The organism is Acinetobacter indicus CIP 110367, assembly GCF_000488255.1.
Classification (GTDB): domain Bacteria; phylum Pseudomonadota; class Gammaproteobacteria; order Pseudomonadales; family Moraxellaceae; genus Acinetobacter; species Acinetobacter indicus.
This window is the reverse complement of the sequence record NZ_KI530759.1, coordinates 1-57671: the sequence shown is the minus strand read 5'-3', so window position 1 is coordinate 57671 and position 57671 is coordinate 1. Positions and strand designations below refer to the sequence as shown.

Genomic DNA, 57671 nt, shown 5'->3' with positions numbered 1-57671 from the left:
CGGTGACGAACGTGGTGATGATGGGCATGGGCGAGCCGCTGCTGAACTATGATGCAGTTTTAAACTCGATGCGTATTATGCTGGATGACTTCGCCTATGGCATGTCAAAACGCCGTGTAACGCTGTCGACCTCGGGTGTAGTGCCAAAAATTGACCAGCTGGCTGAAGATATTGATGTCGCGCTGGCGATTTCTTTACACGCCACCAACGATGAACTGCGCAATGAGCTGGTGCCAATCAACAAGAAATATCCACTGGAACAGCTGATTGCAGCCTGCCAGCGTTATATCACTAAAGATGGCAATGAAAGCGCACGTAAACATGTGACCATTGAATATGTCATGCTCGATGGCGTGAATGACAGCATTGAACATGCCAAAGAGATGATCAAGCTGCTTAAAGACCTGCCAAGCAAAATCAATTTAATTCCGTTTAACCCGTTCCCGCATGCGCCATATGGCCGTTCAAGCCGGAACCGGATTATTTCTTTCCAAAAAACTTTGTCTGATGCCGGATTTGTGTGTACGATTCGTCAGACACGTGGTGATGATATTGATGCCGCGTGTGGCCAGCTGGTGGGACAGGTGGCAGACCGTACCCGTCGTGCGGAACAGTGGAAAAAGAAAGTTGCAGAGCGAAATGAAATTATGCGCTCTCAAGGATAATTAAATTTAGGGGGAGAGGTCCATTGACTAAGTTGATGTATAAATTCACAACCATCAGCACACTGTGTGTGGCTGCATGGATGAGCACCGGCTGTCAAACCACAACTCCTACTTTAAGTCCGAAAGATCCGGAAAAGGCAATTCAGGTGCGTACCCAGCTGGCGGCCGAGTATTTAAAATCGGGTGATTTAGACTCGGCCAAACGTGCCCTGGATCAGGCACTGGAAACAGATTCGCGTGATTCTATGGCCAATATGATGATGGGCGTGCTGCTACAGCAAGAAGGTAGCAAGCTGAATCTGGAGAAGGCCGATACGTATTTCAAGCGTGCCATCTCTGCCGATCCGAACAATGCGCAGGCGCGTAACAACTATGGTACGTATTTGTATCAGGTTGAACGCTATAATGATGCCATTGAACAGCTGAGTATTGCCGGGGCAACACTCGGTTATGATCAACGTTTTCGTGCATTGGAAAACGTGGGGCGGATTTACCTGAAACTGGGCGATATGGCGAATGCTGAAAAATCATTCAAGCAGGCTCTGCAGGCGAACCGTGACTCCTATGTTTCAATGTTAGAGTTGGCGGAAATTTTTTATTTCAACCAGCAGACTCCTGCAGCATCCAGAATGTATGAACAGTTTGTGCGTGCTGTGGGACAAAAAAATCAAGGTGCGCGTGCATTGTGGATTGGGATCCGTGTTGCACGAGCAAATGGCGATCAGTTGGGACAGCAGGTGCTGGTCAATCAGCTTCGGGCATTGTTCCCTGAAAGCCAGGAATATCAACGTTATTTGCAATTACAGCACAGTACTGAGGCCGTATGGAAGTAAATCCTAATTCACCGCAATCAAATACAAATGTAGCGCCCAATGCATTAGGAAATATCCAACGCCCAGGTGAGTATCTGCGTCAAATCCGTCAAAATCAGAAGCTTGAGCTTGAAGATGTGGCGCAAGAATTGAATATTCCGGTCAAAACCCTGACGGCGCTGGAGCAGGATGAATACAAGTCACTGCCTGAAGCGACCTTTATCAAGGGTTATTACCGCACCTACGCTAAATATTTAAAAGTCGATGCCACCAGTATCATCCAGCGTTTTGATGAAATCTATGCCAATGATACCGGCATGCTGCCGAATCATGCCCTGAATAATTCCCCAATTAAAATTATGGGCAAACTGCCTGGCTCGAATCGTGACCGTAACCGCAAATGGTTAAAGCGTATTGCGCTGGCGGTAGTGGCACTGGCCTTAATCTGGATTATCATCGCGGCCGTGCAAAACTGGTCATCTTCGCAGTCCAGCGACACCGAGCAGAATATTGTGCCAATGTCTGATGTCGAAATTATTAATTTAGACAACAGCAGTGCCGTGACCGGCGATCAGCTGTCTTTAAGCTTTAACCGTCCGACGTCGGTTCATATTGTGGATTCGACCGGGAAGGTGCTGGCCACTGGCCGTCAGGCGTCCAGCTTGAATTTAACTGGTGAGGCACCATTTCAGATTCGTTTAGATGATGCAACCGCAGTGTCATTAAGTCTAAACAATGAAAATATTTCATTGTCTCCATATACCGTCAATGGCAAAGCGGAATTCCGTTTGTCGCGTTAATGGCACAGAGTAGAGCGAAATCATGATTGAGAATCCAATTCGACGCCGTCCAACCCGTAAAATTCGTGTCGGTTCAGTCTATGTGGGCGGTGATGCGCCAATCAGCATTCAGAGTATGACCAATACCGAAACCTGTGATGTCGCTGCAACGGTTGCGCAAATTCAGCGCTGTGTTGATGCTGGTGCAGACATCATGCGGGTATCGGTACCAAGCATGGAAGCCGCACAGGCTTTTGGTGAAATCCGTAAGCAGGTCTCTGTTCCTTTGGTGGCTGATATTCACTTCGACTATAAAATTGCTTTGGCTGTGGCCGATTTCGGTGCTGACTGTCTGCGGATTAACCCGGGTAATATCGGTTCGGAAGCGAAAATCCGTGAAGTGGTGGCTGCGGCTAAACATCATGATATTTCCATGCGGATTGGGGTCAATGCCGGTTCACTGGAAAAAGATATTCAAAAAAAATACGGCGAGCCGACCGGTGCAGCCTTGCTTGAATCGGCCATGCGCCATATTGATATTTTAGACCGTCTGGATTTCCAGGAATTTAAGGTCTCGGTGAAAGCATCGAATGTATTTTTAACCATGGATGCCTATCGTTTGCTGTCGCAGCAAATTGATAATCCGCTACATTTAGGTGTGACTGAAGCGGGAATCTATCGGACCGGTTCGGTGAAATCAGCGATTGCCTTAGGTGGCCTGCTGATGGAAGGCATTGGCGACACCATGCGTATTTCCCTGGCAGCAGAGCCGGAAGAAGAAGTCAAAATTGGCTTTGATATTTTAAAATCGCTCGGCCTGCGTTCTAATGGCATTAACTTCATTGCCTGCCCAAGCTGTTCACGTCAGGAATTTAACGTGATTAAAGCCATGCAGATGTTGGAAGAGCGTCTGGAAGATGTCCGCACTCCAATGGATGTGTCGGTGATTGGCTGTAAAGTTAACGGTCCGGGCGAAGCCAAAGAAGCTGATATTGGCGTGGTAGGTGCAAGTCCGCGTTCACTGGTGTATCGTAATGGTGAAAAGAGCCATTTAATTGATACCAATCAATTGGTTGATGAAATCGAAACAATGGTTCGTCAACGTGTTAAAGAGCTTGAAGAAGCTAAGTCAAAAGAGATTATTCGCACAGGTTTTTCTGAGTAGATCATGAGTTCAATCGTCGCAATCAAAGGTTTTAATGACATTCTCCCAACCCAGACCCCGGCTTGGAGACGTCTGGAACAGCATCTGTCCAGTCTTATGGATGCTTATGGTTATCAGCAAATCCGTTTGCCGATGGTTGAGCAGACCCATCTGTTCAAGCGTTCCATTGGTGATGCAACCGATATCGTTGAAAAAGAAATGTACACCTTCCTGGACAAAGGCAATCCGCCAGAGTCATTGACTTTACGTCCGGAAGGTACGGCAGGCTGTGTACGTGCCATGCTTGAGCATAACCTGCTGCGCGGTGCAACGCCTCGCGTGTGGTATATCGGCCCAATGTTCCGTTATGAAAAACCGCAAAAAGGCCGTTATCGCCAGTTCCATCAGTTTGGTGTGGAAACTTTTGGTGTCGCTACCCCAGATATGGATGCCGAGCTGATTTTAATGACCGCGCGTTTATGGAAACGTATGGGCGTTGCAGATAAAGTTCAACTTGAACTGAATACTTTAGGTGAGTCAGATGAACGTGCCGCGTATCGCGCCGCCTTGGTTGAGTTCCTGGAAACGCACAAAGCCGATCTCGATGAAGATTCTCAGCGCCGTTTAAGCACCAACCCACTGCGTATTCTGGACTCTAAAGATGCCAAAACTCAAAGCATCCTGGAAAATGCACCAAAACTTCACGACTTTATGGGTGAAGACACCATGGCGCATTTTGCCCTGTTGCAGCAGTATCTGACTGATGCCGGTGTCAGCTTCGTGATTAATCAAAAATTGGTCCGTGGTCTGGATTATTACAACAAAACTGTATTTGAATGGACCACCACCCATTTGGGTTCACAGGGGACAGTGTGTGCCGGTGGCCGTTATGATGGTCTGGTGGGGCAGTTAAAAGGCAAGCCAGAACAGTCGGTTCCGGCAGTTGGTTTTGCCATGGGTATGGAGCGTTTATTGCTTCTACTGGAACAGGTCGAAGACAACAGCCCAAGCCGCGACTGTGAAATGTTCCTGGTGGCCGATCCGGCATCACAAGGTAAAGCACTGGTGCTGGCCGAGCAGATTCGTGACCAACTTGAAGCCAGTGGTAGCGCCATTCGTTTGAAAGTCGGCTCGCAAGGCTCGATGAAAAGCCAGATGAAAAAAGCCGACCAGTCGGGTGCACTGTATGCTTTAATTCTGGGTGAGCGTGAGTGGGAAAACCAGCGCTTCGCCGTTAAAGAACTGGCCACTGCCGAGCAGTTGGATGTAGCTGTGGCAGAGATTGTGCCATTTATGATTGAAAAATTTTCTTCAAAATAAGCCAAAGAATATAAGGAAAAGGGTAATTCAATGAGCGCATTAAGTGATGATGAACAACTTGATCATTTAAAATCATTCGCTAAGAAATATGGTTCTGCAATTATTAGCGGGATTTTGATTGCGCTGATTGCCTTTTTCGGATGGCAATACTGGCAGAAGAAAAACCTGGCTGAAGATCAGACCAACACCGCCAAAGTCCAGCAACTGATGGACGAGGCGCGTGCGGCTGAAGGCGATGACAAGGCTTTCCAGAATCTGTCGACCACGGCCGATAAGATTGTGAAAGAAGCACCAGATTCCGTCCAGGCCATTCAAACCCAGTTCTTAATGGCGAAACTGGCCTATGATCAGGGCGATTATGCCGGTGCAGAAAAAGCCTTAAAGAAAGTTGAAAATTCTAAAGTCGATGATGCCGGCTTAATGCAGGTATTAAAACTGCGTTTGGCCTATGCGCAATTGGCACAAAAGAAATATGATGAGGCACTGAAAACCTTGTCTGCCGTCAACGATCCCGCCTTTAAAGCAACAGCTGAAGAAGCGCGTGGTGATGTGTACGTGGCGAAAAACGATATTGAAAATGCCAAAAAAGCGTATCAGAACGCATGGAATGCGTTACTTGAACGTCAACAGGAACGTCAAATTTTACAAATTAAACTCGAAAGTGTCGGCGTTTTAGTTGATGATCCTGAAATTGAACGTCCTGTAATCGACACACAAGTGGATGAAACTGAATGAATAGAAAATATAAGATCCCGTTTGCACTAACTGTTTTAAGCCTTGCATTGGTTGGCTGTTCAAGCAACAGCATTAAAGTTGAAAAAGTAAAACCGAATCCTTTGCCAAAACTGCAACAGGCCAAAACCCTGGTGCCTGTATTTTCTCAAAACACCTCATCGACTGCTGAAGAAGATCCGCTGCGTTTACAGCTAGATGTCGATAATGGCGTGGTATTTAGTATTGATCCTAAAGGTGAAGTAGCGGCCTATCGTGGCAAGCAGCGTTTGTGGCAGACCGAAGTCAGCAAACAGGGGCTCAGCTCAGGTGTAGAAGCGGCAGAAGGTCTGGTGATTGTTGGGAATCAGAAAGGTCAACTGTTTGCACTGGATCAGGCTACAGGTGAGAAAAAATGGACCGCACAATTGACTGGGGCTATTCTGGCACCTTCGCTGGTGCATGCCAACCGTGTGGTGACCATCAGCAATGATGGTATTGTCTATGCGCATAACCTGGCGACTGGCCAGCAAATGTGGACTTACAATTTGCCGAATGTCCAGTTTAGCCTGCGTGGTAGCGCTGCACCGGTAGCGGTTGATCCGCGTACCGTGCTGGTAGCAACCGCCAATGCTTATATTTATGCAATTGATGTGGTGACCGGTACGCCGCGTATGCAGCGCCGTGTGGCCATCAGTGAAGGTCGCTCCGATATTCAGCGTTTAAATGATATTGATGGCGATCCGGTAGTAGCTGGCCAGTTCCTGGTCACTACCAGCTTCCAGGGTCAGGTGACCGTCACTGATCTGGCTTCACAGCAAGTGGTTTGGAGCGAAGACCTGAGCAGCACCAAGCGTCCGGAAGTGGTCGGCAATGGGGTTTTTGTCGCCAGTGCCGATGGCCGTTTAGTGGCTTATGAAATTACCAGTGGCCAGAAGCTGTGGGAAAATGACCAGTTGCTTAACCGTCGTTTAAGTAACCCGGTAATGCTGGGTCAGGACCTGGTGGTGGGAGATATGGATGGTGTCTTGCATCTGTTTAACCCGAGCAACGGTCAGCTGATTGGTCGCGCCAAAACCAGCGGTGAAGTGCGTTCTTTACGTGTCATCAACAACCAGTTATATGTCGGTACGCAAAAGGGTGCATTCAGCATTTGGCAGAACCGTTAACTTTTTGTTGCCTTATGTTAAACTAGGCGACAATTTCCGTATTTTTTAACGCGGGGTGATTGAATATTCAATGCCCCGTGTTTTTATTCAGGTCTTTGACTGAAATTTTTTCTTCCCATTTGTTTCTGATGTTCAGACCCGTGTAGTGGACTGATCTCAAATAAAGGTTAATCTATGAAACCCGTAATTGCGCTCATTGGTCGTCCGAACGTCGGAAAATCAACGTTGTTTAACCAGATCACCAAGAGTCGTGATGCTCTGGTCGCAGACTTTGCCGGCCTGACGCGTGACCGTAAATATGGTGATGCGACCTATCAGAATAAATCCTTCATCGTGGTCGATACCGGCGGTATTGGCGAATCTGAAGGTGGTATCGATTCTTACATGGCCGAGCAGTCGAAAACCGCCATCCATGAAGCCGATATGATCATCTTCGTGGTCGATGCGCGTGCCGGTCTGCTGGCTTCGGATGAGCAGATTGCCCGTGAACTGCGTACGCTGGGTAAAAAAGTCTTTCTGGTGGCCAACAAGGTCGATGGCGTACATGCAGAAGCCGCGCTGGTTGAATTCTTTAAACTGGGGATGGGCGAGCCAATGCAAGTGGCCGCCAGCCATGGTCGCGGTGTTCAGCAGATGCTGGAAGAAGTACTGCAAGATGTGCCGGAAGATGAAAACCCGGAAGAGCGTGATGAAGACACGGGTCTGCGTCTAGCGATTATTGGTCGTCCAAACGTGGGTAAATCGACGCTGGTGAACCGTTTGCTGGGTGAAGAGCGCGTGGTTGCTTTTGACCAGCCGGGCACAACACGTGACTCGATCTATATTCCGTTTGAGCGTGAAGGGCGTAAATACACCCTGATTGATACTGCCGGTGTACGCCGTAAAGGCAAGGTCGATGAAATGATCGAGAAATTCTCGATTGTAAAAACCTTGCAGGCGATGAAAGATGCCAACGTGGTGGTTGTGGTGGTCGATGCCCGTGAAGGGATTGTCGAGCAGGACCTGCACCTGATTGGTTATGCGCTGGAAGCTGGCCGTGCCATGGTGATTGCGATCAATAAATGGGACAACATGTCTGAATATGATCGCAAGCAGTGTAAGCTGGATGTCGAGCGCCGCTTTGACTTTATTCCTTGGGCGCGTATTCACCTGATTTCAGCGCTGCATGGCACTGGGGTGGGTGATCTTTATCCATCGATTCATCGTGCTTATGAGTCTTCGCGCTTAAAAGTATCACCAGCCAAACTGACTCAGATTTTGAATGATGCAACTGAAGCGCACCATCCGCCAAAAGTGCAGGGTCGTGCCATTAAAATGCGTTATGCACACATGGGAGGCCAGAACCCGCCAACGATTGTAATTCACGGTAACAAGGTGGATAAAACCCCGGCCGATTATCGTCGTTACCTGGAAAACGTGTTCCGTAAGGTCTATAAGCTGGAAGGAACTCCGGTGAAGATTGAATTTAAAACCTCTGAGAACCCGTTTGAAGGACGTAAATCACAGGTGGATGAACGTACTGCTGCGCGTCGTCGTCGTTATGTACAGAAGTTTAAGAAAGCCGAGAAGAAATTTAAACGCGGTTAAGCGGTTTGTTACTTGATACAAAAAAAGCCCGAATCAGATTCGGGCTTTTTTATGGCCATCAGTTTCTAGTCTGGACGCCGTGCCAGCCACATATTGCTATAACGATTCACCCACTGCGGGCTTAGGCGCGACAGGGTAAAAAGGAATTTGCTTTTTAGTCCGACCGGCTGATGGGTGGCGGTAAATAGCGAGCTTTTTCGCGTAACACAACTGAAAATTTCATCGGCCACATCTTCCGCGCTTAAATGTACCCCCATATTTTGGATGGTGCCGGCATCCATATCTTTGACCATGGCGGTTTGTACAAACAGAGGCATCACATCCAGCACCCGGATACCGTATTTTTGCCATTCAACATCCAGCCCTTCGCTTATACCGCGTACCGCAAATTTGCTGGCCGAATACGATACCAGATCGGCCTGTCCATAAATGGCCGAAGCTGATGACAGGTTCACCACCCGGGCAAAAGTCGCCTGTTTTAAATAAGGCAGTGCGGCATGACAGCCATTTAGCACCCCATTGACATTAACCTGCATGGTACGCTGATGCGCCTGAATCTCGGTGTCTTCAAAAGCACCCGAATATAAGATACCGGCATTATTGACTAAAATATTCAGCTCGCCAGCCCAGTCTACAAAACGCGCCAAAGCCGTTTGCCACTGTGCATAATCCGCGACATCCAGCCCGCCGGCTTGCGCATTGGGACCTAGCTGCTGCGCCAGTTGCTCGGCCTGTGCAACATTTAAATCATAAATTCCGACTTTATAACCCGCCTGATAAAATAAGCGGGCCACTGCTGCACCAATGCCTTGTGCTGCACCACTAATGAAGATACTGTGCATGTGGCTAACTCCTTGTGTTTTTGTTTTTCAAAGTGTTGTTCTGTTGAGAGCATAGCAAATATTTTTATGTAGATGATGGTTAAAGAAGGTAGAAATCGGCATGGATCAGTTATTGGCAGTGATGAAACAGCTTCGTGAGCAATGCCCATGGGACCAGAAGCAGACCCCGGAATCGCTGACCAGGTATGCAATTGAAGAAGCCTATGAAGTCGAAGCGGCCGTGCGCAGTGGTCATGCTCAGGACGTCAAAGAAGAACTGGGTGATCTATTGCTGCAAGTGGTATTCCAGTCGCAAATGTATAGCGAGCAGGGTGCTTTTGACTTTCAGGATGTGGTGCAGGCCATTACCGATAAAATGATTCGCCGTCATCCGCATGTATTTCAGTCCGAGCAGTTTGCGGCCTTAAGCCCGGAAGATGTCAGTGCATTGTGGCAGCAGATTAAACAGCAGGAAAAAGCCGGCAAACCTGCATCGCGCTTATCTGAGGTCAAACATGGCCCGGCCATTCAGCAGGCGCAGCAATTACAGCACAATGTCGCACAGATTGGCTTTGATTTTCCCGATGTCACTGGTGCGATGCAGAAAGTCGATGAAGAGTTGCAGGAGTTGAAACAGGCGGTGGATCGGCAAAATTCCGACGAAATTCTGGATGAGCTGGGTGACTGTTTATTTTCTTTAATTAATGTTGGCCGTAAACTGAGTCTGTCCAGCGAAATGGCTTTGCTGAGTACCGTACATAAATTTAGAACCCGCTTTGCTTTCATTGAACAGCAGTTACAACAGCAGCATAAAAATATAGAACAGGTGTCGTTGGCTGAAATGGATCAGTTGTGGGAGCAGGCAAAACAACAATTAAAATGACAGAGTGACCATGACAAGAAGAATAAGATTTCAACACGTTCAAGCTCTAATTCAACTGGCGTTAATGTTCTGCGTGTTTTGTAGTTTTTTCGCGCTGCAAAATGCGCAGGCAGAAAATTATGATGCGCGTTATCTGCAATGGAAGGCCGAACAAGAGGCGATTGATGCCCGCTTAAGCCCGTCGGCTTCTACGAAGACTTCCCAACCCCGTTCAGCTAGCGCAGGCAGCAGTGAAAAAATTAATCTGAATATGGCAACAGCCGCGCAATTACAGCAATTATCTGGCGTGGGACAAAAGAAGGCGGAAGCCATTATTGAGTACCGCAATCGGCATGGAAAATTCAAACGGATTGAAGATTTACAGCTGGTCAAAGGGATTGGACCGGCATTATTGGCCAAAAACCGGCACCGGCTGGGTATTTAATCGGGTCTGATCATCGGCCAACACCGCATCAGCCGGGCCCGAGTATTGAGATAATCAAATTGCCCTTTGATTGTGTTAGAGATATGATTAGCGTCATCTAATCTATTTTACGTTCAGACGTAGGAGACAGCGTCTTTTGCAAACTTTGCGCGCGTCAAAATGTGGTTTATCAACCACGCAATTACCTGCTTACATTCTAGATGTTATTGATGCTTTAACCAAAGCTGGCTATGAAGCTTATATCGTTGGTGGTGGTGTTCGTGACCTGATGTTGGGCCTGAATCCGAAGGATTTTGATGCCGTGACCAATGCCACGCCATCTCAGGTCAAAGAGGTGTTCGGACGCCGCTGTCGCATTATCGGACGCCGCTTTGAGCTGGCTCATGTCTATTCTGGACGTGAACTGGTGGAAGTTGCTACCTTCCGTGCACCGCCGAAAAGAGCGGTGACCTCTGCTGCGGGCATGATTTTAAGAGACAATAACTGGGGCACGATTGAGCAGGATTTTGCCCGTCGTGACTTCAGTATCAATGCTTTGTATTACCAGCCACGTAAAGGAATCGTGCTGGATTTCTGTCATGCAGTTGATGACATTAAATCCAAAACCTTGCGTCTGCTCGGTGATCCGACCGTCCGTTTTGAAGAAGATCCGGTGCGGATGCTGCGGACCTTACGTTTTGCGGCCAAGCTGAATTTCAATATTGATCCGGCCATTCTGGAGATTTTTACTCCGGAAATGACCCAGTTGCTGCGCGATGTTTCTCCGCACCGTCTGTATGATGAATCGCAAAAACTGTTCACCATGGGGCATTTAAATCGCGTCTTGCCGATGCTGATTGACTTCGGTATCTGGCGTCAGCTTTTTGCCGACATCAAGCCGGACATCACTCCCTTTATTGAACTGGCTGCAAAAAATACCGATCAGCGCATTGCGATTGGCAAAACCATCAACCCGGCCTTTTTCTATGCGGTGCTGCTGTGGAAGCCATTTTTAGAGCGCTGTGATTTTTATCTGTCCAAAGGGGTAATTCCGGCAGAAGCGCGTGCCCAGGCTGGACTGGATGTGCTGAAACGTCAGGCCACCCGCACGGTGATTCCGCGTTTTGCTGAAACCTTTATTCGTGAAGTCTGGGAAATGCAAACCCGTTTGCTGAATCCAAAACCTCAGCAAATTGCTGCCTTGTCCAACCATGCGCGTTTCCGTGCCGGTTTCGACTTTTTGCTGCTGCGTGAAAGATCTGGCGATGCCCAGACTCAAGAGATGGGTACGTGGTGGGATCAGTACCAGACCATGAGCACCGATGAAAAAGAACGTGCCATTGGCCAGTACAACCGTCAGCGGGCCAAGAGCCGTCGCAAAGCTGCACAGGAAGAACATCTGGAGCAGCAGCTGAATGCCGCGCAGACCGCCGAAATTGAACCGCTGGTGAATGAGCCGGAGCCACGCAGCCGCCGTGCCCGTAAAGCCAAACAGCAGGAAGATGCCCGTGCCCAGGTTGCATCAACATCATCAAGCAATGGCTCGGGGATTGGTGCAGACCATCCAATTCTGAAGCGCAAGCGGGTACAACGGGATTTAAGTCAGGTTATTTTCGGGCCAACACAATGAGTAGGGTGACTTATATTGGCCTGGGCAGTAACCTGGGCGATTCACGCCAGATTCTGACCGAAGCTGTGCACAAGCTGGCGACGTTGGGTCAGGTCAAAACCTCTAAACTGTATCAAAGTCCGCCGATGGGGCCACAAGACCAGCCGAATTATTTAAATGCGGTGGTACAGCTGCGTACAGATTTACCGGCGCTGGAATTGCTGGATCAGCTGCAGCGTTTTGAGCAGGAAGCCGGACGGGTGCGTTTACGCCATTGGGGTGAACGCACGCTCGATCTGGATTTACTCCTCTATGGACAGGAGCAGATTCAGCATGAACGTCTGACTGTGCCGCATGTCGGCGTTTTAGAACGCGATTTCGTGGTGATTCCATTACTGGATTTAGACCCCGAACTGCGTGTGCATACGCAATTATTAAAAGACTTGCCGTTCATTCAACAGCCCGCACTGGATGTGCTGGACCATGAACACTGGGCAAATATTTAAAGTGATTTTTAGCATGTTCTATGCTTTTCCTAGAGGAACATCTCCATGATTAGTCTCAGTGACTTAAGACAATTTAAAGCCGATGGTCGCAAATTCTCCTGCCTGACTTGTTATGATGCGAGTATGGCCAAGGCAATGGAAATTGCTGAAATTGATAGTATTTTAATTGGCGACTCGCTGGGGATGTCGATTCAGGGCCGTGACTCTACCTTGCCGGTGACCGTTGAAGATATGGCCTATCATACGGCAGCAGTGCGTCGTGGCAATCAGCATGCCTTTATCATGACCGATCTGCCATTTATGAGTTATGCCACCTTGAATGATGCACTGCAAAGCTCGAAAACCGTGATGCAGGCCGGTGCGCAAATGGTCAAAATGGAAGGTGGTGCCTGGCTGGCTGAAACCGTAGAAGTGCTGACCCGTAACGGAATTCCAGTGTGTGTGCATTTGGGCCTGACGCCGCAATCGGTACATGTCTTTGGCGGTTATAAACTCCAGGCGCGTACCCGTGAAGCGGCGGACAAGTTGATTGCCGACTGTCAGGCGGTAGTTGATGCCGGTGCTGCGCTGTTATTGCTGGAATGTGTACCGGCGCAGCTTGGTCAGGAAATTAGCGCCCTGTTCCCGCATATTCCGGTAATTGGGATTGGTGCCGGTGCAGACACCGATGGTCAGGTGCTGGTGGTGCAAGATATGCTGGGTCTGACGTTTGGCCGCGTTGCCAAATTTGTACGGAACTTTATGAAAGAGCAGTCTGGTGAAACAGCCATTTTAGATGCCTTCAAAGCCTATCATGCTGCGGTACAAGACGGTTCTTTCCCGGCACGTGAACAAACTTTCCAAGTTGAGTTGTAAAACATGAAAACAGAAACCACGATTCAGGGATTGGCAGCCTCATTAAATCCTGCACGTGCAGCGCGTAAAATTATTGGTTTTGTCCCGACCATGGGCAATTTGCATGAAGGCCATCTGAGCCTGGTGCGTGAAGCGCGTCAATTATGTGATGTGGTGGTGGTCAGCATCTTCGTGAACCCGATTCAGTTTGGTCCAAATGAAGACTTTGACAACTATCCACGGACCTTGGAACAAGACAGTCAATTGCTGGCAGAAGCCGGTTGTGACATCGTATTTGCACCTTCTGTCGAGCAAATGTATGGCAAAAGCCCGCGTTTAACCAACATCAGTGTGTCTGAAATTACCGAAGACCTGTGTGGTTTGCAGCGTCCGGGACATTTTGATGGTGTCGCGGTGGTGGTGACCAAGCTGTTTAATATTGTGCAGCCGAACTATGCCTTCTTTGGCCAAAAAGATTATCAACAGCTGGCGGTGATCCGTCAGTTTGTACGTGACCTGAATATTCCACTGGAAGTGATTGGCGTGCCAATTGTCCGGGCAGAGGATGGTCTGGCCCTTAGTTCCCGTAACGGTTATTTAAGTGAACAGGAACGTAAAACGGCACCAGTAATTTATCAAAGCCTGAAAAATGCTGAACAGGCACTGCAACAGGGTGAAAAGCTGTCAGAAGTGTTAGCGAATATTAAGGCAGCATTGACGCAGGCCGGCTTTGTTGTGGACTATGTAGAGGCACGTACACCTGAACTGCAAAAAATTGATGAATTTAATCAAGAGATTGTTTTGTTCGTGGCGGCAAAATTGGGAAGCACCCGCTTAATTGATAATATGCAGATCAAACCGACTGCATAGCTCAGCAATGGAAAGGACAGCCTTGTCATGAAGCGTATTTTGATTGTGACCGGACAATCAGGTTCAGGAAAATCCTCGGCTTTGCAGGTTCTCGAAGACCTCGGATATTACTGTATTGATAACCTTCCTCTGGCATTGCTGCCCGAAATTGTGGCCAAGCTTGATCTGGAAAATAATCTGGAACAGCTGGCGCTAGGGGTCGATGTACGCAGTACCCGCGCCAATTTGCAGGAATTTGACCAGGTGTTTGAACAGCTGCAAGGTCATGGCTCGGTCGATATTATTTATCTGACCGCCCAAGATCAGGAGCTGATCACCCGCTTTAGTGCTTCGCGCCGTCCGCATCCTCTGGCCAGCCGGTTTAAAAGTCTGCATCAATGCATTCAGGAAGAAAAAGTCCTGCTTATGCCGATTCAGCTGCGCTCCACGGTGCACATTGATACCACCGACAAGAGTGTGCATGACTTAAAGCATACCTTGCTGTCGAAGCTGGGTCAGACCGATAAACTGATTGTGATTTTGCAATCTTTTGGCTACAAGTATGGTATTCCGCTGGATGCCGACTATGTCTTTGATATCCGGCATTTGCCGAACCCACATTGGGATCTGTCTTTGCGCAAATATTCCGGGCTGGATGAGCCGGTGCAACAGTTTCTGGAACAGCATGAACAGACCAATGAAATGTTCCAGGATATTTATCAGTTTTTAAATAAATGGCTACCTGCATTTGCAGAAGGGCATCGTCATTATATGACCATCTCTATTGGCTGTACCGGTGGGCAGCACCGATCTGTTTATATGGTGGATAGACTAAAAAAGGCACTTGAGGCACAATGGTCTATTCAAGTCTTACACCGGGAAATGAAGCACTGGTCATGATTGACACAACTGTTGACGTAATTAATAAACTAGGTTTACATGCGCGTGCATCAGGCAAACTGATTGAAGTCACCACGAAATTCCGTTCGTCCATTCAAATTGGCAAAGGTGACAAGTTGGTCGATGCAAAAAATATCATGTCCCTGCTCATGCTCGGCGCAGGTAAGGGCACAACTTTACGTTTAGTGATTGAAGGTGCAGATGAAGAACAAGCTTTATCTGAAATTCAGGCACTTTTTGCAGCAAAATTTTACGAGGCAGATTAATCGTGGCACGTCGACCGCACCGTTTTACCGAAGATGATTTCGAATCTTTAGAAGGACGTGCAAGTAAAACTGAACAGAAAAAAGCCGTACAGCGTATGGCTGCTTTGGGCGAGCAGTTGGCTCAACTGAACCCGAAGCAAATTCAAAAGCTTCCTGTAGATGAGCGTTTAATTGATGCACTCATTGAAGTGCAGAATATCAGTTCGCATGAGGCGCGTCGCCGTCAGTTCCAGCGGATTGGGAAACTGCTGCGCAATGAAGATGAATCGGTGATTCTGTCTTATTTAACCCCGCAGCAGGGTGCCAAAAAAACCGCACAGCTGCAACGCTGGGTCGAGCGGATTATTAAAGATGGTGATCCGGTAATTAATGATTTCTGCAAAACTTATAATGCGGCAGAACGACATACCCTGCGTCAGCATGTGTTGCGCATTCACCGTGATTTGAGAGTGGAAATGCCGGAAGCAGAGCTGGAAGCATCCAAGTTAAAATTGTTTAACTATGTGCAGCAAGTGGCGCTGTTATCTGACAATTAAGCTAATCAGACTTCATCTGGTCCGAAGCCATTAAAAACGACTCAATGGAGTCGTTTTTTTATTGCGGTTCATTTTTGGGTGACTGATGTGAAAACGGGCACTATGACCCGCATCAACATCTCGGCTGGCTTTAACCGAACTCGCCGACAGCGCGTTCTTTGGCCCATTCACGTAATACAAACTTCTGTAATTTGCCGGTCGAGGTTTTAGGAATCTCGGTAATCACCACTTCTTTTGGCACTTTAAAGCGCGCCAGATGCTGCTGGCAGAAGGTAATGATTTCATCTTCGGTCACGGTTTTACCTTCTTTAATTTCAATAAAGGCGCACGGCACTTCCTGCCAGCGCGGATCCGGTTTGGCCACCACTGCCGCGGTGAGGACCGCAGGGTGCTGATACAACACTTCTTCAACTTCCAGCGAGGAAATATTTTCACCGCCGGAAATAATCACATCCTTGGAGCGGTCGGTAATTTTGGCATAGCCATCCGGCTGGCAAACGGCCAGGTCGCCGGTATGGAACCAGCCACCGGCAAAGGCTTCGGCCGTCGCTTCCGGATTTTTTAAATAGCCTTTCATCACGATATTGCCACGGAACATAATTTCGCCCATGGTTTCGCCATCGTTCGGTACCGGTTGCATGGTCTCCGGGTCGAGGACTTTCATGCCATCTTGCAGCGGATACGGCACGCCTTGGCGTGAATGCAATTGCGCCTGTTCCTGAATGGTCAGTTCGGACCAGCCAGCTTGTGATGCACATAGCGCCGATGGGCCATAGGTTTCAGTTAAGCCATAAACATGGGTCACGTTAATGCCCAGATTACGCATCCCTTCAATAATCGCCGCAGGTGGTGCAGCACCGGCCACCATCACTTCTACGCGATGCTCAATTTTGATCTGCTGCTGTTCCGGGGCATTAATCAGCATCGACAGTACAATCGGTGCGCCGCAGAAGTAATCAACTTTGTGTTCAGCAATCAGCTTAAAAATCAGTTCAGGATCGACTTTGCGCAGGCAGATATTGGTGCCGCCATTGGCCGCCATGGTCCAGGCAAAACACCAGCCATTGCAGTGGAACAGCGGCAAGGTCCATAAATAGGTCGCGCGCGGGGTCATGCCGCAGGCAATAATATTACTGGCGGCATTGATATAAGCCCCACGATGATGATAGACCACGCCTTTCGGGTTGCCAGTGGTGCCAGAGGTATAGTTCAGGCTAATCGCATCCCATTCATCTTGTGGGAGTGACCATTCAAAATTGGCATCGCCTTCAGCCAGCCAGTCTTCATATTCAATCTGGCCAATCGGGGCAGTAAAGCACTGCTCATACAGCTCATCTTCAACATCAATCACAAAAATCTCTTGTGGCACCAGCGCCAGCGCTTCTTTGGCCACGGCGGAAAATTCCGGATCAACCAGTAACACTTTGGATTCGGCATGTTCCAGCATAAAGGCCAGACTTTTGGCATCGAGCCGGGTGTTGAGGGTATTGAGGACGGCGCCTGCCATTGGTACGGCAAAATGTGCTTCCAGCATGGCTGGTACGTTCGGGAGTAAGGTGGACACGGTATCATTCTTGCCGACCCCCAGCTGTTGTAGCTGATGGGCAAACTGGCGGCAACGTTGATATTTTTCTCGCCAGGTAATGCGGCGTTTACCGTGAATAATGGCGTCCTGATGCGGGTAGATATAAGCAGCGCGTTCAAGGTATCTCAGTGGAGACAAGGCCACGAAATTGGCAGGGGTACGCGGCAATTGATCATATGCGCTAACCATTATTATTACTCCCTAATCATATTTATTGTTTCTCTGGTTTAAAGATATTCATTTCAGTGCAGGCTTGCAGTTATTCTTTAGTCGAGTGAGCGGTATTGCTGCTGAATAGGCACGCTATCATCTGAAATATAAACCTTTTTTGATCCGGTAAAATTGTATGGAGATATTTCTTTTTTATCTGGGTGTAGCTGATGATAGCAGTTGCAGATAGATTGGCCAGATCAGCATATAAAAAGCCACATCATCCGTTTGACCGGTAAATCCGGAAATAAAATTGGCCCATGCAGCACATTTTTTTAAATCGGAAAAAATTAAGCATAAACACGAGGCTTAATTTGAATTTTCTCGGAGAAAAGGTTTAATCACCGCGCCAAGACGTGTAAAATTCTAGTCGATTTTTTATTTACCACCGTTTTTTATCTTTTGAGGTTCTCCTCGATCATAATCTCGCGGTGACATGCTCCATGGTACGGGGCATCACTCCTTAAGGATTTTCTATGCCAATTATCACTTTGCCGAATGGTGATCAAAAACAATTTGATCAAGCCGTATCTGTGATGGAAGTTGCACAAAGCATCGGCCCAGGTCTTGCCAAAAATACTGTGGCAGGTCGTGTGAACGATCGTTTAGTCGATGCCTGCGATTTAATTACTGAAGATGCCACCTTACAAATCATCACACCGAAAGACGAAGAAGGGGTCGAAATTATTCGTCACTCTTGTGCGCACCTGGTGGGCCATGCGGTAAAACAATTGTTCCCTGAAGCAAAAATGGTGATTGGTCCAGTCATTGAAGAAGGTTTCTACTATGACATCTGGATGCCACGTCCATTTACTTTAGATGACATGGCGGCCATCGAAGAGCGTATGAAAAAGCTCATCGACCAGGACTACGATGTTGTGAAAAAAATGACCCCGCGTGATGAAGTCATTGCTGAATTCACTGCGCGTGGCGAAGAATACAAACTGCGCCTGATTGCAGACATGCCTGAAGAAACTCAAATGGGCTTGTACTACCATCAGGACTATCTGGATATGTGCCGTGGTCCGCACGTACCAAATACCAAATTCTTAAAATCATTCAAGCTGACCAAAATCTCGGGTGCTTACTGGCGCGGTGATGCCAAAAACGAGCAGCTGCAACGGATTTATGGTACCGCCTGGGCTGACAAGAAACAGCTGGCTGCCTACATCAAACGTATTGAAGAAGCAGAAAAGCGTGACCACCGTAAAATTGGTAAAGCCTTAGACCTGTTCCATATGCAGGAAGAAGCGCCGGGTATGGTGTTCTGGCATCCAAATGGCTGGACCATTTACCAGGTGCTGGAACAGTACATGCGTAAAGTGCAGCAGGACAACGGTTATCAGGAAATCCGTACCCCGCAGGTGGTCGATTTCACCTTATGGGAAAAATCGGGTCATGCCGCGAACTATGCGGAAAACATGTTTACCACGCATTCTGAAAACCGTAACTACGCAGTGAAGCCAATGAACTGCCCATGTCACGTGCAGGTGTTTAACCAGGGCCTAAAGTCGTATCGTGATTTACCAATCCGTCTGGCAGAATTTGGTTCATGTCACCGTAACGAGCCATCGGGTTCATTGCACGGTATTATGCGGGTACGTGGTTTCACTCAAGATGATGCGCATATTTTCTGTACCAAAGAGCAGATTGGCCAAGAGGTTGCTGACTTTATTCAGTTAACCTTAGATGTCTACAAAGACTTTGGCTTTGAAGATGTGCAAATGAAGTTATCGACTCGTCCTGAAAAACGTGTGGGTGATGATGCACTGTGGGATCTGGCAGAAAAATCACTGGCCGATGCTTTAGATGCAGCGGGTCTGGCCTGGGAACTACAGCCGGGTGAAGGCGCATTCTATGGTCCGAAAATTGAATTCTCATTGAAAGACTGCTTAGGCCGTGTATGGCAGTGCGGTACCATTCAGTGTGACTTTAACTTGCCAGAACGTTTAGATGCTTCTTATGTGACGGAAGATAACGACCGTGATCAGCCGGTAATGTTACACCGTGCGATTCTTGGAAGTTTTGAGCGTTTTATTGGTATACTTATTGAGCATTATGCAGGCTTTATGCCACCTTGGTTATCGCCAACACAAGCCTGTGTAATGAATATTACCGACGCGCAAGCTGAAGCCTGTGGGTCAGTCGTCGAGAAACTGAAAGAAAACGGTATTCGTGCGATTTCTGACTTGAGAAATGAGAAAATCGGCTTTAAGATTCGTGAACGTACTTTAGAGCGTATTCCTTACTTGCTGGTTCTTGGCGACCGTGAAGTAGAGGAAGGTACAGTGAACGTGCGTACCCGCTCAGGAAAAAATTTGGGTACTATGTCAATTGATGCTTTCGTTGACCTAGTAAAAGCAGCCGTTGCCGAACGCGGCCGGTACATTGTGGAGTAAGAAAGATTAAACAGCCTGACCGTAACCAACAACAAGGTGCTAAGAGTAACCGCCCTGCAATTAATGACGAGATCCGTGCAAAAGAAGTACGCCTCGTTGCAGCGGATGGTGAACAAAAAGGAATTGTTTCTTTAGCGGAAGCATTGCGTGCTGCAGAGGATGCAGATCTTGACCTCGTTGAGATTGTGGCAAATGCAGAGCCGCCTGTTTGTAAAATCATGGATTACAACAAGCACTTGTTTGACCTGAAGCAAAAGCAAAAAGATGCCAAGAAAAAGCAGCATCAAGTGCAGGTAAAAGAAATTAAATTGCGCCCAGCAACCGATGTAGGTGACTACAACGTAAAACTGCGTGCCATTTTAAAGTTCTTGGAAGAAGGCAACAAAGTCAAAATCACACTGCGTTTCCGTGGTCGTGAAATGGCGCACCAACAATTGGGTCTGGCACAATTACAGAAAATTGAAGCGGATGTAGCTGAAATTGGTGTAGTTGAACAGGCGCCAAAAATGGAAGGTCGTCAAATGGGTATGCTGCTTGGACCGAAAAAGAAAAAGTAAGCATCTCCGAATCAAAAAAGCACTGCCCAGCAGTGCTTTTTTTGTGACTACAGTTTATGAGGTCACTAATATTTTGACGTAATGATCGTTCGGTATGTTGAGCAGCTCAGCATACTTTGCATGATAAAAGCTCGGTGACTTTCGAACAGCTGCGGGTCATCTCTGGTGTTTAATTTTTATGTGACAACAGTTGCCCTGCTCAGGCTTATCTCGTATCTTTAACGGCAGAGCAATAACACATGACAACGACAAGAGCGCAAGGATATACACATGATTGATCTTTATTATTGGGGCACGCCCAATGGTCATAAAATTACGATTGCCTTAGAAGAAATGGCGCTGCCATACCAGATTTTCCCGATTAACATCCTTGAAAACGACCAGTTCCAGCCAGATTTTCTGCGCATTTCTCCCAACAATAAAATTCCAGCTATCGTCGATCAGGATGGACCGAATGGCCAGCCGATTTCGATTTTTGAATCGGGGGCGATCTTGCAATATTTGGGCCGTAAAACCGGCATGTTCTATCCGGTAGATGAGCTCGAGCGGGTAGAGGTGGAGCAGTGGCTGATGTGGCAAATGGGTGGCTTAGGCCCGATGCTCGGTCAGAACCATCACTTTAGCCGCTTTGCACCCGAGCGTATTGCCTATGCCACCGAGCGTTATGTCAATGAAAGCAAACGTCTGTATAGCGTGTTAAACAAGCAGCTGATCGGGCAGAAATATGTAGCCGGTGAATATTCAATTGCCGATATGGCGATTTTACCGTGGTTGTTACGCCATGAATGGCAGCAGATTCCGCTAGAAGATTATCCGCATGTGCAGGATTATATTGAGCGTTTAACCGCCCGTCCGGCAGTACAACGCGCCCTGGCGATTCAGGTTTAAATAATCATCATAAAATCACCTAAAGCATCTTCGGGTGCTTTTTTTGTGATTTCAGTTAAGATGGGCAGAACCTGTTAACTGCATCTGTTATGGCTTATCTGCTGTTATTTCTGTCGGCCTTTGGGGCGGCTACCTTATTGCCGTTGCAATCTGAAGCGGTATTACTGGGCCTGCTCATTCAAGAGCAACATTCGGTGATGGCTTTAATAGCCATCGCCAGTCTGGGCAATATTCTGGGCAGCTGTGTGAACTGGTGGTTAGGACTCAAGATCGAGCAGTATAAAGACAAGCGCTGGTTTCCGGTGTCTGAACCCAAGCTGCAGCAGGCACAGCAGATTTATCGGAAATATGGCTTCTGGTCCTTACTGCTGAGCTGGGTGCCGGTGATTGGTGATCCAATCACCCTAATTGCCGGTTTAATGAAAGAAAACTTCGCCCGATTTCTGCTGATGGTGAGTGTAGCCAAAATCGGGCGTTATCTGTTTATTTATCTGGCTTATGCCATGTTCTAGTTTAGCCCTCACATTCTGCAGGCTGAAAACGGACTTCATCTTTCAGGCTGGATTTTTTATAGATCCAGAATTTGCGTGGTACATCGACCTGTGCACCTTGCAGCGCCTGAATCAGTTTCTGGTCCAGCGCATAACGGCCGGAGCCTTGCTGAATTTTAACCTTGTGGATGTTGCCGTATTTATCGGCTTTCATTTTGAACTGAATCCGGCGGGCATGACCATTTAACTCATCTTCGGTGACGTTCAGTTGAGGCTGGCTGCGATATTGAAACGCGCTTTTTGCGCCGGCTTGCTGCGCTTGCCAGACAGTCGAGTCAAAGCTGTAGTGGCAGTCCTGAGCAGTATCTTTTAAATCCAGATGAAAGACCTGATAACCAATCACTGGAACCGGGGTATCATCGACCAGATGTGGTTTGATTCTGGCCTGTTTTACCGCCTGGCTAATCAGCTGATCTAAAGATTTTAGTCCGGTGCTTTCCTGTACCGTGACCTTGTTGATTTGCCCCGATTCATCGGCATGAATCCGTAAAATGGCCGCGCGGTTTTGCTGCTTTAAATCGGCATTGCTATAACGCAGCTGCGGAAACTCGGTCCATTGAATACGCGTGGTCAGATGGGCGGCCAACGCCGAGGTTTTTTGTACTTGCAGTTGTTCGGCAGGGGCAGCAATGGCAAGCGTGGCACTAAGCGGCAGCGCCAGACACAGACTCAGGCAAATGGTTTTTTTCATGAGGATTAGCTTGTTGTTGGGCAAAAGAAGGAACGCTGCGCAGTATTTCCTGAATTGACCGTCAGTACAAGTCTTCCGCTATAAAAATAAGAGGTTCCATCTGTATGTTTTGGCTGTTCAATAAAAAGGAGAGATCCTGCTAATCTCAAAGACCTCATCTGCCGATAGAAGACGAGCAACTTTTGCAATATCTGCTTTTGTTTTAGGCAAAGATGCTTTAGAATACGTGCTCCCTTACCTGCAGGTCGTTTGTAATGGTGCAAATGAGCCGAACAGGTACTTAAAAGAGGTTGTTATGGCTAAGTTAAAAACTCGCCGTGGTGCAGCTAAACGTTTCAAAGCGACTGCTAACGGTTTCAAGCGTAAACAAGCGTTCAAACGCCACATTTTGACCAAAAAATCTGCTAAACGTATCCGTCAATTGCGCGGCTGTGTAATGGTTCACGTGAGTGACGTTGCTTCAGTTCGTCGTATGTGCCCATACATCTAAGGAGATTTATAAATGGCTCGTGTAAAACGTGGTGTACAGGCTCATCGCCGTCATAAAAAAATTCTTGCTCGTGCTAAAGGTTACTATGGTGCTCGTTCACGCGTATATCGCGTAGCGTTCCAAGCGGTAATCAAAGCAGGTCAATACGCTTACCGTGACCGTCGTCAGAAGAAACGTCAATTCCGTGCTCTATGGATTGCGCGTATCAATGCTGGTGCTCGTCAAAACGGCTTGTCTTACAGCCGTATGATTGCTGGTTTGAAGAAAGCTCAAGTGATCATCGACCGTCGCGTACTTGCTGACATCGCTATGCATGACGCAGTTGCATTTGCTGCTTTAGCTGAAAAAGCGAAAGGTGCATTGGCTGCCTAAGTCCTCGTGACTTAAAAGAAGACCGCTTTATGCGGTCTTTTTTATTGCGCAGAATCAGGGTCTGAATGATAGAGTAGGGAAATTGTATGCAGCGAATTAATGTGGTTGGTACTTCGGCTTCAGGCAAATCGACTTTTGCCCGGGCGCTGGCAGAAAAGCTGGGACTGGCCTATATTGAGCTGGATAATCTGTTCTGGTTAGATGACTGGCAGCAAAGTGCTGATGCAGATTTTTTTGCTAAAATTCAGGCCGCCATTGAGCAGGCACCCAATGGCTATGTGATTGATGGTAACTATACCCGCACCATTCCCATTAAATGGGCACAGGTCGATACCATTATCTGGCTGGATTTACCGTTTCATACCAATTTGCTGCGTTCTGTGCAACGCGCCGTGCAGCGCGCGGTTTCACAGCAGACCCTCTGGTCCAATTCCAATAATCGGGAAACGATCAGGCAGCTGTTTAGCCGCGATTCGATTGTCTGGTGGATGATTAAAACCCATCAGAAAAATCGCCGGCATTATCTGCAGCTGATACAATCTCCCGAATATGCCCATCTGCACTGGATTCGGCTGACTTCAGCGACTGAAGTTGAACGGTTTCTGAATCGCGTTTAAAGTCCGAAATAATAGGCCAATAAACAAATTACCACAGTAATAAGAATCAGCTTGATGACTCCAGTCGCACCAACTTTATGATGAGACGGGGCTTTGGCTGAATGCGCTGCTTGCGCATGGGTAGCCTTGTTGTCAGATGCGAACGGTTCCAGCGGATTCGGCTGTGCGACAGGCGTCAGCTGGGCGCTTTGGTAATGGTTGGCCACCTTGACAATAAATTTGGCGCTTAAATCATCCAGCTTCTGGGCAAAATGGCGCAGGTCAAGCTGCTCTTCCGGACTCAGCACTTCATTATCTGCATTATAGGGATGCTGGATTTTCTGTTGAATATCATCTTTTAGCGCTTCTAAACGGTACAGCATGCGATGTGCATAATCGGCCTGATAGTGAGTCGGTAATAAAGACAGCTGATGCGGATCAGGTGTATCTGCCGTAAGCGGAACACCATAATAGGGTAAATTCTGCTGTTCAGGTGGCTGAAAGTCGGCCGCCAGTGTATGGGAAAACAGCTCCTGCTCGGTAAACAGATGAATTTCATCCCAGTGAGCGGGTTCTAGATCGGCCTCTACCTTTTTGGCCAGCTTACTATTGAGTTCATAACGCCAGAACGTTTCCTGGCGCAGTTCAATCCGCTGTGCCGATGGAAATTCATAATCATTGTCGGCGTTATACCATTCCGGCAATTCCTTGCCACAAATCCAGGCAAATTTTTTATGTGCTTCATGGCTGACAATAAAATGCGGGTAGGGTAGTAACTCGACATTGGCATTGGGATTTTTTTCATCGACCAGCAGACTGGCATTGTGCAGACTCAGTCGGGTTGTACCCTGGCGTTTTAAGCCTTCCAGCCAGATTTCAAAATGCTGGGCCAGCAGATGCTGGGAATTTAAATCGCGAAACCAGAACATGTGCTGATTAAAAATGGGATGCGCACGCCAGCGACTGAAACTCAAATCCTGGCTCAGATATTCATTGCCATAGGTGACCAGGGTCAGTTGCTGTTTCCAAATTTGATCGAGCGCCATAGTGTTTGATCTCATTGATATTTTGATTATCTTATACTTTTTCCAAATTGCGATGCCAATCTAATTTTCCTGCAATGCAACTTCATTCTACTGTCCAAAAACTGTTAGAATGTGGGGTTTTTAATTATATTCAAAATTTGTTGCTTTGAGAGTTACTATGTCACTGGAAGCCCTGACCACTGAAGCGCTCGCTGCCATTGCAGCAGCAGACGACCTTGCTACACTCGATCAAGTACGGGTGCAATTTACGGGGAAGAAAAGCCAGCTCGCGGAACAATCTAAGTCACTTGGTAAAATGGATCCTGAACAGCGTAAAGCGTTTGGTGCGCAAATCCATGCGGTGCGTGAAGCCATTAATACTGCATTAACCGAGCGTCAGGCAGCATTACAGCAAGCGGCATTAGAACAAAAACTTGCCAGCGAAACGGTGGATATTACTTTACCCGGCCGTGGTCAGACCATTGGCTCCATTCACCCGGTAACTCAGGTGCAAGAGCGTATTTGCCAGTTCTTTACCAAAGCTGGCTTTACTGTGGCTACTGGCCCAGAAGTTGAAGATGATTATCACAACTTTGAAGCGCTGAATATTCCAGGCCATCACCCGGCCCGTGCCATGCACGACACGTTCTATTTTGATGCGACTCATTTACTGCGTACCCATACCTCTGGTGTACAGATTCGGACCATGGAAACCCAGCAGCCGCCAATCCGTATTGTCTGCCCGGGCCGTGTTTATCGCTGTGACTCCGACCAGACGCATTCACCAATGTTCCACCAAATTGAAGGTTTGTACGTGGCGGAAAACACCAGCTTTGCTGAACTGAAAGGTTTACTGGTGAACTTGCTGAACGAATTCTTTGAAAAAGATTTGAAAGTCCGTTTCCGTCCGTCGTATTTCCCGTTCACAGAGCCAAGTGCTGAAGTGGATATTATGGATGAGCGCGGTAAATGGTTAGAAGTGCTGGGCTGCGGTATGGTGCATCCAAATGTATTACGCGCGGCAGGTATTGATCCGGACAAATATAAAGGCTTTGCCTTTGGTCTGGGCGTAGAGCGTTTTGCAATGTTACGTTATGGCATTAACGACTTGCGTATGTTCTACCAGAATGATGTGCGTTTCTTACGCCAGTTTGCTTAAAACAAATTTATACCTCTCCCTGACCTCTCCTAAAAGGAGAGGGGTTGTCCATCGGTGACATAGGGTTCTCCCCCTTTTTTAAAGGGGGAGTTAGAGGGGGATTTTAGAGATTTGAATTACAGGTTTTATATTAATGAAAATTAGCGAAAATTGGCTACGCACATGGGTCAACCCGGCCATCGACAGCGAAAAACTCTCCGATCAACTGACCATGCTGGGTCTGGAAGTTGATGATTTATCTCCAGCTGCAAAACCATTTACTGGTGTAGTGGTTGGTGAAGTGCTGACGGTTGAACAACATCCAGATGCAGACCGTTTACGTGTAACGACGGTGAACATTGGTTCCGGTGAGCCTTTACAAATCGTCTGCGGCGCGCCAAACGTACGAGCAGGTATGAAAGCACCTGTGGCAACTATTGGTGCAGTATTACCAGGCGATTTTAAAATCAAGAAAGGCAAACTGCGTGGTGTGGAATCACAAGGCATGCTCTGCGGTGCATCTGAAATCGATTTAGAAGACAAAATCGACGGTCTATTAGAACTTCCTGTGGATGCACCGGTCGGTGTCAACATCCGTGAATATCTGGACCTAGATGACAACGTGATTGACATCAGCATCACGCCAAACCGTGGTGATTGTTTCAGTATTCGTGGGATCGCACGTGAAATTGGGGTGATTAACCAACTGCCTGTGACTGCACCTGACATTCAAGAAGTGGCTGCAAGCATTGCTGATGAAAAGAAAGTGGTTGTATCGACTGAAGGCTGTCCACGTTATTTAGGTCGTGTGATCAAGAACGTGAACACCAAAGCCGCGACGCCTGAATGGATGGAGCGCGCATTGGCACGTTCGGGTATCCGTCAGCACAGCATTCTGGTTGATATTACCAACTATGTCTTGATGGAACTGGGTCAACCACTCCATGCCTTTGATGCTGCAAAAGTGCAAGGTGCTGTGCAGGTGCGTCAGGCGACTGCGGGCGAAAAACTTGTTCTATTGAATGAACAAGAAGTAGAACTGCAAGACGATGTCATGGTGATTGCTGATGATGAAAAAGCACTGGCGATTGCCGGTATCATGGGTGGTCTGTCTTCATCGGTTACCGATGAAACCACTGAAATCTTCCTGGAATCTGCTTTCTTTGCACCGCTGCATATTGCCGGTCGTGCGCGCCGTTTTGGCCTGCATACCGATGCCTCTCAGCGTTATGAGCGTGGTGTCGATTTTGAATTGCCATTGATCGCCATGCACCGTGCCTCTCAGTTAATTTCTGAGCTTGCAGGCGGTGAATTTGGCCCGATTACTGTGGCAGAAAATGCAGCAGTATTGCCAACACGTGACGCGATTGAACTGGAACAGGCACAGGTCGATCAGCTGCTGGGTTATAGCGTAGATTCAGACTTTATTACCGATGCTTTAACACGCTTGGGCTGTGAAGTAACAGTAAAAGCGCAAGGCCAATGGTCTGTGGTACCGCCATCGCATCGTTATGACATGGCCATTTACCAGGACCTGATTGAAGAAGTCGCGCGTATTCACGGTTATGACAATATTCAAATCAGCCTGCCGGTGATTGACACTAAACTGGCGAAGTATCAGGATCAGTTTGAAGTGGCACAGCTGCGTCAAACCCTGGTGACTTTGGGCTATCAGGAGGCAATCAGCTTTAGCTTTGCTGACCTGAAACTGGAAAAACAGCTAAATGCGGCGGTCAACCCGCTGGCATTGGCGAACCCGATTTCAAGCGATCTGGCGGTGATGCGTTCAACCTTGCTGTCGAGCCTGATTCCTTGCGTACAGTACAACATTAACCGTCAGCAAAGCCGTGTGCGTTTCTTTGAACTGGGTTTACGTTTTGATTATCAGAATGCAGCTTCAATTCATGACCTGAAACAGATTCCAACCCTGGCGATGATTGCGGTGGGTGCTAAAACAGCAGAATCATGGCATGGCAAACCACAAGCCATGGACTTCTTTGACCTGAAAGGTGAAGTTGAAGAGTTGCTGGCGGCAGGTCGTGTACAGGTCGAATATGTACGTTCAGAGCGTAGCTGGTTGCATCCAGGCCAATCTGCAGAGATTCTGGTCAATGGTCAGTCAATTGGTTATTTGGGCCGTTTGCATCCATCTCTGGAAAATGAACTGGATTTGGGCACCACTTGGGTGGCGGAACTGGATCAGCAGGCTATTTTGCAAACTTATGTATCTAATTTTACAGAATTATCACGTTTTCCGTCGGTAAGACGTGATATTGCGCTTTTAATTAGTGATAAGATTAATGTTAGCGAAATTCAGCAACTTATCGAGCAAACGGGCGGCGAGCTTCTGCATTCAACCTGGTTATTCGATGTGTACACTGGTCAGGGTGTTGAAGCGGGTAAACGCTCATTGGCATTTGCACTGTTATGGCAACATCCGACACGTACGCTTGAAGATGCTGAAATTAAATCAGGTATGGACAATATCCTAAAAGTGTTAGAAAACACTTATCAAGCGACATTGAGGGCTTCATGACAGCATTAACAAAAGCAGAAATGGCTGATCATTTAAGTGAGCTCACGAGTTTAAACCGTCGTGAAGCGAAACAAATGGTCGAGTTATTCTTCGATGAGATTAGCCAGGCGCTAATCTCTGGGGAGCAGGTGAAACTTTCAGGTTTTGGTAACTTCGAGTTGCGTGATAAACGTCAACGTCCAGGCCGAAATCCGAAGACGGGTGAAGAAATTCCGATTTCTGCACGCCGGGTGGTAACCTTCCGTGCCGGACAGAAGTTCCGCCAACGTGTTGGAAATGAGCAGATCGATTGATCTGCTTTTTTTATGCCGCTAAAAAAGTAAGGGCTGAGGTTCTAACGGCAGGTATTACCGTGTTCCTTGTATGTGATGATGAGATGTTGTAAGAAATATTCAGACAATAAAAAAGAGAGCCAAAAGGCTCTCTTTTTGTCAATAATCTAAGATTATTGAGCTTCAGAAGCAGCAGCGTCAACAGCAGCATCAGCAGCGTCAGTAGCAGCATCAGCAGCGTCAGTAGCAGCAGCAGCAGCAGTGTCAGCAGCATCAGCAGCAGCGTCTACAGCAGCATCAGCGCCAGAAGCAGCTTCAACAGCAGCAGCGTCAGCAGCAGCTTCAGCTTCAGCAGCAGCTACAACAGCTTCAGATGCAGCTTGGTTAGCGTCAGCAGCAGCTTCTTCAGTTTTTTTAGCACAACCAACGAAAGCTAAAGTAGTAGCAACTGCAGCAGCAATAGCGATTTTTTTGAATAACATGGCATCACTCTCTAAAAAATTGAGATTAAAAAAAACCGACGTTAGCCTGTTATATGCTTTTATTATTCCTAATTTTGTTAGGCACTAACAACGCAGGAGCAGTCTAACTGGTCTGCGAATATGCTATCACTGAGTTTTTTTAATTACTACTAGCTTGCTCTAAAAAAAGCCGAAAAAAGCCCTAAAATGCGTTGTTTTTTAACAGAAAATAACAATCAAGAGTTCAGTTTATATTGGCGAAAGGCGATTTAAATCATTAAAAACTATAGGGTTTTTTTGAAATACTTATTTATAATCATTTACTTAAAAATAAGTTTACACAGAAAACGTCCAATTGTGTCTTTATGTAAAGATGGTCAACCGAAATAAAAAAGCCATCGTTATACGATGGCATTTTTAAAAAGTTTTGATCTTAGTTGCTGGCTTTACGCTTCATATGATCAAAGAACTCGTCATTGGTTTTGGTTTCTTTCATACGATCCAGCAGGAATTCCATGGCTGCCAGTTCATCTTGGGTATGCAGCAGCTTACGCAGAATCCAGACCTTACGCAGGTTGTCTTCAGACATCAGGCGCTCTTCACGACGGGTACCTGATTTCTTGATGTTCATGGCAGGGAACACGCGTTTTTCGGCAATACGACGATCAAGCGTAATTTCCTGGTTACCGGTACCTTTGAATTCTTCGTAAATCACTTCATCCATCTTGCTGCCGGTTTCAATTAACGCGGTTGAGATGATGGTCAGTGAGCCGCCTTCTTCAATATTACGTGCGGCACCAAAGAAACGCTTTGGACGTTCCAGTGCGTGAGCATCGACACCACCAGTCAGGACTTTACCTGAAGATGGCACCACGGTGTTATAGGCACGCGCTAAACGGGTAATCGAGTCAAGCAGAATCACCACATCTTTTTTGTGTTCTACCAGACGCTTGGCTTTTTCAATTACCATTTCAGCCACTTGTACGTGACGGGCTGGAGATTCATCAAAGGTAGAGGCAACCACTTCACCACGCACGGTACGTTCCATTTCGGTCACTTCTTCCGGACGCTCGTCAATCAGCAGAACAATCAGGAATACTTCCGGGTTATTACGTACAATCGACTGGGCGATGTTTTGTAATAACATGGTTTTACCAGCTTTTGGCGGCGCTACAATAATTGAACGCTGGCCTTTACCAATTGGCGCAACCAAGTCAACCACACGCGCGGTTAAATCTTCAGTGGTGCCGTTACCAAGTTCCATCACCAGTTGTTCAGTTGGGAACAGCGGGGTCAGGTTTTCAAACAGGATTTTATTGCGCGAGTTTTCTGGCGTGTCGTAGTTAATCTGGTTAACTTTTAACAGGGCAAAATAACGTTCGCCTTCTTTTGGTGGGCGAATGGTGCCGGTAATGGTGTCACCGGTACGCAGGTTAAAACGACGAATTTGCGAAGGGCTGACATAGATATCGTCAGGACCGGCTAAATAAGAGCCTGCTGCAGAGCGTAAGAAGCCAAAACCATCTGACAGAATTTCGAGCACGCCATCACCAAAAATCTCTTCGCCATTCATTGCATGACGTTTTAAGATGGCAAAAATAATGTCTTGCTTACGGTTACGAGCCATTCCTTCAAGGCCCATAAACTCGGCAATCTTGATGAGTTCGCCAATCGGTTTTTTCTTGAGTTCGGTTAAATTCATAGGTGATCAGATAGAATCAAAAATTCTGGGGTACAGGTTGGAAGGGAAGCAACATTTGACCGCATGCAGGCAATAAAACGAACGCAATTGTATTTGCACAATAACAATTCAGAGGACTGATTAATTGTTTCAGAGAAAAATGTGAAAAAACAATTTCTGTTGCCGAGCGGCATTTTTGTGTTGTGTCTTTTAAGAAACGGGCGGGACGGGAAGTCCTTTATTTCTTGAGCAAGCAATATAAGAGAGAAACGCCGATTTGTCAATTTATAGACGAAAAAAATACGCTATGAAACATAGCGTATTTTAATTTTTCTAAACAGACAGGATTTAGATGTTTTCATCAATAAATGCAGTCAGTTTCGATTTTGGTGCAGCACCAATCTGCTGGGCAACCACTTCACCATTTTTGAACATCAACAGTGCAGGGATGTTACGGATGTTGTAGTTCACGGCAGTTTGTTCGCAAGCGGTCACGTCAACTTTCACAATTTTAACTTTGCCTTCATATTCAGTCGCCAAAACTTCAAGTACTGGCGCAATTGCCTTACAAGGCGCACACCAGCCCGCCCAGAAGTCAACCAATACAGGTGTTTCAGATTGAAGAACGTCTGCTTCGAAGTTTGCATCCGTTGTGTTTACGATGTTGCCAGACATGGAATGTGCTCCAAATGAATTTTTGTATAGATAGCTATATTTATTAGTATTACATAGCCATCTAGAACAATGTAGAGGAATATGTAAATTTTCGATCTTTCCTGTGAATTTGTCTAATTGATGCTCACGATGCTGATGATCGTGTCACACAATTGTCACATCTGCCGAAAATTTAAATACTCATCGAAATGTGCGCACAAATGGCTTTTAAATTGCATGTATGTGAATTACTCTAGGCACAATTCTGTATAGGTTTGTTTGAAGAATGTCTGATTTTTTAATTGATGAAGAGTTACTTGCAGCCATCGATATGGGGTCGAACAGCTTCCACCTGGCCATTGCCCGTGTGGATCATGGTGAAGTAAAAAAAGTGGCATCAATGTCAGAAAAAGTACAGCTTGCCGCTGGTTTAGATGAGAATAAAAATTTAACCGAAGCCGCACAGCAGCGCGGTTTAGCCTGTCTGGCACGCTTTGTCGGACGTTTAAGCGCTGTACAGCCGAACCGTTTACGTATTGTTGCCACCAACGCCTTGCGTCAGGCCAAAAACGGACATGAATTTATTCAAAAAGCCGCAGAAATCTTGCCAAAACCCATTGAAATTATTGCCGGTCGTGAAGAAGCCCGCTTAATTTATCTGGGTGTGTCGCACACCATGGAAAACAGTGGTCGCCGCCTGGTGATTGATATTGGCGGTGGTTCAACCGAGCTGATTATTGGTGAAGAATTCGAACCTATTCATACCGAATCTTTACAGATGGGCTGTGTGGCCTATACCAAAGCCTTTTTCGCCGAAGGTGAAATTAACCATAAAAGTTTTGACAAAGCCGTGTTTGCCGCACGCAAAGAATTATCCACCATTGCCAATACCTATAAAAATGCCGGCTGGGATACCGTAGTAGGCTCAAGTGGCACCATTAAAGCCTGCCGCCAGATTACCGTGAATATGGGCTGGAGTAATGCGCAGGAAAATCTGACCCGTGAGGGCCTGGAAAAACTCAAAGATAAACTGCTTAAATACAAGCATGTCTCTGAAATGGACTTTGACGGTTTAAAAGAAGATCGACGAGCAGTTTTGCCAGCCGGGATTGCGATTTTATATGCAGTTTTTGATATTTTAGATATTGATAAACTGGTTTATTCCGATGGTGCCTTACGTGAAGGCGTAATGTATGACCTGCTGGGCCGTTTCCAGCATGAAGATATCCGAGACCGCAGTGTGCAGGCGCTGATGGGCCGTTATAACGCCGATCCGAAACAGGCAGAACGTGTGGTCAAAACCGCGCAGCACCTGTTTGAAGGCGTAGCCGCGGAGCTGAAATTGACCAGCGATGACAGTGATTTACTGCGCCGCGCGGCCTATTTACATGAAATTGGTCTGGCGATCAGTCATGGTGGCTATCATCGTCATGGTGCTTATTTATTACAACATTCGGATATTCCAGGCTTTTCACAAATTGATCAAAACCATCTGTCGCATCTGGTTGCGCATCATCGCCGCAAGCTGCGTCAGGACGATAAAATTGATGTCAACAAGGTCGGTGGCCATAAATTAATGCATTTATGTCTGCTGCTGCGCCTAGCAGTTTTAGTCAATCACAGTCGCAGCGATCAGATGCTTCCTGCCATTGAATTGAGTGTTCAGAATGCGCAACAATGGCAGCTCAGCGTTTCGGGTGATGCTAAACAATGGCCATTGCTTGTCGCTGAATTGCACGATGAACAAGTGCAGTTCAAGAATTGGGACATTGAATTAAAAATTCATTCGGAACAATTTGTCGATTAACGTTTTGGTTAATTTAGGGATAACAGTCGACTTATGAAAAATAAAGCTGCTCAATCAAAAGCATGGACAACGGTCCAAATTGCACGTCATCCAGAGCGTCCGCAATTCCTGGACTATGTAGGCGAAATTTTCACTGAATTTGATGCGTTGCACGGCGACCGTTTATTTGGTGATGATGGTGCAATGGTGGGTGGCTTGGCACGCTTCGATGGTCTGCCGGTCATGGTCGTGGGCCAGCATCGTGGTCGCAGTACCCGCGAGAAATTGCAGCACAATTTCGGCATGAGTAACCCGGAAGGTTACCGTAAGGCACAGCGTTTGCTAGATATGGCAGAACGTTTCAAGCTGCCGGTCTTTACCTTTATTGACACCATGGGTGCTTATCCGGGTGTGGGTGCAGAAGAACGTGGTCAGGCGGAAGCGATTGCCACCAGTCTTGCTCAATTATCGAACCTGAAAGTGCCGGTCGTGGCAACAGTTCTGGGTGAGGGTGGTTCAGGCGGTGCCTTGGGTATTGGTGTGGCGGACCGTGTGGTGATGTTATCTCACAGTATTTATTCAGTAATTTCTCCAGAAGGCTGTGCATCTATTTTGTGGAAAACTGCTGAAAAAGCAGAACAAGCAAGTGAAGCATTGGCACTGACTGCTGAAAAATTACAGCAGATGGGCATTGTTGAATATGTGGTTGATGAAGGTGAGGGAGCTCACTTGCAACCAGAAAAAGTCATGCAAGATTTAAAAGCCGTGTTAAAACAGGCTCTAGAAGAATTGCAACCGATGGATGCACAAGAACGATGCGAAGCACGTTACCAGCGTTTGATGAAGTTTGGCAGCGACAATTTAGGACTGGCGTCTTAACCCAGATTCAGTCTTTTCCAGAAGATACGCATTTTCTCATCGGATGTAGTGGCGGCATGGATTCCATGCTGCTGCTGCATCTGATGGCGTTTTTATGCCCGGAAAAAGTCCGGGCCATTTATATTGATCATCAATTACAGTCTTCCAGCCAGGCCTGGGGCGAATTTGTCCAGCAGCATTGTCAGGCCTTCAATATTCCGTGCATGATTCAAGCCGTACAGGTCGCCGAAGGCAATCTGGAACAGCAGGCACGCGCCGCACGTTATCAGGCATTTCAGCAGCATATTCAAACCAACGAGATATTGGTACTGGCCCATCATCAGCAGGATCAGGCAGAAACGGTGTTATTGCGCCTGTTTTCTGGTGCCGGTATTCCTGGCTTGTCAGCCATGAAAACTTTCGATTCACGTCCTGAGCTGTCAATCTGGCGACCGTTGCTATCTTTATCGCGTGAGCAGATTCAGAGCTGGTGCCAGCAGCTTTCGATTCCACATATTCAAGATCCGACCAATCAGGATATTCACTACGACCGGGCCTGGTGTCGGGAACAGTTATGGCCGCTGTTAAACGCGCGCTTTCCCAAAATGCAGCAAAGCATTTGCCGCAGCAGCCAGCTGATGCAGGATGCTGAGCAGATTCTGACCGAAGTATTGCTGCAGGATTTGGCCAGCTGTGGCGATGCCAAGCATCTGGATTTACACCGTATTCAGCAATTGTCCGAGGCACGGCAACGCCAGTTACTGTCATTCTGGATGAAAGGGGGCAGTCAGTACCGGCCAAGTTTTGATATGGTGCAGCGTATTCAGCAGGAAGTGATTCAGGCCCGAGCCGATGCGCAGGCGGCTTTGCATTGCAACGGCTTTTATTATGTGCGCTATCAAAATGTCATTTACCGTTTGGCCCAGCTGGAATATTTGGCCAGTCAACAGGCCATCTCTGCGCGGGAACAGGTGTGCTGGCAATTGGGGCAAACCCTAGATTTACCTGCCGGACAGTTTCAGTTGAATGCACCGCATCAGGTTGGTTTGTCTTTTGCATTACTCCAACAAGAATTGACTTTAAGTACGCGAGTGGGCGGAGAAAAAATCCATCTTCATGGACGTGTCGGGGCCTGGCCATTAAAAAAGGCGATACAGCAGGCACAAATTTTTCCCTGGAAGCGTCATACAATTCAAATATTAAGCAGAGATAATGTTATGCTAGGGGTTTTCACGCCAAAAGGGTTTTGGCTGGCAGATTCTGCCTATTGCGAACCGGATGGCTGGCAACCGACTTTAATCTCTTAACTATAAAGAACTCAACCAAGAGTGTGAATCATGAGTGCAGTGTTAAATTGTAATATTAGTTTTATTGGTGGCGGAAATATGGCGCAGGCCTTAATTGGCGGTCTGATTGCACGTGGCATGCCTTCAACGCGTATTACAGTTGCTGATCCGGTCGAAAAAATCCGTTTGTTGCTGGAAGAAAAAGATGTACATGTGACCGAAGACAACCAGGCTGCCATTCGTGATGCCGATATTGTGGTGTTCGCGGTCAAACCGCAGGTACTGGCCAGCGTGCTGCAACCGCTAAAAGGGCAGTTTGAAGGCAAACTGGTGATTTCGATTGTTGCTGGTGCAGAAATTGCTACCATTTCGGCATTGCTCGATACCGACCGTGTGGTACGGGTGATGCCAAATACCCCGGCGCTGGTACAAACTGGTGCGCATGGTTTATATGCGCATGATGCGGTCGATAGCAAAGACCGTGAATTGGCAAGTCAGGTTTTGGCTGCCACGGGTTTAACAATTTGGGTAAACTCTGAAGCGCAAATTGATGCAGTCACGGCAGTATCCGGTTCTGGCCCGGCTTACTTTTTCTATATGATGGAAAGTATGATTCGTGCTGGCAAAAACTTGGGCCTAGATGAAAAAGTGGCAACGGCTTTAACCTTGCAAACTGCGTTGGGCGCGGCACAAATGGCAATTACCAGTTCCAATACCCCGGCAGAGCTGCGTAAAAACGTGACCTCTCCAAACGGGACCACGCAGGCAGCGTTGGAAGTGTTTGACCGTGCGCAAGTGTCGCAGAATATTCAGGCGGCGTTGGCGGCTGCCAAAACACGCAGTCAGGAACTGGCTGCCGAGCTGAGTGACAGCATTAAATAAAGTATTTAATTTTAGGAACGTTCAAGTATGGGTGCAAATTCTGCGCTAATTTTTGGCATCATCATTAACGTAGCGATTTTGCTCGTCTTCTTCCGTTTTCTCATGCAGCTGGCTGCGGTGAGTCCTTATAATCCGGTGGTGTTGTCTACGATCAAGGCCACGAAAATTGTAGATGTATTTAGCCGTATTTTCCCGACCGTGGCAAAAGGCCGGGTGAATCTGGCGGCATTGGCGCTGCTGGTGGTGCTTTATCTGCTGAAAAATTACGGCATGATGTATTTAAACGGGGCGATGCCTAATGGCCCGGTACATCTGCTGATTCTCACCTTTGTGACCATGATTCAGGACCTGCTACGTTTCTGTCGTTACCTGATTTTTGCCACCATTATTTTAAGTTGGGTAGTGATGTTTACCCAGTCACGCGGGCCTTATATTGAAGTGATTCAGGAGCTGGCAGAACCTTTACTGGCGCCGTTTCGCCGGATCATGCCGAATATGGGCATGATTGACCTGTCTCCAATTCTGGCATTTCTGGCGTTATATATTGCTGAAATTCTGATGAACCAGGTGGCGATTGTTTTGCTGACCGGCTTCTAATAAATTCAGCTCAAGAAAAAAAGGACTCAATTGAGCATTGCTGTCCCACAATTTTTCACAAGAGGAAGCTCATTTGAGCTTCCTCTTGTTTTATGGGTATTTTATCGGGTGAAAATAAAGCTTTTAAAGTTCTTCTTTCAAACAAATTCACTTGAATTATTCTGAGTAAACGTTGAACTGTCCAACCTGTTTTTCCTAAATGTCGAGCGAAACTCACCAATAAATAGGCGATCATCGCAATCCAGATTTGTGTCTGAATTGCGTTCCTGCTGCGGCCTAGAAACGCTTTTAATTTGAGATTCTGCTTAATCGCCTTAAAGAACAGCTCAACTTTCCAACGATCTTTATAAATCGCCGCAATGGTGGAGGCGGCTAAATGAAAGTTATTGCTGAGAAAGCTAAAGTGCTTGCCACTTTGCTGATCTCTATATTCAATTCTTCTTAACACTGGGGCTTTTCTTTTTAGGGCATGTGCGCTATTCAGCTGAATGGTTTCATCTTTTAGAATACCTTTGGATTCAAGCACTGGATGTTGCTGGATCACCTGATACACAGATTTAGGCCTAAAACGTGTGACAAATCCAATGTTTTGAGCAGTCAGATTTGCATACCATTGGTAATCGACATAGCCTTTATCAAAAACTACAATGCTGCCAGCAGGAAACTGGAATTTGCGGCCTTGTACCATGTCATTTTCTTTGCCATTTTCAACTGCAACAAACTCAGGAATATCATTGCTGTGATTCAATCCTATACTGAGTTTCATGCTGGCTTTTGAGTCGTGAACTTTGGCCCATTCACATAAGGAAAGCGACAGGTCAATATGACTGGCATCCAAGGAATACAAGGGATTCTTAAAGCGAAATTTATGAGCTACTTTTGAGTGTTCATAGTATTTAAGCAACTTGTAAAATAGCTGTTGATACAAGGCAGCAGGCTGCTGCTCATTGATTCGTGCCAGCGTGCTTCGGGGAATAGACTTTGCTCCGAGATGACTTAGCTTTTCCTGTTGGCACTCCAAATTGGATTGAATATCTCTCAGACTTTGCCTACAAGAGAATTGAGACATCAATATGGCAATAAACTGATCCCACCGGGAAGCCGCTCTAAATTTCTGTCCAACATGGTGTACTTTAGCAAGTTGTTCAAAATCCTGTCGCACAACAGGTTTAATTAGCTCATGAAATACGGTATTCTGATGTGACAAAACCTGAATCCTGGTCGTTAAAGTGTTTGTTTGCACTCATATTTTAACTGTTAGGACTCAGGTTTTTTTATTTAAAGCAAACTATGGGACAGCAGTGCTCAATTGAGTCCTTTTTTATGGCTCAAGTTTTGAGGTGAAGACCTTGATATTTCGCCCAAGAGGCAAATGACCTTCAGCCCAGCCTTCCTCCGAGGAGGAAGGTGGAAAGACTTTAGTGTGCTTCATCCCAGTTCTGGCCTTTACCCACTTCGACCACCAGCGGAACAGACAGTTCAATCACCGACTGCATCACTTCGGCCAGTTTGGGTGCCAGTTCATCGGCGACATTGGCATCGACTTCAAACACCAGTTCATCGTGTACCTGCAGTAGCATTTTGGCCTGATCGCGTGGCAACATTTTGTCTACCTCCACCATGGCCATTTTAATAATATCTGCCGCAGAGCCTTGTAAGGGCGCATTAATTGCTGCACGTTCTGCTGCTTTACGCACCATCATGTTACGGGCATCAATATCCGGGGTATATAAACGGCGGCCGGTCAGGGTTTCAACAAAGCCTTGTTCCAGAGCCACCTGACGGGTGCGCTGCATATATTCATAAATGCCCGGATAACGCTGGAAGTATTGCTTGATATAGTTCTGCGATTCTTCCCGGGTAAAGCCCAATTGACGGATCAGACCAAATTCGGACATACCATATAACAGGCCGAAGTTAACCGCTTTGGCCTGGCGACGCTGATCCGGCGTGACATCTTCCAGGGCAATATTCAACACTTCTGCAGCGGTACGGCGGTGTACATCCTGACCATGATTGAAGGCATCAACCAGCGCGTCATCTTGCGAGAAATGCGCCATTAAACGCAGTTCAATTTGCGAATAGTCGGCAGCCAGTAACACGCGGCCTTCTGGTGCAATAAAGGCTTTACGAATTTGACGGCCAATATCCATACGCACTGGAATATTTTGCAGGTTCGGATCGGTCGAAGACAGACGGCCTGTTGCGGTCAGTGCCTGATGATAACTGGTATGCACGCGATGGCTGCTGCTATTAGCCTGCTTTTGTAAGCCATCGGTATAGGTACTTTTCAGTTTAGACAGACCGCGATATTCCACAATCAGGCTGGCAATCGGGTGCTCAATCTTTTCTAGAATGCTTTCACTGGTGCTGTATTGGCCGGTGGCGGTTTTCTTGCCACCTTTGATGCCCAGCTTTTCAAACAGGATTTCGCCAACCTGTTTGGGTGAGCTGACATTAAACGGCTGGCCGGCCAGTTCAATAATCTGCTGTTCCAGTTGCAGCATGGTGTTGGAGAATTCTACGCCCAGCTGATCCAGGAAATTCAGATCCAGCTTGATGCCGTTTTCTTCCATCTGGGTTAGCACGCGTGCTACCGGCATTTCAATATGATGCAGCAGATTGTTTAGTTCCGGATGACGCTGCAGCTTTTCATTCAACACTTCATACAGGCGATACGTCACATGTGCATCTTCGGCGGCATAATGCGCGGCTGTTTCAATCTCGATCTGGTTAAAGGTTTTCTGTTTGGCGCCTTTACCGGCAATCTGTTCATAGGTGGTGGTCAGGTGACTTAAATACAGACGTGCCACATCATCCATCCCATGACGGGTGGCGACAGAATTTAAGACATACGAGGCCAGCATGGTGTCAAAGTACCAGCCCTGTAAGTGAATACCGTGGTTTTCCAGCACATGTGCATCATATTTTAAATGATGGCCAATTTTTTCAACCGCTGGATTTTCCAGAATCGGTTTGATCTGCGCCAGCACCGCTTCACGGTTTAACTGTTCCGGTGCGCCGGCATAGTCATGCGCCAAAGGCACATAGAAGGCTTCCGTAGCATCAAAAGCCACCGAGAAGCCGACAATCTGGGCAATCCGATAATCTAGGCTGGTGGTTTCGGTATCAAAGGCAAAACGTGTGGCAGTGCTTAAACGCTGGAATAGCGCATCCCAGTCTTCAGGGTTTAACACGGTATGATAGGTGGCTTCACCTAGCTGGTCTTCACTGCTGCTGAGCTGGGCCTGATCTTCAGTAGCGACTTCTGCGGCCGCTGGGGTTTGAGTAATGGCCTGGCTGACCTGTTTATAGCTGTTGCTGTTCGGGTTGTTCGGATGATCGAGCGACTGTAGCTGGTTCCGGAACTCCAGTTCGGTATACAGACGGCGCAATTCTTCGGTATTCGGATCGCATAGTTTCAGATCTGCAAAGGTCAGGCCCATGTCCAGATCGCAGACAATACTGGCCAGCTGATGGTCAATGGCAATACCATCGACATTGTCTTTAATATTTTGGCCAACGCGACCTTTAATTTTGTCGACATTTTCTAGAATTCCGCCTAAAGAGCCGTATTCAGTCAGCAGTTTGGCGGCAGTTTTAGCACCCACGCCCGGAACACCCATAATCCCGTCCGAGGCATCGCCCATCAGGGTCAGATAATCAACAATCTGATTCGGCCAGACGCCAAATTTCTCAAAGACGCCCTGCACATCCATAGGTTTTTCTTTGAAGCTGTCTTCCAGCGTGACTTTGTCGGTCACCAGCTGCGCCATGTCTTTGTCACCGGTGGAAATTAACACCTGATGACCTTCGGCTTCGGCGCGTTTGGCCAGCGTGCCAATAATATCGTCGGCTTCAGCACCCGGCAGCATATAAAGAGGAATCCCCAGTGCGCGAATTAAGGCATGTAAATAAGGAATCTGCTGTGACAGTTCATCTGGCATACTTGGACGGTCACCTTTATAAATGGGTGACAGTTCGTGACGGAAGGTTGGTTCCGGAGTATCAAAAATCACCGCCATATGGGTGGGCTGGGTACGGCGCATCAGTTTCTGGATTGCGGAAATTGCCCCACGGATGGCGTTGGTATGTATACCGGTTGACGTGGTTAAAGGGGGTAAGGCGTGAAACGCACGAAATAAAAAATAAGACCCATCGACCAAGACAAATGGTGGCATTGAAAGTTTCCTAATCCAAAAAACCTGTTTATTGTACGTGATTTTACACACGCACGCTGAGTGATGATTGTATATGCAGGTTACCGAATATCTGATGAATATAAAATAAGCACTGTGCAAGTTGTTGTATGATCAGCACAATTAATAAAGGAATAAAACAAGATGCTGAGAGGGCAGAGCGAAATCCGCATGATCTGGTTGATGAGCCTGATGATTGTCGCCATCAGCGCGTGGTTTTTATCATTTCCACTGCTGACCTATGTCTGTGGTTTTGCACTGCTGATGAGTGTCATGCACTATGTCGATGCTATTCAGCAACCGGCCCAGGCGCTAGGCGAACAAAGATTAATTGCATTTCGTGCCACCTCCAAAGTGCCGCTGTATCTCTCCTCGATTATTGCCGTGGTCGGTGGGCTGCTGGATTGGGGCTGGATGATTGCCGCTGGCGCTGCGGCCTGGATTTTCTTTTTTCTGCGCTGGCTTCGGCGTCTGGAACAGTATTTGGGTCAGATTCAACAGGCCCAGCATTTTTTGCCGCAGCCGGCTTCTTCGGTACAGCCGGACATACCGCCTTTACCGTTTAGTGCAACAGCTGAAGCTACGCCAGTGCCTGCTCCCAATTTAGTCCAGCAAATCAAACACTGGATTTTTGACGGTAATCCGGTGCTGAAAACCGCGATTTCTATTTTGGTGATCGGCATTATTCTGCTACTGCGTTTTGCCACGGAACATTGGCAGTTGAGTCTGGCCACCAAACTGATCATGGTCGCACTGAGCAGTGCTGCCGTGACCGGACTGGGTTATCGCTTGCAGCAGCGCAATCGCAGTTTTGCCTTGGGGCTGGAAGGGCTCGGGCTGGCGGCCTTGTGTCTGACCTTATTCTTTGCTTATTACAATGCGGTGATTCCAAACTTGCTGATAGCCAGCGGCTGTTTTCTGCTGCTAATGGGCCTGACGTTATGGCTGAGTTTAAGACAGCAGTCGGTTGAACTGGCGTTAATGGCCATGGGGATGGCCTATCTGGCGCCGTTTACCTTACCGGTGCGTGATGCAACTGCACCGGAATTTATTGGCTATTATCTGGTGATTAATATTGCGGTGGCCGTGCTCAGCAGCCTGCGACCGTGGAAGTTTCTGAATCAGATTGCTTTTTTAATGACCGTGCTGGTCGGTGGCAGCTATGCCTTTGTGCATGGCAGCGATGCTGACCGCGACCTGATGACCGTGCTGATTCTGGCACATGCCGCTATCTTTATCTGGCTGGGTTTCCGTTTTAGCCAGTTATTGGCACAGCAGGATTTAGACAAGTTTAAGCTTAAACCGGCGCTGGATATTGGGCTGATTTTTGCTGCACCGTTGCTGGCCTATAGCAGTTTATATGTGCTGCATTTCCAGGACACAGCCTGGCAGGCGGGCCTCAGTCTGCTGTTTGCACTGCTGTTCGCCGTGTTGTACCGATTCTCCAGACACCATCAAACCGTACAGCTAATTGCGCACAGCTATTTAAGCCTGACCTTAATTTTTCTGGCCCTAATTCCGCCGATTTTATTGCCGGCTGAAAAAAGTGTCATGGGCTGGGCCATTGAAGGCCTGCTGATTTTCCTGTTGGGGCTGGTGCGGCAGTCCAAAATCAGTCTGTATCTGGCCATGGGCCTGCTGGTCGTGGCGGGGCTGTCGAGCCTGTATTATCTGGTGGAGCTGATTGTATTTCCACGCGCCATGTTCTGGGTGCTGTGCCTGAGCTATGTGGGCGTGGTATTGCTGTCCAATAGCCGGCTGCAATTTCAGCAACAACTTAGTAGCAGTATGATTGGCTTTCAATGTCTGCTGATGTTGCTGGCGACCACCATGTTGCTGGTGCTGCTCCAGGATGAATGGTCCGGCGAGCTGAGTGCAGTGCTGAGCTTGTTGACTCTAGGTCTGGCCTATTGGGCGGTGAATGAAATCCTGTTACGCCGACAGGCCGGGGTGGCCTGGCTATTCAGCAAATGGTCGGGCCTGGTTCCCTTGCTGCTGTTTGCGGCAGGAATCATCATGCTGCGGATGCAACAGGGCAGTATTGTCTGGGCATCTTTCAATGAGCGGCTGTTGTTTGCCGGAGCTGGCATCATCCTCAGTCTGCTCTGGTTAAGGCCGCTTTTGGGTGTACGAACCGAAAAAGAATGGGTCAGTGCCGGTACTTTACTCAGTCTGCTACTGACCAGTCTGACTTTATTACCGCAGCAACCGTATATCAGTATGGTGATTTTACCGCTGCTGTTTTGCGGCTGGTGTTACTGGCAGGCACAGCCCGACTGGCAGATGTTCTGGCAGGCCCGAAGCAGTTTGCTGTTGATGCTGGCCTGGATGATCTGTTCGCAGCTGTTAAGCCAGCAGGCGTTTCATGGCTATCTGCTGCCCATCTTAAATCCTTTTGATCTGGTCAGCATCGCCATGCTGGTCGGCTTTTTATGGATGCTGTCGTTACAGGTTAAGGCCGGGCTGGACCGCAGTATGGCCGCAGTGTTGATGGTGCTGAGTTTATTGTGGCTGAGTAGCTATATTGTGCTGCGTGGCTTGCATGTCTATGTGGGTACACCGCTGAATGAACTGGCGCTGTGGCGTAATGGCACGGTACAACTGAGTTTGACTTTACTTTGGGTCAGCCTAGCATTTGTTACCATGAGCTGGGCCAGTCGCAAACAGCTGCGTTCGGTCTGGGTCCTGGGCGGCAGTATTCTGGTGGTTGTCAGCTTAAAGCTGGTGCTGTTTGATCTGTCGCATATTGGCACTTTAACCCGGGTGATTTCCTTTTTAGCCGCCGGTGCGGTGATGCTGATCATTGCCTATATTGCGCCAATGCCCGATCCAGAACAGCCAGTGGAACGGTCACCCTCTGAATAGAAAAAAGCCTTCTCTTGGTGGAGAAGGCTAATATTAAAAAGTTTATTTTAAATCCGGTTCACGTTTCAGGGCTTTTTCATTGGCATATTGATCAATCTCTGCATTTTCCAGCGGTCGGGACAGCGGATGATCGACAAAGCCCATTTTCGGTACCGGAATTTCAATCTGGTTATCGACAAAGCCATTACGAATCCGTTCCTGCATTTCATCACGCACTCGCAGGAAATTTTCCTGCTGGCACCAGATCGCAAACAGCAGTTCAATTGAGGATTCACGGAAGGCAGTTACTGTCACCGCAGGTTTCGGATCGGCCAGCACCAATGGATATTTATTGGCCACATCCAGCAGCACTTCACGCACCTTGATAATATCTTCATGGAAATTAATGGCCAGAGTAATTGGAATCCGCCGGATCGGGAATTTGGACAGGTTGTGTACTGGCGCCCGAATCAGCTGTTCGTTCGGTAAACGCACATACACGTTGTCCTGGGTGAGCAGTTTTACCGAGAGCAGGTCAATCGAAATCACTTCACCTTCTACGGTATGACCACGAATGAGGGTAATCTGGATGGTGTCGCCCACTTCAAAGGAACCTTCACCAATCAGGAACAGACCGCTGATCAGGTTGGAAGCCGAAGTTTGTGACGCGAAACCCAACGCCACGGTTAAGATACCGGCTGCACCCAGGAAGACACTAAGTTTAAAGCCGGCTTCTTTCAGGCTGGCCATCACAAAAATCAGGAAAATAAAATAGAAAATCCCGCGACGCCAGACCAGACTCTGATGCGCATTAAAGCGTTTACCAATGGTGCGGATAAAGGCATTAGAGACAAAACGCGCCACCAGAAAGCCTAAGAAGCACAGCACCAGCGCCACCAGAATTTCAGTCAGGCGCTCGGTGTTGATATTGGTGAAAATCCCTTTCAGGCTATTGGTAATTTCTTTAGGGATATTGGAATCGGCCATGTCTACTCCCTAGAAGAACGAATCAAACATATTAAATAAGGCCCCTGCGGTTTCACGTGGCGGATGCACATAAATCACTTCACCGGCATGCGGTGGGGTGCGGTTTTCAATCCGTACCCGTGGCGGCCGGTCGGAACCTTCGTGCAAGACTTTAATCTGCGAGGTCCATAAACGTCCGGTACTTTCACTAAAAAATAGCGGTAGTGCCGGCACCGGTACATTCATCCGGTCAAAGCGCAATTGCTGGTTGCTGATATTATGAAACTCGATAGGCGTAATGGCACGAAAAGCGCGCGGGCGTAGCTGGTGTAGCTCGGTCCGGCCATCCACCGCGGTGGCATAACAGATTTCGCCATAACGGTGATTCGGTCCAAACCAGGTATCTTTGGGCAAAATCACCGGCAAATCAAAAATTGGCTCGCGCTGACCATCAACAAAACCGGCAATCCATAATGGGGTACTAATGTACAGTGTGCCGCGCTGGCCAGCTGGAATATAAATCGGATCGACCGGTTTAATCACCACTGAACGGTCTGCCAGACGTGGCATCAGCTGGAGTTTGTTGGTGGTCGATTTGAACATGTAGCGTTCAATTTTCACCGGCTGCGGAAAGGAAAAATTCGGGTCATTGATGCGATGCCATTGCTGTTCATAGTCATACTGCACCTGCGGACGATGATATTCCAGACGCCACTCCTGCATGCCGCGTGTTAAACGAAACAGCAGGGAGCCAAATTGCCAGGCTTTGGGCTGATGCAGTTCAAACTCGTGTTCGCCCCACCATTTTAAATCGGGCAATTCATCATGATTCAGTAATTCATTCGGATGCGGCAAGGGCGTCTTCCTTTCAATTTAAAACCCTAAAAACAGACTTCACGCTGTCATAAGCTTAGAGTACACTCAAATGAGATTTTTTCATCATTATTATAATCGCTGATGCAAGTACTTAAACAATTACAAATTCCCTATAGTTTTGCAAAACGCCATGGCGTGCTAATTCGCTATGAGGGGGATCATGCTTTTATCGTGCGCCGTGAAAATACGCCGCTGCTGGCCATTCAGGAAGCACGCCGTTTTCTCGGACATCCGGCCCAGTTCCAGTTATGTACCGATCAGGAATTTCATCAGCTGTTAAGCAGCAGTTTTGCCGGCGATACCGGGGAATCACAACAGGTTGCGGCAGGTCTGGAAGATCATCCGGATTTACTCAGTCTGGCCGACTCGGTACCTGAAGCCGAAGATTTAATGGATCAGGAAGATGATGCGCCCATTGTCCGGCTGATTAATGCACTGCTGTCCGAAGCCATTCGGGTCGGTGCGTCGGATATTCATATTGAATCGTTTGAAAAACGCTTATCGGTGCGTTTGCGGGTAGACGGACAATTACGTGAAATTGTACAGCCGCGCCGTGAGCTGGCGCCGCTACTGGTATCGCGGATTAAAGTCATGGCCAAACTGGATATTGCTGAAAAACGCATTCCGCAAGATGGCCGTATTTCGCTACGCCTGGCGGGCCGTGAAGTCGATGTGCGGGTATCGACCTTGCCATCTTCGCATGGTGAACGGGTGGTAATGCGTCTGCTGGATAAACAGGCCGGACGGCTGAACATGACCCATTTGGGCCTAATGCAAAATGATTATGACCGGCTAAAACAGCTGGTGCATCGTCCGCATGGCATTATCTTGGTGACTGGTCCAACCGGTTCGGGGAAAACCACCACCTTGTATGCAGCACTGTCGGACCTGAATGATGGCTCGAAAAATATTCTGACCGCTGAAGACCCGATTGAATATCAGCTGGAAGGGATTGGGCAAACCCAGGTCAACACCAAGGTCGATATGACTTTCGCCCGTGCTTTAAAAGCCATGCTGCGTCAGGACCCGGATGTGGTAATGGTCGGGGAAATCCGTGATCTGGAAACCGCAGAAATTGCGGTACAGGCTTCGCTGACTGGTCACCTGGTATTATCGACCTTGCACACCAATACTGCGATTGGCGCCGTAACCCGTTTAAAAGATATGGGCATTGAACCTTTCCTGCTGTCCAGTTCCCTGATTGGTGTGATTGCGCAGCGTCTGGTCCGAACCTTGTGCTCGCACTGCGCCACCTGGCATGATGCTGATGACTTTGAAAAAGAACTGTTTAAACCTGTCAGCAGTGCAGAGGTATTGCGCCTGCCGAAACCGAAAGGCTGTGAGCAGTGTGCGCATACCGGATTTACCGGTCGGACCGCCATTTATGAAATTGTGCCGGTAGATGATCACATGCGTCGCCTGATTCATGGCAATGCTGCAGAGTATGAACTGGAAAACTATGCGCGCCAGCAATCCGGTTCGATTCGTGAAGATGGTTTGCGTAAAGTACTGGCCGGTAAAACCACAGTCGAAGAAGTGTTACGTGTCACCAATGAAGCGGCAGACTAGCAGAGCTGTAGAGCCTGTTTAAAAAAATCGTCAGTCCCTACCACAGGCTGACGATTTTTTGCATTAAGAGGGCGCGTAAGGGTGCCGTCGGATTGCCGAGATTGCGCTGGCTTTCATGAGTATAAAATGCCTGCCAGGCCTGCACCATCTCCAGGGTTAAACCTTGAATTTGCATCTGATGCACATCGGCAGCTGTGATGGAATCTAAACGCGCTTGCGCACCTTCCGGGCCGCTGCCCCAGCCAATCAGTCCCTGTCCAAAGGCCGGAAGATTCATCTGATTCGGTGTGGCTGGAACCGGCAGACGTGCCATCTCCGGATTGACCTGAGAATAAACCACAGGACGCATTTTTTCAGAAATACTCAGCTCGGCCAAGGCCAGTGTCGAGCACAGCAGCCCCAGACTGGTGATCACGGTTTTAAACATCAGGATAATTTATTGTTGAAAATAAGAATCATTATTATATGCAAGTTGAAAGATTACGTCGATAACAATATCAGCGAGATCAAGGGAAAGACTTAATAATTGACTAACACGCGATGCTGCATTAAAGGCATTGACTCGCGTACCTGTTGCTGTTCTTTCAGGTCAAATTCGACTGTAATCAGTTGCGCGCCTTCGTCCTGCACCATGGCCAGTAATTGTCCACGGGAATTGGTCGCACCAGAATGACCCCAGGTTTGACGTTTTTCGCCGTGCCAGCCTTGCTGGGCAGCACCTAAAACCTGACACTGACTGTCCATGGCACGTGCTTGTAGCAGCAGCTGCCAGTGCATCTGGCCAGTGGTGTAGGTAAAAGCAGAAGGTGCTGTCAGAAGATTGGCGCCTTGTGCACGCAATTTTAGCGCCAGTTCCGGGAAACGTAGGTCATAGCAGACCATCAGGCCAATATTGCCAAACGGAGTTTTGGCCACCACCACATCTTGGCCTGGTTCAAAGAATTTGGATTCCTGATAACCCCCGACGGCATCACCCACCTGTACATCAAACAGGTGAATCTTGTCATAACGGGCTTCGGTTTTTTCAGGACTGATACACAGGCTGACGGTACGTACCCGGCCATCTTCAATGACCGAACCATCCGGGCGGAATGGGCACGGCAGGGTACCCGCCACCAGCCAGATTTGATGCTGATGGGCCAGTTGCTCCAGACGTTGTTGAATAGATTCAAACTGGGCCGCAGTTTCGCGCTGCTTGCCGGCAGCAAAACAGATAAAATTTTCAGGAAGAACCAGCAGTTCACTGCCGGCGGCTTTGCTCTGCTGAATCAGCTGCTCGACCGTGTTGAAATTGGCTTCAATATCATTTTGCGAGTTCATCTGTGCAACAGAAATGAAAGTCATGCGGGCATTCTCCCAAACTGAAAATTATACGTTTTGCTGATTAGACACCTGTTCCAAGTTGTCCTGTTCTTTTTGTAGCTGTTTGACCAGGGGTTCAAACATATTCTGGTTGCTGTCGTTGAGTTTCATCAGGGTTTTGTGGGCATCCAGTACGGTCGACAGCATATTGCTATGCGTCACATGCTCTTCAATCAGGGCACGGGTGCAGACACTCGGATCGCCACAGTAATTCAGAATCACAAACACCTGCCCCAAGCCCATGCTATTGGCCAGTGTGGTGATGTCCGGATTGGTCGACAGCATAACCGCCTGAATCTGATGTACCTGTTTGAGTTTTAGCCCGAGTTTTGCCAAAACACCCAAAACAGTACTGTCAATAAATGTGGTTTGAGTTAAATCGACAATGGCGCCGACCACATTGGTTTGCTGTTCAATTTTACTGAGTAGTTTGTCTAAACTGATACAAGATTGGGCACGCACTTCGCCGATCAGCTTGAAAATATGCGTTCCATCCAAACTTGCGTATTCAACATGACCTGTTGACATATAAATGCCATTTGCAGAGAAGGATAGATAAAATTATCCCATAGGGACACCACAGACTCAAGTGTCTGCTATGGACATAAGTCTAAGGATGGTTTTAAGTGGTTGATTAAGTGATTAATTCAGTCGGCACAAACTGAGGATGGCAATATCGTCGGCCACGTGTTCTGGCGCTTTAAAGGACTGATTCTGCAAGTGATAGACCAGTTGTTCAAACTGTTCATTTAGTCCACCAACATAGGGTTCCAGCGCACCATCTGAACAGATAATAAAGCGCGCCTGACGTGACAGCACGCATTCATATTCTTCTACTTCCAGGTCTTCGGTCAGGCCCAACGGGAAGCTGCTGGTGTTTAAGATTTTCGGTGGCTGATTTGGCTCAAAGATAATCGCAGGCGGATAATGTCCGGCACTGGACCAGCGCAGCTGATGGGTTTCCAGGTTTAAAATCCCGCTAATCATGGTGATATGCTTTTCAATATTTTCCTGTACCAGCATCCCGTTCAGTTTTTTCAGTAACTCGCGCGGGGTTTTGGAACGACCATGAAAAGCCGCCATCCACGAGGTTAATAAACTGCTGGTTACCCCATGGCCGGACACATCGGCCAGATAAAAAATCAGCTCTTTGTCACTAATTTTCCAGTAATCAAACCAGTCGCCGGATAAATAGGCCGAAGGCTGAAACAGGGTTTCAATTTCATAATTGACCAGTTCAATTGGGTTTGGCAGTAAACGTTTTTGTAACTCTGCAGCCGAGGGTAAATCACGGCTGTCCTGATTGCGTTTATATTGCGCATCAATTTTAAGCAGGGCCTGCTGCGGCTCTGCTGGCAGTTTGCTCCAGATCCAGCCGGCCAGAGCGCCTTGTTCCCAGGCTTGCGACAGGGCCAGACCTTCATCTTCAAAGCCCAAAACAATGGTCGGTAAATTCCAGCGATGGGTTAAATAATCCTGTACATCGGCAATGGCAATGATGGTCTGATCATATAGGTCGATGTCATCTATGCGAATCATTTGCACACTGGGCAGTGTGTCAATCACCTGATCTAGATAGGGAATATCACGTGTGGGCTGAATGAAATACATAAATGTAGAATATAATCCTATGCGCTTTAGGGGATAGATGTACTATAACAATCAATGAATTACTAGGGGAAGTTGAACTTCCCGCCAGAAAGAAGTATTACAAATTATTCAGTGAGCGGTGCAGGTGAATCAAAGTTTTCTTCATCTTCGATGTAGTCGTCTTCGACATCTTCAATAAATGAAATGCTCTCGGCCTCTAGGCCTTTTTTCTCGGCAATTTCAAAGTTTTTACGCTGCAGGTAAATATCACGGATGGCGGCATAGCGATCTCCTTGTAACACCTGTTCTACATCCAGAATCTGGGAGCGGGCATCAATGCCGCGTAAAGCCTGCTCGGTCCAGTACAGTCCATCATGATCTTCTAGAATGTATTTTTGTGGACGGGCCTGACTGTCAACCAGACGGCTAAAACCATCACGGAAGGTACTTGGGCCAATAATCGGCAAAACCAGATACGGGCCAGACGGCACCCCGAAATAGCCTAAAGTGGTGCCAAAATCTTCATCTTCGGTTTCCATTCCCAAACGACGGGCCGGATCAGCCAGACCTAAAGTGGTGATGGTATTTACAGTAAAACGGCCCAGCGTTTTTGCTGCTCTGAGCGGACGGCCCTGAATCAGCTGGTTTACTGCATTCCATGGTTCACCCAGGTTTTTACGGAAGTTACGATAAGAACCACGCACATCGCCAGGAACTTTTTCTGTATATTGCACAGCCAGCGGACGGGCGATATTGCGGTCTAACACATCATTTAAGGCATAGACCTGACGGTTTAAAGGTTGTAGTGGATCTTTAACACTTTCCGGTTGTGCGGCATTGGCATTCACTTTCAAATCTTGTGCTTTAATATTTTTCAGCTCTTTTAAGGATTCAAAGCGTGAAGGGGCTTTGCTGGTTGCTGCAGATGAGTCTGCTTCTGCTGTGGTGCGGGTAGAACTGTCTACTGCAGATTCATTGGCAAAAGCAGGGGAGGCCATCCCTAAAGTCAGCAGGCTAATCCATACATATTGTTGTTGACGCATAAAAGATCCTAGTGCTTTGAATACTGAAAGCAAAAAAGAGAAAGCAGAGTCATTCGACCCAGCGCACATTTTAAGAGAGTATTTAAACACTTTTGGCCGAAATTTATAGCTAAAAAAGGTAAAATGAATAAAAAATAATCGGATGATTAAATTTTTTTATCAAAGGGCTTGCAAGCGTAAATATTTCGCCTATAATGCACATCCATCGGCGGTGATGTTGATAAAAACTTGTTGATAAACAAGGATTTAGCTAAAATGGTTGAGTTCTGGTTTAGGTGGTAAGTTTAGAAATAAAATCAACATTGCCTGTTGACTTTCTAAAAATAGAGAGTAATATAGCCGACCTAGCTTGATGCTGACGAAGCATTGAGAAGATCATTAAGAGATTATGAAGAACAACTTGTGTGGATTTTTACTGGTTGATTAATCGAATATATTTTCATTGATTGATTGGTTTAAATTACTCGAAGTTTATTTGAGCGAAATTTAAGTCAGAAAATTGATGAGCCAAGTTTAAGAACTTTACTTATAAAGTTCGAAATGATTTTAACTGAAGAGTTTGATCATGGCTCAGATTGAACGCTGGCGGCAGGCTTAACACATGCAAGTCGAGCGGAGCGAGGGTGCTTGCACCTTAGCTTAGCGGCGGACGGGTGAGTAATGCTTAGGAATCTGCCTATTAGTGGGGGACAACATTCCGAAAGGGATGCTAATACCGCATACGCCCTACGGGGGAAAGCAGGGGATCTTCGGACCTTGCGCTAATAGATGAGCCTAAGTCGGATTAGCTAGTTGGTGGGGTAAAGGCCTACCAAGGCGACGATCTGTAGCGGGTCTGAGAGGATGATCCGCCACACTGGGACTGAGACACGGCCCAGACTCCTACGGGAGGCAGCAGTGGGGAATATTGGACAATGGGGGGAACCCTGATCCAGCCATGCCGCGTGTGTGAAGAAGGCCTTTTGGTTGTAAAGCACTTTAAGCGAGGAGGAGGCGCTCTAGGATAATACCCTAGAAGCGTGGACGTTACTCGCAGAATAAGCACCGGCTAACTCTGTGCCAGCAGCCGCGGTAATACAGAGGGTGCGAGCGTTAATCGGATTTACTGGGCGTAAAGCGCGCGTAGGTGGCTAATTAAGTCAAATGTGAAATCCCCGAGCTTAACTTGGGAATTGCATTCGATACTGGTTAGCTAGAGTATGGGAGAGGATGGTAGAATTCCAGGTGTAGCGGTGAAATGCGTAGAGATCTGGAGGAATACCGATGGCGAAGGCAGCCATCTGGCCTAATACTGACACTGAGGTGCGAAAGCATGGGGAGCAAACAGGATTAGATACCCTGGTAGTCCATGCCGTAAACGATGTCTACTAGCCGTTGGGGCCTTTGAGGCTTTAGTGGCGCAGCTAACGCGATAAGTAGACCGCCTGGGGAGTACGGTCGCAAGACTAAAACTCAAATGAATTGACGGGGGCCCGCACAAGCGGTGGAGCATGTGGTTTAATTCGATGCAACGCGAAGAACCTTACCTGGCCTTGACATACAGAGAACTTTCCAGAGATGGATTGGTGCCTTCGGGAACTCTGATACAGGTGCTGCATGGCTGTCGTCAGCTCGTGTCGTGAGATGTTGGGTTAAGTCCCGCAACGAGCGCAACCCTTTTCCTTACTTGCCAGCATTTCGGATGGGAACTTTAAGGATACTGCCAGTGACAAACTGGAGGAAGGCGGGGACGACGTCAAGTCATCATGGCCCTTACGGCCAGGGCTACACACGTGCTACAATGGTCGGTACAAAGGGTTGCTACACAGCGATGTGATGCTAATCTCAAAAAGCCGATCGTAGTCCGGATTGGAGTCTGCAACTCGACTCCATGAAGTCGGAATCGCTAGTAATCGCGGATCAGAATGCCGCGGTGAATACGTTCCCGGGCCTTGTACACACCGCCCGTCACACCATGGGAGTTTGTTGCACCAGAAGTAGGTAGTCTAACCTTAGGGAGGACGCTTACCACGGTGTGGCCGATGACTGGGGTGAAGTCGTAACAAGGTAGCCGTAGGGGAACCTGCGGCTGGATCACCTCCTTAACGAAAGATTGACGATTAGTAAGAATCCACAACAAGTTGTTCTTCATGACGATGTATCTGAGGGTCTGTAGCTCAGTTGGTTAGAGCACACGCTTGATAAGCGTGGGGTCACAAGTTCAAGTCTTGTCAGACCCACCACTAACGACAAGCAAGCAATTGCAGAGCGAATAGAAATCAGAACATTGACTTAAATGATAAGCTGGGGACTTAGCTTAGTTGGTAGAGCGCCTGCTTTGCACGCAGGAGGTCAGGAGTTCGACTCTCCTAGTCTCCACCATAGATTATAGAGCTTAGTAAGTTTATGCTTATTAATCTCTGTGATTTATCACAGTTGACTGCAGTCCGACGAGGATGCAGTGAATCATTAACAGATTGGCAAAATTGAGTCTGAAATAAATTGTTCACTCAATCAATATACGTTAACGCGTTGTTATGACGGGTTGATGAACGTAGATTGAATTGAGAACTAGCAAATTAACTGAATCAAGCGTTTTGGTATATGAATTTAGATTGAAGCTGTACGGTGCTTAAGTGCACGAGACTTCGAACTGTAGATTAAATAGATCATTGATTTATTTAATTGTCTTAATCCTACTTGTAGGGATTAACGACTGTTTGGGGTTGTATAGTCAAGTAATTAAGTGCATGTGGTGGATGCCTTGGCAGTCAGAGGCGAAGAAAGACGTGATAGCCTGCGAAAAGCTCCGGGGAGGCGGCAAATATCCTTTGATCCGGAGATGTCTGAATGGGGAAACCCACTTACCATAAGGTAGGTATTGCAACATGAATACATAGTGTTGCAAGGCGAACGAGGGGAAGTGAAACATCTCAGTACCCTTAGGAAAAGAAATCAATTGAGATTCCCTCAGTAGCGGCGAGCGAAAGGGGAACAGCCCATTAAGTTATGTGTGTTTTAGTGGAATGCTCTGGGAAGTGCAACCATAGTGGGTGATAGTCCTGTACACGAAAGGGCACACATAATGATGACGAGTAGGGCGAGGCACGTGAAACCTTGTCTGAATATGGGGGGACCATCCTCCAAGGCTAAATACTCCTGACTGACCGATAGTGAACCAGTACCGTGAGGGAAAGGCGAAAAGAACCCCTGTGAGGGGAGTGAAATAGATCCTGAAACCGCATGCATACAAGCAGTGGGAGCCGACTTGTTCGGTGACTGCGTACCTTTTGTATAATGGGTCAGCGACTTACATTCAGTAGCAAGGTTAACCGCATAGGGGAGCCGTAGGGAAACCGAGTCTTAATAGGGCGTATAGTTGCTGGGTGTAGACCCGAAACCAGGCGATCTATCCATGAGCAGGTTGAAGGTTGGGTAACACTAACTGGAGGACCGAACCCACTGTCGTTGAAAAGCCAGGGGATGACTTGTGGATAGGGGTGAAAGGCTAATCAAGCCTGGTGATAGCTGGTTCTCCCCGAAAGCTATTTAGGTAGCGCCTCGGACGAATACCATTGGGGGTAGAGCACTGTTTCGGCTAGGGGGTCATCCCGACTTACCAAACCGATGCAAACTCCGAATACCGATGAGTACTATCCGGGAGACAGACTGCGGGTGCTAACGTCCGTAGTCAAGAGGAAAACAATCCAGACCGCCAGCTAAGGCCCCAAAATCATAGTTAAGTGGGAAACGATGTGGGAAGGCATAGACAGCTAGGAGGTTGGCTTAGAAGCAGCCACCCTTTAAAGAAAGCGTAATAGCTCACTAGTCGAGTCGGCCTGCGCGGAAGATGTAACGGGGCTAAAACTATGTGCCGAAGCTGCGGATGTATACATTGTATACGTGGTAGGGGAGCGTTCTGTAAGCCGATGAAGGTGGATTGAGAAGTCTGCTGGAGGTATCAGAAGTGCGAATGCTGACGTGAGTAACGACAAAACGGGTGAAAAACCCGTTCGCTGAAAGACCAAGGGTTCCAGTCCAACGTTAATCGGGGCTGGGTGAGTCGACCCCTAAGGCGAGGCCGAGAGGCGTAGTCGATGGGAAATTGGTTAATATTCCAATACTTCAGTGTAATGCGATGAGAGGACGGAGAAGGTTAAGTCAGCCTGGCGTTGGTTGTCCAGGTGGAAGGCTGTAGGCATGCATCTTAGGCAAATCCGGGGTGCTCTATGCTGAGAGCTGATAGCAAGCTAGTTTACTAGCGAAGTGGCTAATACCATGCTTCCAGGAAAAGTCTCTAAGCTTCAGTTACACTGGAATCGTACCCGAAACCGACACAGGTGGTCAGGTCGAGTAGACCAAAGCGCTTGAGAGAACTCTGCTGAAGGAACTAGGCAAAATGGTACCGTAACTTCGGGAGAAGGTACGCTGTTGACGGTGATGGGACTTGCTCCCTGAGCGGTTGACAGCCGCAGAAACCAGGCCGCTGCAACTGTTTATTAAAAACATAGCACTCTGCAAACACGAAAGTGGACGTATAGGGTGTGATGCCTGCCCGGTGCTGGAAGGTTAATTGATGGGGTTAGCGTAAGCGAAGCTCTTGATCGAAGCCCCAGTAAACGGCGGCCGTAACTATAACGGTCCTAAGGTAGCGAAATTCCTTGTCGGGTAAGTTCCGACCTGCACGAATGGCATAATGATGGCGGCGCTGTCTCCAGCAGAGGCTCAGTGAAATCGAAATCGCTGTGAAGATGCAGTGTACCCGCGGCTAGACGGAAAGACCCCGTGAACCTTTACTGCAGCTTGACATTGAACTTTGACCTTACTTGTGTAGGATAGGTGGGAGGCTTTGAAGTTGGAACGCCAGTTCCAATGGAGCCGTCCTTGAAATACCACCCTGGTAATGTTGAGGTTCTAACTCTGTCCCGTGATCCGGGACGAGGACCATGTCTGGTGGGTAGTTTGACTGGGGCGGTCTCCTCCTAAAGAGTAACGGAGGAGTACGAAGGTGCGCTCAGCGTGGTCGGAAATCACGCGTAGAGTATAAAGGCAAAAGCGCGCTTAACTGCGAGACCCACAAGTCGAGCAGGTACGAAAGTAGGTCTTAGTGATCCGGTGGTTCTGTATGGAAGGGCCATCGCTCAACGGATAAAAGGTACTCTGGGGATAACAGGCTGATACCGCCCAAGAGTTCATATCGACGGCGGTGTTTGGCACCTCGATGTCGGCTCATCTCATCCTGGGGCTGAAGCAGGTCCCAAGGGTATGGCTGTTCGCCATTTAAAGAGGTACGCGAGCTGGGTTTAGAACGTCGTGAGACAGTTCGGTCCCTATCTACCGTGGGCGCTGGAAATTTGAGAGGATCTGCTCCTAGTACGAGAGGACCAGAGTGGACGAACCTCTGGTGTACCGGTTGTGACGCCAGTCGCATCGCCGGGTAGCTATGTTCGGAAGGGATAACCGCTGAAAGCATCTAAGCGGGAAGCCTACCTCAAGATAAGATTTCCCTAGGACTTCATGTCCTCTAAAGAGCCGTTCGAGACTAGGACGTTGATAGGTTGGGTGTGGAAGCATAGCGATATGTGAAGCTGACCAATACTAATTGCTCGTGAGGCTTGACTATACAACACCCAAACAGTTGTTGTATCAAGCTGAATTCTAAACTAATCCTTGATTTAGTTAATGCGACACAATAAAATTCAGACCCAATAGCCAATCCGTTAATAACTCATTTGGAACAAAGTAAGGCATTACATGCAAAAGCATCAAGCTTAAGCAAAGTAACTAAGACCCGAACAAGTCCATAACAGTTGTGCTGGCGACAATAGCAAGAGTGAACCACCTGATCCCTTCCCGAACTCAGAAGTGAAACCTCTTAGCGCTGATGGTAGTGTGGGGTTACCCATGTGAGAGTAAGTCATCGCCAGCTCATTA

General features: G+C 47.7%; 50 protein-coding genes, 2 tRNA genes and 3 rRNA genes (1 of these 55 running past the window's edge). 39 read left to right on the top strand and 16 right to left on the bottom strand.

Translation table 11 applies throughout. The annotated features are described in order from the left end of the window. From rlmN to der, 8 genes are all read left to right on the top strand, one after another. Positions 1 to 665, top strand: partial view of a dual-specificity RNA methyltransferase RlmN gene (rlmN, locus tag P253_RS14675; RefSeq protein ID WP_016659533.1) — the 3' portion only. The gene continues 571 nt to the left of window position 1, outside the view; only the last 665 of its 1236 coding nucleotides appear in the window; its start codon lies off the left edge, out of view; it ends in the stop codon at positions 663 to 665. A gap of 35 nt (positions 666 to 700) precedes the next feature. Beyond that, positions 701 to 1498: a type IV pilus biogenesis/stability protein PilW gene (pilW, locus tag P253_RS14670; RefSeq protein WP_104470591.1), complete on the top strand. Its 798-nt coding sequence runs from the start codon at positions 701 to 703 to the stop codon at positions 1496 to 1498. Beyond that, positions 1489 to 2277: a helix-turn-helix domain-containing protein gene (locus P253_RS14665; protein WP_016659532.1), complete on the top strand. Its 789-nt coding sequence runs from the start codon at positions 1489 to 1491 to the stop codon at positions 2275 to 2277. The genes pilW and P253_RS14665 overlap by 10 nt, the downstream gene beginning before the upstream one ends. Before the next feature lie 22 nt (positions 2278 to 2299). Beyond that, positions 2300 to 3421, top strand: a complete 1122-nt coding sequence (gene ispG, locus P253_RS14660) for a flavodoxin-dependent (E)-4-hydroxy-3-methylbut-2-enyl-diphosphate synthase (protein WP_005182396.1) — start codon at positions 2300 to 2302, stop codon at positions 3419 to 3421. 3 nt (positions 3422 to 3424) lie between these two features. Continuing rightward, positions 3425 to 4720, top strand: coding sequence for a histidine--tRNA ligase (hisS, locus tag P253_RS14655; RefSeq protein WP_016659531.1), 1296 nt, complete (start codon positions 3425 to 3427; stop codon positions 4718 to 4720). Between the two features lie 30 nt (positions 4721 to 4750). Next, positions 4751 to 5455 carry a YfgM family protein gene (locus P253_RS14650; protein WP_005182401.1) on the top strand — a complete coding sequence of 235 codons (705 nt, stop codon included), beginning with the start codon at positions 4751 to 4753 and terminating at the stop codon, positions 5453 to 5455. Next, complete coding sequence (gene bamB / locus P253_RS14645; RefSeq protein WP_016659530.1) at positions 5452 to 6600, top strand: outer membrane protein assembly factor BamB; 1149 nt, start codon at positions 5452 to 5454, stop codon at positions 6598 to 6600. The genes P253_RS14650 and bamB overlap by 4 nt, the downstream gene beginning before the upstream one ends. A gap of 174 nt (positions 6601 to 6774) precedes the next feature. Further along, positions 6775 to 8187, top strand: coding sequence for a ribosome biogenesis GTPase Der (der, locus tag P253_RS14640; protein ID WP_005182406.1), 1413 nt, complete (start codon positions 6775 to 6777; stop codon positions 8185 to 8187). 65 nt (positions 8188 to 8252) lie between these two features. On the opposite strand, the gene P253_RS14635 is transcribed toward der, so the two are convergent. Then, on the bottom strand, positions 8253 to 9029 hold the full coding sequence (locus P253_RS14635) for an SDR family oxidoreductase (RefSeq protein WP_016659529.1): 777 nt from the start codon (positions 9027 to 9029) through the stop codon (positions 8253 to 8255). A gap of 100 nt (positions 9030 to 9129) precedes the next feature. On the opposite strand from P253_RS14635, the gene mazG reads away from it, so the two are divergent. The 9 genes from mazG (at position 9130) to yjgA (ending at position 15794) form a co-directional block, all read left to right on the top strand. After that, positions 9130 to 9891: a nucleoside triphosphate pyrophosphohydrolase gene (mazG, locus tag P253_RS14630; RefSeq protein ID WP_016659528.1), complete on the top strand. Its 762-nt coding sequence runs from the start codon at positions 9130 to 9132 to the stop codon at positions 9889 to 9891. Between the two features lie 10 nt (positions 9892 to 9901). Then, positions 9902 to 10315 (top strand): ComEA family DNA-binding protein, encoded by a 414-nt coding sequence (locus P253_RS14625; RefSeq protein ID WP_016659527.1) that lies wholly within the window; start codon positions 9902 to 9904, stop codon positions 10313 to 10315. A 136-nt stretch (positions 10316 to 10451) separates the two neighbouring features. Further along, a complete protein-coding gene (gene pcnB, locus P253_RS14620; protein ID WP_005182410.1) occupies positions 10452 to 11924 on the top strand; it encodes a polynucleotide adenylyltransferase PcnB in 1473 nt (490 codons plus the stop codon). Continuing rightward, positions 11921 to 12409, top strand: a complete 489-nt coding sequence (gene folK, locus P253_RS14615; protein ID WP_005182411.1) for a 2-amino-4-hydroxy-6-hydroxymethyldihydropteridine diphosphokinase — start codon at positions 11921 to 11923, stop codon at positions 12407 to 12409. The genes pcnB and folK overlap by 4 nt, the downstream gene beginning before the upstream one ends. Positions 12410 to 12454: 45 nt before the next feature. After that, the gene (gene panB / locus P253_RS14610) at positions 12455 to 13264 is read left to right on the top strand and encodes a 3-methyl-2-oxobutanoate hydroxymethyltransferase (protein WP_005182412.1); all 810 of its coding nucleotides are present in this window, start codon (positions 12455 to 12457) and stop codon (positions 13262 to 13264) included. A 3-nt stretch (positions 13265 to 13267) separates the two neighbouring features. Continuing rightward, the gene (panC, locus tag P253_RS14605) at positions 13268 to 14113 is read left to right on the top strand and encodes a pantoate--beta-alanine ligase (protein ID WP_016659526.1); all 846 of its coding nucleotides are present in this window, start codon (positions 13268 to 13270) and stop codon (positions 14111 to 14113) included. A gap of 27 nt (positions 14114 to 14140) precedes the next feature. Further along, on the top strand, positions 14141 to 14992 hold the full coding sequence (gene rapZ, locus P253_RS14600; protein ID WP_016659525.1) for an RNase adapter RapZ: 852 nt from the start codon (positions 14141 to 14143) through the stop codon (positions 14990 to 14992). Continuing rightward, positions 14989 to 15258 (top strand): HPr family phosphocarrier protein, encoded by a 270-nt coding sequence (locus tag P253_RS14595; RefSeq protein WP_034598158.1) that lies wholly within the window; start codon positions 14989 to 14991, stop codon positions 15256 to 15258. The genes rapZ and P253_RS14595 overlap by 4 nt, the downstream gene beginning before the upstream one ends. A 2-nt stretch (positions 15259 to 15260) precedes the next feature. After that, positions 15261 to 15794, top strand: coding sequence for a ribosome biogenesis factor YjgA (yjgA, locus tag P253_RS14590; RefSeq protein ID WP_016659524.1), 534 nt, complete (start codon positions 15261 to 15263; stop codon positions 15792 to 15794). Between the two features lie 130 nt (positions 15795 to 15924). On the opposite strand, the gene P253_RS14585 is transcribed toward yjgA, so the two are convergent. Beyond that, entirely contained in the window at positions 15925 to 17568 is a 1644-nt protein-coding gene (locus P253_RS14585; RefSeq protein WP_016659523.1) for an acyl-CoA synthetase, read from the bottom strand. 497 nt (positions 17569 to 18065) lie between these two features. Between P253_RS14585 and thrS the strand changes: the two genes are divergently transcribed. The 4 genes from thrS (at position 18066) to P253_RS14565 (ending at position 21945) form a co-directional block, all read left to right on the top strand. Then, positions 18066 to 19988 carry a threonine--tRNA ligase gene (gene thrS, locus P253_RS14580; RefSeq protein ID WP_016659522.1) on the top strand — a complete coding sequence of 641 codons (1923 nt, stop codon included), beginning with the start codon at positions 18066 to 18068 and terminating at the stop codon, positions 19986 to 19988. A 5-nt stretch (positions 19989 to 19993) separates the two neighbouring features. Continuing rightward, positions 19994 to 20545, top strand: coding sequence for a translation initiation factor IF-3 (gene infC, locus P253_RS14575; RefSeq protein WP_075167371.1), 552 nt, complete (start codon positions 19994 to 19996; stop codon positions 20543 to 20545). 270 nt (positions 20546 to 20815) lie between these two features. Beyond that, the gene (locus P253_RS14570) at positions 20816 to 21433 is read left to right on the top strand and encodes a glutathione S-transferase N-terminal domain-containing protein (RefSeq protein WP_016659521.1); all 618 of its coding nucleotides are present in this window, start codon (positions 20816 to 20818) and stop codon (positions 21431 to 21433) included. 89 nt (positions 21434 to 21522) lie between these two features. Next, on the top strand, positions 21523 to 21945 hold the full coding sequence (locus P253_RS14565; RefSeq protein ID WP_005182435.1) for a YqaA family protein: 423 nt from the start codon (positions 21523 to 21525) through the stop codon (positions 21943 to 21945). A 1-nt stretch (position 21946) separates the two neighbouring features. Here P253_RS14565 and P253_RS14560 read toward each other — a convergent pair whose 3' ends face one another. Then, positions 21947 to 22675 carry an energy transducer TonB gene (locus P253_RS14560; RefSeq protein ID WP_005182437.1) on the bottom strand — a complete coding sequence of 243 codons (729 nt, stop codon included), beginning with the start codon at positions 22673 to 22675 and terminating at the stop codon, positions 21947 to 21949. A 295-nt stretch (positions 22676 to 22970) separates the two neighbouring features. Here P253_RS14560 and rpmI point away from each other — a divergent pair, with 295 nt between their 5' ends. From rpmI to P253_RS14550, 3 genes are all read left to right on the top strand, one after another. Further along, positions 22971 to 23165: a 50S ribosomal protein L35 gene (rpmI, locus tag P253_RS15705; RefSeq protein WP_001096359.1), complete on the top strand. Its 195-nt coding sequence runs from the start codon at positions 22971 to 22973 to the stop codon at positions 23163 to 23165. A 12-nt stretch (positions 23166 to 23177) separates the two neighbouring features. Beyond that, the gene (gene rplT, locus P253_RS14555; RefSeq protein ID WP_005182440.1) at positions 23178 to 23537 is read left to right on the top strand and encodes a 50S ribosomal protein L20; all 360 of its coding nucleotides are present in this window, start codon (positions 23178 to 23180) and stop codon (positions 23535 to 23537) included. A gap of 86 nt (positions 23538 to 23623) precedes the next feature. Beyond that, on the top strand, positions 23624 to 24154 hold the full coding sequence (locus tag P253_RS14550) for an AAA family ATPase (RefSeq protein WP_016659520.1): 531 nt from the start codon (positions 23624 to 23626) through the stop codon (positions 24152 to 24154). Here P253_RS14550 and P253_RS14545 read toward each other — a convergent pair. Further along, positions 24151 to 25179 carry a hypothetical protein gene (locus P253_RS14545; RefSeq protein WP_016659519.1) on the bottom strand — a complete coding sequence of 343 codons (1029 nt, stop codon included), beginning with the start codon at positions 25177 to 25179 and terminating at the stop codon, positions 24151 to 24153. The genes P253_RS14550 and P253_RS14545 overlap by 4 nt on opposite strands. A 157-nt stretch (positions 25180 to 25336) precedes the next feature. Between P253_RS14545 and pheS the strand changes: the two genes are divergently transcribed. From pheS to P253_RS14530, 3 genes are all read left to right on the top strand, one after another. Next, positions 25337 to 26317 (top strand): phenylalanine--tRNA ligase subunit alpha, encoded by a 981-nt coding sequence (gene pheS / locus P253_RS14540; RefSeq protein ID WP_016659518.1) that lies wholly within the window; start codon positions 25337 to 25339, stop codon positions 26315 to 26317. A gap of 133 nt (positions 26318 to 26450) precedes the next feature. Beyond that, complete coding sequence (gene pheT, locus P253_RS14535; RefSeq protein WP_016659517.1) at positions 26451 to 28832, top strand: phenylalanine--tRNA ligase subunit beta; 2382 nt, start codon at positions 26451 to 26453, stop codon at positions 28830 to 28832. Next, positions 28829 to 29125: an integration host factor subunit alpha gene (locus tag P253_RS14530; RefSeq protein ID WP_004649746.1), complete on the top strand. Its 297-nt coding sequence runs from the start codon at positions 28829 to 28831 to the stop codon at positions 29123 to 29125. Before pheT ends, P253_RS14530 begins: the two co-directional genes overlap by 4 nt. A 152-nt stretch (positions 29126 to 29277) precedes the next feature. On the opposite strand, the gene P253_RS14525 is transcribed toward P253_RS14530, so the two are convergent. The 3 genes from P253_RS14525 to trxA form a co-directional block, all read right to left on the bottom strand. Beyond that, positions 29278 to 29586 (bottom strand): hypothetical protein, encoded by a 309-nt coding sequence (locus P253_RS14525; protein ID WP_016659516.1) that lies wholly within the window; start codon positions 29584 to 29586, stop codon positions 29278 to 29280. A 412-nt stretch (positions 29587 to 29998) separates the two neighbouring features. Next, positions 29999 to 31267, bottom strand: a complete 1269-nt coding sequence (gene rho / locus P253_RS14520; protein WP_005182456.1) for a transcription termination factor Rho — start codon at positions 31265 to 31267, stop codon at positions 29999 to 30001. Positions 31268 to 31594: 327 nt separating this feature from the next. After that, the gene (trxA, locus tag P253_RS14515; protein WP_016659515.1) at positions 31595 to 31921 is read right to left on the bottom strand and encodes a thioredoxin; all 327 of its coding nucleotides are present in this window, start codon (positions 31919 to 31921) and stop codon (positions 31595 to 31597) included. Between the two features lie 265 nt (positions 31922 to 32186). On the opposite strand from trxA, the gene ppx reads away from it, so the two are divergent. From ppx to P253_RS14490, 5 genes are read left to right on the top strand one after another with little or no spacing between them, the layout of a single operon-like run. Continuing rightward, on the top strand, positions 32187 to 33707 hold the full coding sequence (gene ppx, locus P253_RS14510) for an exopolyphosphatase (RefSeq protein ID WP_005182484.1): 1521 nt from the start codon (positions 32187 to 32189) through the stop codon (positions 33705 to 33707). Positions 33708 to 33740: 33 nt separating this feature from the next. After that, the gene (locus P253_RS14505; RefSeq protein ID WP_016659514.1) at positions 33741 to 34565 is read left to right on the top strand and encodes an acetyl-CoA carboxylase carboxyltransferase subunit alpha; all 825 of its coding nucleotides are present in this window, start codon (positions 33741 to 33743) and stop codon (positions 34563 to 34565) included. After that, on the top strand, positions 34502 to 35851 hold the full coding sequence (gene tilS, locus P253_RS14500) for a tRNA lysidine(34) synthetase TilS (protein ID WP_081402526.1): 1350 nt from the start codon (positions 34502 to 34504) through the stop codon (positions 35849 to 35851). Before P253_RS14505 ends, tilS begins: the two co-directional genes overlap by 64 nt. Positions 35852 to 35881: 30 nt before the next feature. Continuing rightward, positions 35882 to 36712, top strand: coding sequence for a pyrroline-5-carboxylate reductase (gene proC / locus P253_RS14495; protein ID WP_005182498.1), 831 nt, complete (start codon positions 35882 to 35884; stop codon positions 36710 to 36712). 27 nt (positions 36713 to 36739) lie between these two features. Further along, entirely contained in the window at positions 36740 to 37309 is a 570-nt protein-coding gene (locus P253_RS14490; RefSeq protein WP_005182501.1) for a YggT family protein, read from the top strand. 55 nt (positions 37310 to 37364) lie between these two features. Here P253_RS14490 and P253_RS14485 read toward each other — a convergent pair whose 3' ends face one another. Both P253_RS14485 and polA read right to left on the bottom strand, forming a co-directional pair. Then, on the bottom strand, positions 37365 to 38516 hold the full coding sequence (locus tag P253_RS14485) for an IS4-like element ISAbe18 family transposase (protein WP_005176703.1): 1152 nt from the start codon (positions 38514 to 38516) through the stop codon (positions 37365 to 37367). A gap of 211 nt (positions 38517 to 38727) precedes the next feature. After that, positions 38728 to 41490, bottom strand: coding sequence for a DNA polymerase I (gene polA, locus P253_RS14480; RefSeq protein WP_016659512.1), 2763 nt, complete (start codon positions 41488 to 41490; stop codon positions 38728 to 38730). Between the two features lie 162 nt (positions 41491 to 41652). Here polA and P253_RS14475 point away from each other — a divergent pair, with 162 nt between their 5' ends. Next, positions 41653 to 44373, top strand: a complete 2721-nt coding sequence (locus P253_RS14475; RefSeq protein WP_016659511.1) for a DUF2339 domain-containing protein — start codon at positions 41653 to 41655, stop codon at positions 44371 to 44373. Between the two features lie 42 nt (positions 44374 to 44415). Here P253_RS14475 and P253_RS14470 read toward each other — a convergent pair whose 3' ends face one another. Then, entirely contained in the window at positions 44416 to 45339 is a 924-nt protein-coding gene (locus tag P253_RS14470) for a mechanosensitive ion channel family protein (protein WP_016659510.1), read from the bottom strand. Between the two features lie 9 nt (positions 45340 to 45348). After that, entirely contained in the window at positions 45349 to 46152 is an 804-nt protein-coding gene (locus P253_RS14465) for a hypothetical protein (RefSeq protein ID WP_034598323.1), read from the bottom strand. A gap of 123 nt (positions 46153 to 46275) precedes the next feature. On the opposite strand from P253_RS14465, the gene gspE reads away from it, so the two are divergent. Beyond that, positions 46276 to 47763, top strand: a complete 1488-nt coding sequence (gspE, locus tag P253_RS14460) for a type II secretion system ATPase GspE (RefSeq protein ID WP_016659509.1) — start codon at positions 46276 to 46278, stop codon at positions 47761 to 47763. 37 nt (positions 47764 to 47800) lie between these two features. Here gspE and P253_RS14455 read toward each other — a convergent pair whose 3' ends face one another. The 5 genes from P253_RS14455 to P253_RS14435 form a co-directional block, all read right to left on the bottom strand. Next, positions 47801 to 48190 (bottom strand): DUF4951 domain-containing protein, encoded by a 390-nt coding sequence (locus P253_RS14455; RefSeq protein WP_016659508.1) that lies wholly within the window; start codon positions 48188 to 48190, stop codon positions 47801 to 47803. Between the two features lie 92 nt (positions 48191 to 48282). After that, positions 48283 to 49107: a carbon-nitrogen hydrolase family protein gene (locus P253_RS14450; protein WP_016659507.1), complete on the bottom strand. Its 825-nt coding sequence runs from the start codon at positions 49105 to 49107 to the stop codon at positions 48283 to 48285. A 24-nt stretch (positions 49108 to 49131) separates the two neighbouring features. Continuing rightward, entirely contained in the window at positions 49132 to 49653 is a 522-nt protein-coding gene (gigB, locus tag P253_RS14445; RefSeq protein ID WP_005182525.1) for an anti-anti-sigma factor GigB, read from the bottom strand. Positions 49654 to 49767: 114 nt separating this feature from the next. Then, on the bottom strand, positions 49768 to 50736 hold the full coding sequence (gene gigA, locus P253_RS14440) for an RsbU family protein phosphatase GigA (RefSeq protein ID WP_016659506.1): 969 nt from the start codon (positions 50734 to 50736) through the stop codon (positions 49768 to 49770). 104 nt (positions 50737 to 50840) lie between these two features. After that, complete coding sequence (locus P253_RS14435; protein ID WP_016659505.1) at positions 50841 to 51758, bottom strand: MlaA family lipoprotein; 918 nt, start codon at positions 51756 to 51758, stop codon at positions 50841 to 50843. A 547-nt stretch (positions 51759 to 52305) separates the two neighbouring features. Between P253_RS14435 and P253_RS14430 the strand changes: the two genes are divergently transcribed. From P253_RS14430 to rrf, 5 genes are all read left to right on the top strand, one after another. After that, positions 52306 to 53842 (top strand): 16S ribosomal RNA (locus P253_RS14430). A gap of 61 nt (positions 53843 to 53903) precedes the next feature. Next, positions 53904 to 53980: transfer RNA gene (locus P253_RS14425), tRNA-Ile, on the top strand. A gap of 63 nt (positions 53981 to 54043) precedes the next feature. Next, positions 54044 to 54119: transfer RNA gene (locus tag P253_RS14420), tRNA-Ala, on the top strand. Between the two features lie 350 nt (positions 54120 to 54469). Beyond that, a 23S ribosomal RNA gene (locus tag P253_RS14415) occupies positions 54470 to 57360 on the top strand. Between the two features lie 191 nt (positions 57361 to 57551). Next, positions 57552 to 57666: ribosomal RNA gene (gene rrf / locus P253_RS14410) — 5S ribosomal RNA — on the top strand. Together the 16S, 23S and 5S rRNA genes with 2 tRNA genes alongside form the textbook arrangement of a ribosomal RNA operon. Positions 57667 to 57671 lie beyond the last annotated feature (5 nt).

What these genes read in the sequence shown, in the direction of transcription:
- pilW (WP_104470591.1), top strand. Translation starts at nt 701, where the DNA reads ATGTATAAATTCACAACCATCAGCACACTGTGTGTGGCTGCATGGATG.
- P253_RS14665 (WP_016659532.1), top strand. Translation starts at nt 1,489, where the DNA reads ATGGAAGTAAATCCTAATTCACCGCAATCAAATACAAATGTAGCGCCC.
- ispG (WP_005182396.1), top strand. Translation starts at nt 2,300, where the DNA reads ATGATTGAGAATCCAATTCGACGCCGTCCAACCCGTAAAATTCGTGTC.
- hisS (WP_016659531.1), top strand. Translation starts at nt 3,425, where the DNA reads ATGAGTTCAATCGTCGCAATCAAAGGTTTTAATGACATTCTCCCAACC.
- P253_RS14650 (WP_005182401.1), top strand. Translation starts at nt 4,751, where the DNA reads ATGAGCGCATTAAGTGATGATGAACAACTTGATCATTTAAAATCATTC.
- bamB (WP_016659530.1), top strand. Translation starts at nt 5,452, where the DNA reads ATGAATAGAAAATATAAGATCCCGTTTGCACTAACTGTTTTAAGCCTT.
- der (WP_005182406.1), top strand. Translation starts at nt 6,775, where the DNA reads ATGAAACCCGTAATTGCGCTCATTGGTCGTCCGAACGTCGGAAAATCA.
- P253_RS14635 (WP_016659529.1), bottom strand. Translation starts at nt 9,029, where the DNA reads ATGCACAGTATCTTCATTAGTGGTGCAGCACAAGGCATTGGTGCAGCA.
- mazG (WP_016659528.1), top strand. Translation starts at nt 9,130, where the DNA reads ATGGATCAGTTATTGGCAGTGATGAAACAGCTTCGTGAGCAATGCCCA.
- P253_RS14625 (WP_016659527.1), top strand. Translation starts at nt 9,902, where the DNA reads ATGACAAGAAGAATAAGATTTCAACACGTTCAAGCTCTAATTCAACTG.
- folK (WP_005182411.1), top strand. Translation starts at nt 11,921, where the DNA reads ATGAGTAGGGTGACTTATATTGGCCTGGGCAGTAACCTGGGCGATTCA.
- panB (WP_005182412.1), top strand. Translation starts at nt 12,455, where the DNA reads ATGATTAGTCTCAGTGACTTAAGACAATTTAAAGCCGATGGTCGCAAA.
- panC (WP_016659526.1), top strand. Translation starts at nt 13,268, where the DNA reads ATGAAAACAGAAACCACGATTCAGGGATTGGCAGCCTCATTAAATCCT.
- rapZ (WP_016659525.1), top strand. Translation starts at nt 14,141, where the DNA reads ATGAAGCGTATTTTGATTGTGACCGGACAATCAGGTTCAGGAAAATCC.
- P253_RS14595 (WP_034598158.1), top strand. Translation starts at nt 14,989, where the DNA reads ATGATTGACACAACTGTTGACGTAATTAATAAACTAGGTTTACATGCG.
- P253_RS14585 (WP_016659523.1), bottom strand. Translation starts at nt 17,568, where the DNA reads ATGGTTAGCGCATATGATCAATTGCCGCGTACCCCTGCCAATTTCGTG.
- thrS (WP_016659522.1), top strand. Translation starts at nt 18,066, where the DNA reads ATGCCAATTATCACTTTGCCGAATGGTGATCAAAAACAATTTGATCAA.
- P253_RS14570 (WP_016659521.1), top strand. Translation starts at nt 20,816, where the DNA reads ATGATTGATCTTTATTATTGGGGCACGCCCAATGGTCATAAAATTACG.
- P253_RS14565 (WP_005182435.1), top strand. Translation starts at nt 21,523, where the DNA reads ATGGCTTATCTGCTGTTATTTCTGTCGGCCTTTGGGGCGGCTACCTTA.
- P253_RS14560 (WP_005182437.1), bottom strand. Translation starts at nt 22,675, where the DNA reads ATGAAAAAAACCATTTGCCTGAGTCTGTGTCTGGCGCTGCCGCTTAGT.
- rpmI (WP_001096359.1), top strand. Translation starts at nt 22,971, where the DNA reads ATGGCTAAGTTAAAAACTCGCCGTGGTGCAGCTAAACGTTTCAAAGCG.
- rplT (WP_005182440.1), top strand. Translation starts at nt 23,178, where the DNA reads ATGGCTCGTGTAAAACGTGGTGTACAGGCTCATCGCCGTCATAAAAAA.
- P253_RS14550 (WP_016659520.1), top strand. Translation starts at nt 23,624, where the DNA reads ATGCAGCGAATTAATGTGGTTGGTACTTCGGCTTCAGGCAAATCGACT.
- P253_RS14545 (WP_016659519.1), bottom strand. Translation starts at nt 25,179, where the DNA reads ATGGCGCTCGATCAAATTTGGAAACAGCAACTGACCCTGGTCACCTAT.
- pheS (WP_016659518.1), top strand. Translation starts at nt 25,337, where the DNA reads ATGTCACTGGAAGCCCTGACCACTGAAGCGCTCGCTGCCATTGCAGCA.
- pheT (WP_016659517.1), top strand. Translation starts at nt 26,451, where the DNA reads ATGAAAATTAGCGAAAATTGGCTACGCACATGGGTCAACCCGGCCATC.
- P253_RS14530 (WP_004649746.1), top strand. Translation starts at nt 28,829, where the DNA reads ATGACAGCATTAACAAAAGCAGAAATGGCTGATCATTTAAGTGAGCTC.
- P253_RS14525 (WP_016659516.1), bottom strand. Translation starts at nt 29,586, where the DNA reads ATGTTATTCAAAAAAATCGCTATTGCTGCTGCAGTTGCTACTACTTTA.
- rho (WP_005182456.1), bottom strand. Translation starts at nt 31,267, where the DNA reads ATGAATTTAACCGAACTCAAGAAAAAACCGATTGGCGAACTCATCAAG.
- trxA (WP_016659515.1), bottom strand. Translation starts at nt 31,921, where the DNA reads ATGTCTGGCAACATCGTAAACACAACGGATGCAAACTTCGAAGCAGAC.
- ppx (WP_005182484.1), top strand. Translation starts at nt 32,187, where the DNA reads ATGTCTGATTTTTTAATTGATGAAGAGTTACTTGCAGCCATCGATATG.
- P253_RS14505 (WP_016659514.1), top strand. Translation starts at nt 33,741, where the DNA reads ATGAAAAATAAAGCTGCTCAATCAAAAGCATGGACAACGGTCCAAATT.
- tilS (WP_081402526.1), top strand. Translation starts at nt 34,502, where the DNA reads ATGCGAAGCACGTTACCAGCGTTTGATGAAGTTTGGCAGCGACAATTT.
- proC (WP_005182498.1), top strand. Translation starts at nt 35,882, where the DNA reads ATGAGTGCAGTGTTAAATTGTAATATTAGTTTTATTGGTGGCGGAAAT.
- P253_RS14490 (WP_005182501.1), top strand. Translation starts at nt 36,740, where the DNA reads ATGGGTGCAAATTCTGCGCTAATTTTTGGCATCATCATTAACGTAGCG.
- polA (WP_016659512.1), bottom strand. Translation starts at nt 41,490, where the DNA reads ATGCCACCATTTGTCTTGGTCGATGGGTCTTATTTTTTATTTCGTGCG.
- P253_RS14475 (WP_016659511.1), top strand. Translation starts at nt 41,653, where the DNA reads ATGCTGAGAGGGCAGAGCGAAATCCGCATGATCTGGTTGATGAGCCTG.
- P253_RS14470 (WP_016659510.1), bottom strand. Translation starts at nt 45,339, where the DNA reads ATGGCCGATTCCAATATCCCTAAAGAAATTACCAATAGCCTGAAAGGG.
- gspE (WP_016659509.1), top strand. Translation starts at nt 46,276, where the DNA reads ATGCAAGTACTTAAACAATTACAAATTCCCTATAGTTTTGCAAAACGC.
- P253_RS14455 (WP_016659508.1), bottom strand. Translation starts at nt 48,190, where the DNA reads ATGTTTAAAACCGTGATCACCAGTCTGGGGCTGCTGTGCTCGACACTG.
- P253_RS14450 (WP_016659507.1), bottom strand. Translation starts at nt 49,107, where the DNA reads ATGACTTTCATTTCTGTTGCACAGATGAACTCGCAAAATGATATTGAA.
- gigB (WP_005182525.1), bottom strand. Translation starts at nt 49,653, where the DNA reads ATGTCAACAGGTCATGTTGAATACGCAAGTTTGGATGGAACGCATATT.
- gigA (WP_016659506.1), bottom strand. Translation starts at nt 50,736, where the DNA reads ATGTATTTCATTCAGCCCACACGTGATATTCCCTATCTAGATCAGGTG.
- P253_RS14435 (WP_016659505.1), bottom strand. Translation starts at nt 51,758, where the DNA reads ATGCGTCAACAACAATATGTATGGATTAGCCTGCTGACTTTAGGGATG.